Source organism: Nocardioides jensenii JCM 1364 = NBRC 14755, from assembly GCF_001552535.1.
Taxonomy (GTDB): Bacteria; Actinomycetota; Actinomycetes; order Propionibacteriales; family Nocardioidaceae; genus Nocardioides; species Nocardioides jensenii.
On sequence record NZ_BCRJ01000030.1, the window covers coordinates 1 to 56,606 of the forward strand.

At 68.8% G+C, this 56,606-nt stretch carries 55 protein-coding genes and 1 riboswitch (1 of these 56 running past the window's edge); of the genes, 26 read left to right on the plus strand and 29 right to left on the minus strand.

The window, feature by feature from the left end; translation table 11 throughout:
* Positions 1-86: 86 nt before the first annotated feature.
* A riboswitch (glycine riboswitch) is annotated at positions 87-192 on the plus strand.
* A 94-nt stretch (positions 193-286) separates the two neighbouring features.
* The 4 genes from gcvP to NJ4_RS08430 all read left to right on the plus strand — a co-directional run bounded on the left by gcvP (position 287) and on the right by NJ4_RS08430 (position 6,284).
* Entirely contained in the window at positions 287-3,163 is a 2,877-nt protein-coding gene (gene gcvP / locus NJ4_RS08415) for an aminomethyl-transferring glycine dehydrogenase (protein ID WP_067432996.1), read from the plus strand.
* Entirely contained in the window at positions 3,160-4,512 is a 1,353-nt protein-coding gene (locus tag NJ4_RS08420; RefSeq protein WP_067432997.1) for a serine hydrolase domain-containing protein, read from the plus strand. Before gcvP ends, NJ4_RS08420 begins: the two co-directional genes overlap by 4 nt.
* Positions 4,513-4,636: 124 nt before the next feature.
* On the plus strand, positions 4,637-5,200 hold the full coding sequence (locus NJ4_RS08425; protein WP_067432999.1) for a TOPRIM nucleotidyl transferase/hydrolase domain-containing protein: 564 nt from the start codon (positions 4,637-4,639) through the stop codon (positions 5,198-5,200).
* A 124-nt stretch (positions 5,201-5,324) separates the two neighbouring features.
* On the plus strand, positions 5,325-6,284 hold the full coding sequence (locus NJ4_RS08430; RefSeq protein WP_217996803.1) for a class I SAM-dependent methyltransferase: 960 nt from the start codon (positions 5,325-5,327) through the stop codon (positions 6,282-6,284).
* A gap of 322 nt (positions 6,285-6,606) precedes the next feature.
* Here the strand turns inward: NJ4_RS08430 and NJ4_RS08440 are convergent, their stop codons facing one another.
* The 4 genes from NJ4_RS08440 to kstD form a co-directional block, all read right to left on the minus strand.
* On the minus strand, positions 6,607-7,221 hold the full coding sequence (locus tag NJ4_RS08440; protein ID WP_067433007.1) for a DUF222 domain-containing protein: 615 nt from the start codon (positions 7,219-7,221) through the stop codon (positions 6,607-6,609).
* Positions 7,222-7,253: 32 nt separating this feature from the next.
* The gene (locus NJ4_RS08445) at positions 7,254-7,676 is read right to left on the minus strand and encodes a hypothetical protein (protein WP_067433010.1); all 423 of its coding nucleotides are present in this window, start codon (positions 7,674-7,676) and stop codon (positions 7,254-7,256) included.
* Between the two features lie 168 nt (positions 7,677-7,844).
* Positions 7,845-8,729: a MaoC/PaaZ C-terminal domain-containing protein gene (locus tag NJ4_RS08450; RefSeq protein ID WP_067433012.1), complete on the minus strand. Its 885-nt coding sequence runs from the start codon at positions 8,727-8,729 to the stop codon at positions 7,845-7,847.
* Between the two features lie 47 nt (positions 8,730-8,776).
* Positions 8,777-10,450, minus strand: coding sequence for a 3-oxosteroid 1-dehydrogenase (kstD, locus tag NJ4_RS08455; protein WP_067433014.1), 1,674 nt, complete (start codon positions 10,448-10,450; stop codon positions 8,777-8,779).
* Positions 10,451-10,526: 76 nt separating this feature from the next.
* On the opposite strand from kstD, the gene NJ4_RS08460 reads away from it, so the two are divergent.
* The 9 genes from NJ4_RS08460 (at position 10,527) to NJ4_RS08500 (ending at position 18,416) form a co-directional block, all read left to right on the plus strand.
* Complete coding sequence (locus tag NJ4_RS08460) at positions 10,527-11,315, plus strand: 2-keto-4-pentenoate hydratase (RefSeq protein WP_067433016.1); 789 nt, start codon at positions 10,527-10,529, stop codon at positions 11,313-11,315.
* A 10-nt stretch (positions 11,316-11,325) separates the two neighbouring features.
* Positions 11,326-12,243, plus strand: coding sequence for an acetaldehyde dehydrogenase (acetylating) (locus NJ4_RS08465; RefSeq protein WP_067433017.1), 918 nt, complete (start codon positions 11,326-11,328; stop codon positions 12,241-12,243).
* Position 12,244: 1 nt separating this feature from the next.
* A complete protein-coding gene (dmpG, locus tag NJ4_RS08470; RefSeq protein ID WP_082748303.1) occupies positions 12,245-13,354 on the plus strand; it encodes a 4-hydroxy-2-oxovalerate aldolase in 1,110 nt (369 codons plus the stop codon).
* Positions 13,355-13,443: 89 nt separating this feature from the next.
* Entirely contained in the window at positions 13,444-14,610 is a 1,167-nt protein-coding gene (gene hsaA, locus NJ4_RS08475; RefSeq protein ID WP_067433020.1) for a 3-hydroxy-9,10-secoandrosta-1,3,5(10)-triene-9,17-dione monooxygenase oxygenase subunit, read from the plus strand.
* 1 nt (position 14,611) lies between these two features.
* Complete coding sequence (gene hsaD, locus NJ4_RS08480) at positions 14,612-15,520, plus strand: 4,5:9,10-diseco-3-hydroxy-5,9,17-trioxoandrosta-1(10),2-diene-4-oate hydrolase (RefSeq protein ID WP_067433022.1); 909 nt, start codon at positions 14,612-14,614, stop codon at positions 15,518-15,520.
* Positions 15,517-16,416: an iron-dependent extradiol dioxygenase HsaC gene (gene hsaC / locus NJ4_RS08485; RefSeq protein ID WP_157550953.1), complete on the plus strand. Its 900-nt coding sequence runs from the start codon at positions 15,517-15,519 to the stop codon at positions 16,414-16,416. The genes hsaD and hsaC overlap by 4 nt, the downstream gene beginning before the upstream one ends.
* A 16-nt stretch (positions 16,417-16,432) precedes the next feature.
* Complete coding sequence (locus NJ4_RS08490; protein WP_245644509.1) at positions 16,433-17,065, plus strand: flavin reductase family protein; 633 nt, start codon at positions 16,433-16,435, stop codon at positions 17,063-17,065.
* A gap of 25 nt (positions 17,066-17,090) precedes the next feature.
* The gene (locus NJ4_RS08495; protein ID WP_067433025.1) at positions 17,091-17,594 is read left to right on the plus strand and encodes a TetR/AcrR family transcriptional regulator; all 504 of its coding nucleotides are present in this window, start codon (positions 17,091-17,093) and stop codon (positions 17,592-17,594) included.
* A gap of 60 nt (positions 17,595-17,654) precedes the next feature.
* Positions 17,655-18,416 carry an enoyl-CoA hydratase-related protein gene (locus tag NJ4_RS08500; RefSeq protein WP_067433028.1) on the plus strand — a complete coding sequence of 254 codons (762 nt, stop codon included), beginning with the start codon at positions 17,655-17,657 and terminating at the stop codon, positions 18,414-18,416.
* A gap of 9 nt (positions 18,417-18,425) precedes the next feature.
* Here the strand turns inward: NJ4_RS08500 and NJ4_RS08505 are convergent, their stop codons facing one another.
* Together NJ4_RS08505 and NJ4_RS08510 are read right to left on the minus strand one after the other, a co-directional pair.
* Positions 18,426-19,304, minus strand: a complete 879-nt coding sequence (locus NJ4_RS08505; protein WP_067433033.1) for an HpcH/HpaI aldolase/citrate lyase family protein — start codon at positions 19,302-19,304, stop codon at positions 18,426-18,428.
* Position 19,305: 1 nt separating this feature from the next.
* Positions 19,306-20,400, minus strand: coding sequence for an HpcH/HpaI aldolase/citrate lyase family protein (locus tag NJ4_RS08510; RefSeq protein WP_067433170.1), 1,095 nt, complete (start codon positions 20,398-20,400; stop codon positions 19,306-19,308).
* 186 nt (positions 20,401-20,586) lie between these two features.
* Between NJ4_RS08510 and NJ4_RS26605 the strand changes: the two genes are divergently transcribed.
* Positions 20,587-20,820: a WhiB family transcriptional regulator gene (locus NJ4_RS26605; protein ID WP_067433036.1), complete on the plus strand. Its 234-nt coding sequence runs from the start codon at positions 20,587-20,589 to the stop codon at positions 20,818-20,820.
* 26 nt (positions 20,821-20,846) lie between these two features.
* On the opposite strand, the gene NJ4_RS08520 is transcribed toward NJ4_RS26605, so the two are convergent.
* The 4 genes from NJ4_RS08520 to NJ4_RS08535 are packed head-to-tail and all read right to left on the minus strand — an operon-like array spanning position 20,847 to position 25,549.
* Complete coding sequence (locus tag NJ4_RS08520) at positions 20,847-21,818, minus strand: acyl-CoA dehydrogenase family protein (protein ID WP_067433039.1); 972 nt, start codon at positions 21,816-21,818, stop codon at positions 20,847-20,849.
* Positions 21,818-22,759: an acyl-CoA dehydrogenase gene (locus tag NJ4_RS08525; RefSeq protein WP_067433042.1), complete on the minus strand. Its 942-nt coding sequence runs from the start codon at positions 22,757-22,759 to the stop codon at positions 21,818-21,820. The genes NJ4_RS08520 and NJ4_RS08525 overlap by 1 nt, the downstream gene beginning before the upstream one ends.
* Entirely contained in the window at positions 22,756-23,904 is a 1,149-nt protein-coding gene (locus NJ4_RS08530; protein ID WP_067433045.1) for an acyl-CoA dehydrogenase family protein, read from the minus strand. The genes NJ4_RS08525 and NJ4_RS08530 overlap by 4 nt, the downstream gene beginning before the upstream one ends.
* Before the next feature lies 1 nt (position 23,905).
* A complete protein-coding gene (locus tag NJ4_RS08535; protein WP_067433048.1) occupies positions 23,906-25,549 on the minus strand; it encodes a FadD3 family acyl-CoA ligase in 1,644 nt (547 codons plus the stop codon).
* A gap of 82 nt (positions 25,550-25,631) precedes the next feature.
* Between NJ4_RS08535 and NJ4_RS08540 the strand changes: the two genes are divergently transcribed.
* From NJ4_RS08540 to NJ4_RS08555, 4 genes are read left to right on the plus strand one after another with little or no spacing between them, the layout of a single operon-like run.
* A complete protein-coding gene (locus tag NJ4_RS08540; protein WP_067433051.1) occupies positions 25,632-26,843 on the plus strand; it encodes an acyl-CoA dehydrogenase family protein in 1,212 nt (403 codons plus the stop codon).
* Positions 26,840-27,643 carry an SDR family oxidoreductase gene (locus NJ4_RS08545; RefSeq protein WP_067433055.1) on the plus strand — a complete coding sequence of 268 codons (804 nt, stop codon included), beginning with the start codon at positions 26,840-26,842 and terminating at the stop codon, positions 27,641-27,643. Before NJ4_RS08540 ends, NJ4_RS08545 begins: the two co-directional genes overlap by 4 nt.
* The gene (locus NJ4_RS08550; protein WP_067433058.1) at positions 27,636-28,226 is read left to right on the plus strand and encodes a TetR/AcrR family transcriptional regulator; all 591 of its coding nucleotides are present in this window, start codon (positions 27,636-27,638) and stop codon (positions 28,224-28,226) included. Before NJ4_RS08545 ends, NJ4_RS08550 begins: the two co-directional genes overlap by 8 nt.
* Positions 28,219-29,382 carry an acetyl-CoA C-acetyltransferase gene (locus NJ4_RS08555; RefSeq protein WP_067433061.1) on the plus strand — a complete coding sequence of 388 codons (1,164 nt, stop codon included), beginning with the start codon at positions 28,219-28,221 and terminating at the stop codon, positions 29,380-29,382. The genes NJ4_RS08550 and NJ4_RS08555 overlap by 8 nt, the downstream gene beginning before the upstream one ends.
* Here NJ4_RS08555 and NJ4_RS08560 read toward each other — a convergent pair.
* The gene (locus NJ4_RS08560) at positions 29,366-29,839 is read right to left on the minus strand and encodes a hypothetical protein (protein ID WP_157550955.1); all 474 of its coding nucleotides are present in this window, start codon (positions 29,837-29,839) and stop codon (positions 29,366-29,368) included. The genes NJ4_RS08555 and NJ4_RS08560 overlap by 17 nt on opposite strands.
* Before the next feature lie 102 nt (positions 29,840-29,941).
* On the opposite strand from NJ4_RS08560, the gene NJ4_RS08565 reads away from it, so the two are divergent.
* Positions 29,942-30,934, plus strand: coding sequence for a GNAT family N-acetyltransferase (locus NJ4_RS08565; RefSeq protein WP_067433065.1), 993 nt, complete (start codon positions 29,942-29,944; stop codon positions 30,932-30,934).
* Between the two features lie 65 nt (positions 30,935-30,999).
* Here NJ4_RS08565 and NJ4_RS08570 read toward each other — a convergent pair whose 3' ends face one another.
* The 5 genes from NJ4_RS08570 to NJ4_RS08590 all read right to left on the minus strand — a co-directional run bounded on the left by NJ4_RS08570 (position 31,000) and on the right by NJ4_RS08590 (position 35,812).
* Complete coding sequence (locus tag NJ4_RS08570; protein ID WP_067433067.1) at positions 31,000-32,223, minus strand: lipase family protein; 1,224 nt, start codon at positions 32,221-32,223, stop codon at positions 31,000-31,002.
* A gap of 64 nt (positions 32,224-32,287) precedes the next feature.
* A complete protein-coding gene (locus NJ4_RS08575; RefSeq protein WP_067433070.1) occupies positions 32,288-33,370 on the minus strand; it encodes an NAD(P)H-dependent flavin oxidoreductase in 1,083 nt (360 codons plus the stop codon).
* Positions 33,367-34,140 carry a CoA-transferase subunit beta gene (locus NJ4_RS08580; protein ID WP_067433073.1) on the minus strand — a complete coding sequence of 258 codons (774 nt, stop codon included), beginning with the start codon at positions 34,138-34,140 and terminating at the stop codon, positions 33,367-33,369. The genes NJ4_RS08575 and NJ4_RS08580 overlap by 4 nt, the downstream gene beginning before the upstream one ends.
* Positions 34,137-35,033 (minus strand): CoA transferase subunit A, encoded by an 897-nt coding sequence (locus NJ4_RS08585; protein WP_217996804.1) that lies wholly within the window; start codon positions 35,031-35,033, stop codon positions 34,137-34,139. Before NJ4_RS08585 ends, NJ4_RS08580 begins: the two co-directional genes overlap by 4 nt.
* Entirely contained in the window at positions 35,030-35,812 is a 783-nt protein-coding gene (locus NJ4_RS08590) for an enoyl-CoA hydratase family protein (RefSeq protein WP_067433076.1), read from the minus strand. The genes NJ4_RS08585 and NJ4_RS08590 overlap by 4 nt, the downstream gene beginning before the upstream one ends.
* 110 nt (positions 35,813-35,922) lie before the next feature.
* On the opposite strand from NJ4_RS08590, the gene NJ4_RS08595 reads away from it, so the two are divergent.
* Together NJ4_RS08595 and NJ4_RS08600 are read left to right on the plus strand one after the other, a co-directional pair.
* Entirely contained in the window at positions 35,923-36,693 is a 771-nt protein-coding gene (locus NJ4_RS08595; protein WP_067433079.1) for an SDR family oxidoreductase, read from the plus strand.
* Positions 36,694-36,730: 37 nt separating this feature from the next.
* The gene (locus NJ4_RS08600; RefSeq protein WP_067433081.1) at positions 36,731-37,609 is read left to right on the plus strand and encodes an SDR family oxidoreductase; all 879 of its coding nucleotides are present in this window, start codon (positions 36,731-36,733) and stop codon (positions 37,607-37,609) included.
* A 40-nt stretch (positions 37,610-37,649) separates the two neighbouring features.
* On the opposite strand, the gene NJ4_RS25105 is transcribed toward NJ4_RS08600, so the two are convergent.
* The 3 genes from NJ4_RS25105 to NJ4_RS08615 all read right to left on the minus strand — a co-directional run bounded on the left by NJ4_RS25105 (position 37,650) and on the right by NJ4_RS08615 (position 40,521).
* A complete protein-coding gene (locus NJ4_RS25105; RefSeq protein ID WP_082748305.1) occupies positions 37,650-38,072 on the minus strand; it encodes a TM2 domain-containing protein in 423 nt (140 codons plus the stop codon).
* Between the two features lie 65 nt (positions 38,073-38,137).
* Positions 38,138-39,358: an acyl-CoA dehydrogenase family protein gene (locus NJ4_RS08610; protein ID WP_067433084.1), complete on the minus strand. Its 1,221-nt coding sequence runs from the start codon at positions 39,356-39,358 to the stop codon at positions 38,138-38,140.
* A complete protein-coding gene (locus NJ4_RS08615) occupies positions 39,358-40,521 on the minus strand; it encodes a steroid 3-ketoacyl-CoA thiolase (protein WP_067433177.1) in 1,164 nt (387 codons plus the stop codon). The genes NJ4_RS08610 and NJ4_RS08615 overlap by 1 nt, the downstream gene beginning before the upstream one ends.
* A 200-nt stretch (positions 40,522-40,721) precedes the next feature.
* On the opposite strand from NJ4_RS08615, the gene NJ4_RS08620 reads away from it, so the two are divergent.
* Both NJ4_RS08620 and NJ4_RS08625 read left to right on the plus strand, forming a co-directional pair.
* On the plus strand, positions 40,722-41,954 hold the full coding sequence (locus tag NJ4_RS08620; protein WP_245644510.1) for a cytochrome P450: 1,233 nt from the start codon (positions 40,722-40,724) through the stop codon (positions 41,952-41,954).
* A gap of 174 nt (positions 41,955-42,128) precedes the next feature.
* Positions 42,129-43,058, plus strand: a complete 930-nt coding sequence (locus NJ4_RS08625; protein ID WP_157550958.1) for a PDDEXK family nuclease — start codon at positions 42,129-42,131, stop codon at positions 43,056-43,058.
* A 68-nt stretch (positions 43,059-43,126) separates the two neighbouring features.
* Here NJ4_RS08625 and map read toward each other — a convergent pair whose 3' ends face one another.
* Genes map through NJ4_RS08645 form a run of 4 tightly spaced genes read right to left on the minus strand, consistent with a single transcriptional unit; the run spans position 43,127 to position 47,117 of the window.
* Positions 43,127-43,891, minus strand: coding sequence for a type I methionyl aminopeptidase (gene map, locus NJ4_RS08630; protein ID WP_067433093.1), 765 nt, complete (start codon positions 43,889-43,891; stop codon positions 43,127-43,129).
* Positions 43,892-43,900: 9 nt separating this feature from the next.
* On the minus strand, positions 43,901-45,064 hold the full coding sequence (locus NJ4_RS08635) for a thiolase domain-containing protein (RefSeq protein WP_067433096.1): 1,164 nt from the start codon (positions 45,062-45,064) through the stop codon (positions 43,901-43,903).
* Entirely contained in the window at positions 45,061-46,116 is a 1,056-nt protein-coding gene (locus NJ4_RS08640; protein WP_067433099.1) for a thiolase domain-containing protein, read from the minus strand. Before NJ4_RS08640 ends, NJ4_RS08635 begins: the two co-directional genes overlap by 4 nt.
* Positions 46,113-47,117: a Zn-ribbon domain-containing OB-fold protein gene (locus NJ4_RS08645; RefSeq protein WP_067433102.1), complete on the minus strand. Its 1,005-nt coding sequence runs from the start codon at positions 47,115-47,117 to the stop codon at positions 46,113-46,115. Before NJ4_RS08645 ends, NJ4_RS08640 begins: the two co-directional genes overlap by 4 nt.
* A gap of 60 nt (positions 47,118-47,177) precedes the next feature.
* Here NJ4_RS08645 and NJ4_RS08650 point away from each other — a divergent pair, with 60 nt between their 5' ends.
* On the plus strand, positions 47,178-48,221 hold the full coding sequence (locus tag NJ4_RS08650) for an LLM class F420-dependent oxidoreductase (RefSeq protein ID WP_067433105.1): 1,044 nt from the start codon (positions 47,178-47,180) through the stop codon (positions 48,219-48,221).
* Positions 48,218-49,792, plus strand: coding sequence for a fatty-acid--CoA ligase FadD8 (gene fadD8 / locus NJ4_RS08655; protein WP_067433107.1), 1,575 nt, complete (start codon positions 48,218-48,220; stop codon positions 49,790-49,792). Before NJ4_RS08650 ends, fadD8 begins: the two co-directional genes overlap by 4 nt.
* Before the next feature lie 29 nt (positions 49,793-49,821).
* On the opposite strand, the gene NJ4_RS08660 is transcribed toward fadD8, so the two are convergent.
* The 6 genes from NJ4_RS08660 to NJ4_RS08685 form a co-directional block, all read right to left on the minus strand.
* Positions 49,822-50,625, minus strand: a complete 804-nt coding sequence (locus tag NJ4_RS08660) for a class I SAM-dependent methyltransferase (protein WP_067433109.1) — start codon at positions 50,623-50,625, stop codon at positions 49,822-49,824.
* Between the two features lie 76 nt (positions 50,626-50,701).
* Entirely contained in the window at positions 50,702-51,196 is a 495-nt protein-coding gene (locus NJ4_RS08665) for a hypothetical protein (RefSeq protein ID WP_067433112.1), read from the minus strand.
* 1 nt (position 51,197) lies between these two features.
* Positions 51,198-51,449 (minus strand): DUF4242 domain-containing protein, encoded by a 252-nt coding sequence (locus tag NJ4_RS08670; RefSeq protein WP_067433115.1) that lies wholly within the window; start codon positions 51,447-51,449, stop codon positions 51,198-51,200.
* 98 nt (positions 51,450-51,547) lie between these two features.
* Positions 51,548-54,091 (minus strand): ATP-binding protein, encoded by a 2,544-nt coding sequence (locus tag NJ4_RS08675; RefSeq protein ID WP_067433116.1) that lies wholly within the window; start codon positions 54,089-54,091, stop codon positions 51,548-51,550.
* Between the two features lie 50 nt (positions 54,092-54,141).
* Positions 54,142-54,393 carry a DUF4242 domain-containing protein gene (locus tag NJ4_RS08680; RefSeq protein WP_067433120.1) on the minus strand — a complete coding sequence of 84 codons (252 nt, stop codon included), beginning with the start codon at positions 54,391-54,393 and terminating at the stop codon, positions 54,142-54,144.
* Positions 54,394-54,501: 108 nt separating this feature from the next.
* The gene (locus NJ4_RS08685; RefSeq protein ID WP_067433123.1) at positions 54,502-55,299 is read right to left on the minus strand and encodes a crotonase/enoyl-CoA hydratase family protein; all 798 of its coding nucleotides are present in this window, start codon (positions 55,297-55,299) and stop codon (positions 54,502-54,504) included.
* Between the two features lie 47 nt (positions 55,300-55,346).
* Between NJ4_RS08685 and NJ4_RS08690 the strand changes: the two genes are divergently transcribed.
* A protein-coding gene (locus NJ4_RS08690; protein WP_067433127.1) for an acyl-CoA synthetase crosses the window boundary here: on the plus strand, positions 55,347-56,606 show its 5' portion. 363 nt of this gene lie beyond the right edge of the window; 1,260 of the gene's 1,623 nt are visible here — the first part of the coding sequence; the start codon lies at positions 55,347-55,349; its stop codon lies beyond the right edge, outside the window.

Sequence of the window (56,606 nt, forward strand, 5' to 3'; positions counted from 1 at the left end):
CACTCGATGTGGCGGGCCGGACTGCGTCCGGAGGGTGACTGCCAAGGCCGGGATCCGTCGCGCCGGTGATAGGTTTGCCGCGCTGACAATCCCGCACGGGAGAGTCTTCTCGGTCGCTGCTCGCGATCGTGGAGCGCCGAAGGGGCAACCCCTCCCCGGAACCTCTCAGGCGCCAAGGACCGTGCGGGCTGGCAACTCTGGAGTGGCGCGTGCAGCCTGCGCGCGATGACAGAGGGGGAGGTGGGGTGTGCGACCGCATTCCCCCTGCCAGCCACTTGGAGTCCACGTGTCAGACCGCCAGACGCTCGCCGATCTCGACAACGCGCTGCCGTTCACCGAGCGCCACATCGGCCCGCAGGCCGACGAGATCGAGACGATGCTCGCCCGCCTCGGCTACGCCGGCCTCGACGAGCTGATGAGTGCTGCGGTCCCCGGCGGGATCCGCAGCGCCGCGGAGCTCGAGCTCCCGACCGCCGCGACCGAGTCGGCCGTCGCCAAGGAGCTGCGTGAACTGGCGGCCAGCAACCGGCCGGCGGAGTCGTTGATCGGGCTGGGCTACCACGGCACCCTGACCCCGGCGGTCGTTCGCCGCAACGTGCTCGAGGACCCTAGCTGGTACACCGCCTACACGCCCTACCAGCCGGAGATCTCCCAAGGTCGTCTCGAGGCGCTGATCAACTTCCAGACCATGGTGGGCGATCTGACCGGCCTGCCCACCGCCAATTCCTCCCTCCTCGACGAGGGCACCGCGGCGGCCGAGGCGATGACTCTGGTCCGCCGTGCCGACAAGAGGGCGAGCGGCCCCTTCGTCATTGACGCCGACGCCCTGCCGCAGACCATCGAGGTGGTCAGGACCCGTGCTGAGGCGATGGCCATCGAGGTCGTCGTGGCCGACCTCTCTGACGGCCTGCCCGATGGTGACCTGTGCGGCGTGCTCGTGCAGTATCCCGGTGCGTCCGGACGCATCCTCGACCCGCGCGCGGTCATCGAGGAGACCCACGCCCGCAACGGCCTCGCTGTCGTGGCCGCCGACCTGCTCGCCCTCACCCTCCTGGAGGCACCGGGAGAGCTGGGCGCCGACGTCGTCGTCGGATCCTCCCAGCGCTTCGGGGTGCCGTTGTTCTACGGCGGTCCGCATGCCGGCTTCATGGCGGTCAAGGCCGGGCTGGAGCGCCACCTGCCCGGGCGTCTGGTGGGCGTCTCGGTCGACGCCGAGGGGCGTCCGGCGTACCGCCTGGCCCTGCAGACCCGCGAGCAGCACATCCGCCGTGACAAGGCGACCTCGAACATCTGCACCGCCCAGGTCCTGTTGGCCGTCACCGCTGCGATGTACGCCGTCTACCACGGCCCGGCCGGCCTGAAGGCGATCGCTACCCGCACCCACCGCTACGCCGCTGTGCTGGCCGAGGTGCTCGTCGCCGGCGGCCTCGACGTGGTGCACCGCGAGTTCTTCGACACCCTCACGGTGCGGGTCCCCGGCCGCGCGGCCGAGGTGGTCGCCGCCGGCCGCTCCCTGGGCCTGCACCTGCGTCACATCGATGACGACCTGGTCGGTCTGTCCACGTCCGAGACCACCACGCGGTCCACGATCACCAGTCTGCTCAAGGCATTCGGCGTCACCGCCGACATCCACTCGGTCGACGGGACGACCGACGATGCCCTCCCCACGGCCCTGGTCCGGGAGACGACCTACCTCGAGCACGTGGTGTTCAACAGCCATCACAGCGAGACCGCGATGCTGCGCTACCTGCGCCGGCTCTCCGCGCGTGACTACGCCCTCGACCGCGGCATGATCCCTCTGGGCTCTTGCACGATGAAGCTCAACGCGACCACCGAGATGGAGCCGATCAGCCTCCCCGGCTTCGCCGACCTGCACCCGTTCGCGCCCGCGGCCGACGCGTCGGGCTACCAGCGGCTGATCACCGACCTCGAGGGCTGGCTGGCCGAGGTCACTGGCTACGACCGGGTCTCCATCCAGCCGAACGCCGGCTCCCAGGGCGAGCTGGCCGGGCTGCTCGCGATCCGCGGCTACCACCGGAGCAACGGTCAGGGCCAGCGCGAGATCTGCCTGATCCCGTCGTCGGCTCACGGCACCAACGCTGCGTCCGCGGTGATGGCCGGCATGCGGGTCGTCGTGGTGAAGGCGGCCGACGACGGCTCAATCGATCTCGACGACCTGCGGGCCAAGTGCGAGCAGCACGCCGACGACCTGGCCGCGATCATGGTCACCTACCCGTCCACGCACGGCGCCTACGAGGACTCGATCACCGACCTGACCAAGATCGTGCACGACCACGGGGGTCAGGTCTACGTCGACGGCGCCAACCTCAACGCGCTCCTCGGCTACGCCAAGCCGGGCGAGTTCGGCGGCGACGTGTCGCACCTCAATCTGCACAAGACGTTCTGCATCCCTCACGGGGGCGGCGGCCCCGGCGTCGGGCCGGTCGCCGTACGCGCGCACCTGGCCCCTTATCTGCCCTCGCACGGACAGCACCCCGTCGAGTCGATGCGATCGGGCATCGGCCCGATCAGCGCGGCGCCGTACGGTTCGGCGGGCATCCTGCCGATCTCGTGGGCCTACATCCGCCTGATGGGTGGCGCGGGGCTGACCCGCGCGACCGCGGTCGCGGTCCTGTCCGCCAACTACATCGCCGCCCGTCTCGGTGCGCACTACCCGGTGCTCTACAAGGGCCACGGCGGGCTGGTGGCCCACGAGTGCATCCTCGACCTGCGCGGCCTCACCAAGGAGAGCGGCGTGACCGTTGATGATGTCGCCAAGCGGCTGGTCGACTACGGGTTCCACGCCCCGACGATGTCGTTCCCCGTGGCCGGCACGCTGATGGTCGAGCCCACCGAGTCAGAGGACCTGGCCGAGATCGACCGGTTCTGCGACGCGATGATCGCCATCCGCGAAGAGATCGCCACGGTGCAGGCAGGGGAGTGGACCCCCGAGTCCTCGCCGCTGCGCGGTGCTCCGCACACCTCACGGGCCCTGGTCGGCGACTGGGACCGGGCCTACACCCGTGAGCAGGCGGTCTTCCCGGCCGGGCCCGACCCGGACAAGTACTGGCCGCCGGTGGCCCGCATCGACCAGGCGTACGGCGACCGCAACCTCGTCTGCGCCTGCCCGCCGCCCGAGGCATTCGCCGAGGACGACGCGTGACTCTGCCCGTGGGCCCAGCGAGCCCGGTCGAGCCGCTCACCGCCCGACGGCTGCTCGCCACCATCGCGCGCACCCAGGTCAGCGGCAGGGTGCCCTCGATCGTGGCCGGCCTGGTCCGTGACGGCGATCTGGTCTGGTGCGACGGCTTCGGTGAGGTGCCCGGTGACCCGGCCGACACGCAGTACAAGATCGGCTCGATCACCAAGACGCTGACGGCTGTGCTGATTCTGCAGCTCGTCGATGAGGGCGCCCTCGCACTCGAGGACACCGTCGGCTCCGTCCTCGGCGACATCGGGTATGCCGACCGCACGATCCGCAGCCTGCTCGCACACAATTCGGGGATGCAGGCCGAGCCGAACGGCTCCTGGTGGGAGCGCTCGCCCGGCCTCACCTTCGACGACCTGGCGGCCGCCAACGACGGCAGCGACGCGGTGCTCCCGGCCGGGGAGCAGTTCCACTACACCAATCTGGCCTACGGGCTGCTCGGAGAGATCGTGGCTCGCCTGCGTGGCGACACGTGGTGGGCCAACGTCCAGACGCGCATCCTCACACCCCTGGGCATGCCGCGGACGTCGTACCAGGCCGAGGGTGTGCACGCCCAGGGCACCAGCATCAATTCGTTCTCCGGCGAGGCGACTGACGAGCCACACCCCGACACCGGCGCGATGGCACCGGCCGGCCAGCTGTGGAGCACGGTCACCGACCTGGCGACGTACTGCACGTTCCTGCTGAACGGCCACCCCGAGGTCCTCTCGAGGGAGTGGCTCGAGACGGCGTACATCCCGCAGTCGGGGGCACTGTCCTCCGGGCTCGCCTCTGGGCATGGCCTCGGGTTCCAGATGCATCGGGGCGGCTCCGGAACGCTGGTCGGTCACACCGGATCGATGCCGGGCTTCGTGGCCACGTGCTTCGTCGACCGGCTCCGTCGCACCGGGGTGGTGGCATTCGCGAACGCCATGACCGGGCTGCCGGCGACCGGCCTCGCCACGGCCCTGTTGGAGGAGCTCGAGGCGAGCGAGCCGACGCTGCCGACGCCGTGGCGCCCGTCGACCGGCGTGCCCGACTCCGTCCGGGACGTGCTGGGCGTCTGGCACTGGGGCCCGACCATGTTCGTGTTCTCGTGGGAGGGCGACGAACTCGTGGTGCGCAAGGACGGCGTCGTCGGCTACCGCTATCGCCTGCGCGACGGCGAGCTGGTTGGAACTGCCGGCTACCAGCTGGGGGAGACGCTGCGGGTGGTGCGCAACGACGACGGGTCCGTCAACCACCTGAACCTGGCCACCTTCATCTTCACGCGGGCGCCGTACGACCCGCAGGCCCCGATCCCCGGCGGACTCCCGCAGGGATAGGCGTTTCACGTCGACACGCAGGACCCGGACGAGGAAGAGGCGCTCCACGCCTGATTCCGCCGAGTGCCTGCCGGCGACCGATTCGTGCGCGAGCTCTGATGGTCGGTCGTGACAGGCTGGCTCCATGAGCCGCGCGGTGGTCCTGGTCGAGGGCGAGAGCGACCGCAACGCCGTACTCGCCCTGGCGGCTCGGCTCGGCCGCGAGCTCAACGGCGTCGAGGTGGTGGCGATGGGCGGGGCGACCAACATCGGGCACGCCCTCGTCCGGTACGGCCCGGACGGGCTCGATCTCGAGCTGCACGGCCTCTACGACGAGGCCGAGGAGGGATACTTCCGTCGCGGGCTCGAGCGTGTCGGGCTGGGCAACGCATCAGGCCGTGGACTGGGTCGACAGGAGATCGCCGCCCTCGGCTTCCACTGCTGTGTGGTCGACCTCGAGGACGAGCTCGTGCGTGCCCTCGGTGTGCCGGCGGTCGAGGCGATCATCGAGGCTGAGGCCGAGACCCGCTCATGGCAACGATTCCTGGCACAACCGGACAGGCTCGGCCACCCCATGACCCAGCAACTGCGACGGTTCATGGGCACGAAGTCCGGCCGTAAGATCCGGTACGGCGGCCTGCTGGTGGGCGCGCTCGACCTCGATCGGGTGCCGCCGCCACTCGCTGCTCTGTTCTCAGGCCTGTGCTGAGTGGTGTGAAAGATTGGGTATAGTGGCTGTTCTTGCATGCCGATGAACCCGTCACACGGCACAGTGGTGCGACCGGGACGCCCACGTCCGAGGACGTCTCACACCCACTGATTGGGTGATCGTGGTGTCGTTGCTCCTGCGGCTGCTCCGAGTGGCCGACTGGCTTCTGGTCATTCCACTCGTCCCCGCGGCGGCATTGCTGAAGCTGGTCCGGCGCGCTGGCCTCCACCGACTCCCGATGGCCCACGCCACCTTGCGGCGAGTCGGTGTGCTGCCAGTCCGCAACCACTACTACGAACCGTGGGTGGAACGCGCGATGCTGGAGCGGCCGTTGGACGAGGAGCGTCCCCTGCCTGGCATCAATCTCAACGAGTCGGGTCAAGTCGACTTCATCCGGTCGTTGAAGTACGCCGACGAGCTCCTCGACCTCGAAGATCCACCTGGAACCCCGCTCGGTTATCAGTTCGGGAACCGGATGTTCGAACAGGGTGACGCCGAGCTTCTCTACAGCGTGATCCGCGCAGGGCGACCCGCCCGGATCTATGAGATAGGCAGCGGACACTCCACGCTGGTGGCCCGCAAGGCCATCGTCGCCAACCAACGTGAAGATGACGGCTACAGCTGCGAGCATCTGTGCGTCGAGCCCTATGAGGCCGATTGGTTGGAGCGCACCGGCATCCGCATCGTGCGGGAGCGGGCGGAGAAGCTCGGCGCCGAGTTCTTCGCAGCACTCGATGAAGGCGACCTGCTCTTCATCGACTCGTCGCACATCATCCGGCCACAAGGTGACGTGCTGTTCGAGTTCCTCGAACTGCTGCCGTCGTTGCGCCAGGGCGTCACGGTGCACGTGCACGACATCTTCACACCGCGCGACTACCCGGAGGAGTGGGTGATCGACGTGCAGCGGCTGTGGAACGAGCAGTACCTGCTCGAGGCGTTCCTCTCGCACAATCACGATTGGTCGATCGTGGCGGCAGCGAACCACCTCAGGCATCACCACTTCGGTGACTTCCAGGCAGCGTGTCCGAATCTGCGGGAGGAGCACGAGCCAGGGTCGATCTACCTCCGACGGGTCTCTGCCTGATTCTGTGGATCAGGCGGGTTCAGGCCGGCGGAGGCAGCGCGGGTGGGGCCTGGGACCGATGGACGTCGCCGGTGGGGGTGACCGTCTCCACCTCGTGTCGGCCCGGTCGGGGATCGCTCACGCGGGTGCGCCATCCGGGCGCCTCCTTGGTCAGGTTGTGGCCTTCACAGACCCCCTGCCCGTTGGCGCGGGTGCTTTCGCCGCCGTTGGCGTGACGCTCGGGATGGTCGATGTCGTCAATGGGCCGTTCACACCCTTGCATGCGACAGGTCTGGTCACGGCCGCGGATGAACGCCTTGTCGGTCTCTGAGTGCCACCGTCGCTACGGATCCCGGTCGGTGGCGACGCCCGTGACCGGATCGGTGAAGATGCGCCGCAGCCACACCGGTGCGTCGGGCTGGTTGGCCAGGTCGCGTGCGCTCTGTGCGGGCACCGGCGTGCCGTCGCCCATGCGTGCCGAGCGGTCCGAGAAGCCGAGCAGCGTGTCGGGTGTCATCACGAGGCCGACCTCCACCGGGACGAGCTCGGCCTTGGTCTGACCGGTCAGCCGCTCGACGAACAGATCCGCCATCAGCTGGCTCACGGAGCGCAGGTCGCCCTTGGCCTTGATCGCCTCCGCCGAGGCCTTCAGATTGGCGAAGACGGACACTCCCTGGGCCACCGGCAGCAGGCCGGTCACACAGGTCATGGTGTTGGGCGTCGGCCGGATCGTCACGCGTCGCTGGGCGGCAGCTTTGGCGACTCGGCGTACGGCGGCCTCTGCGTCGAGTTCATTCGCGATGGCGCGTGCCCGGTTGCCCACCTGGCGTGGCGTGAGGCCGAGCGCCTTGGGCTCCTGGATCTCTCCTGTCCTGGTGTCGACGGCCGTGGCGCAGAGCCGGGCATCGACGGTCTTGCGGTCCTCGACAGTGAGGATCGCGGTCTCGTTGGTGAGCACGCTCGCGGTCCACTCACTGATCTGCCCGCGCGTCAGCAGGCCATGGCGCGGGCGAACGAGAGGTGACGGGCACCCAGTGACGTGGAGGTGCCGCGGGCCAGAGCGACCTGGTCGCCGATGCCGCGACCCAGGTCGCGCTCGAGCCGGTCGGCCTTCGCCTCCAGACCGGCGTCTCTGGCTTCGTGGGCTGCATCTTGCTGGCGCTGGAGCTGCGACTGCTCGAACACACTGGTGATGCGGGCCTGAGCCGCGGCGGTGGCCGCCTTCAACCTCTCGAGCGCACGGAGCTGCTCGACGCGCGCGACGTCGTTGCCCGGGGCAGTCAACTGCGGGGCGCCGTCGAGCTCGGCGAGGTCGTGAACCATGCGCTCGAGCTTCGGAGGCGCGGCATGCTCACTCACCCGCAGGACGCCCGGGGCGACCTGTTCGACGAGAGGAGCAGCCGTTGTGGTCATGTGCTCAAGTCAAGCCGTGGCCACCGACAGTGAGGCCGCCAGAACGCCCTCGAATCTCAACTTGTGAGACAGCAGCGAAAGAACTCCTGTGGCAGCGCCATCTGGTCGACCGCCTCAGGTTTGTGCACCAGCTCGTCCAGCCGAACGATTCTCGACGCAGCGCCCAAGTCAGGCTTTGGTGAGCACGCAGTCGGCCAGCACGGGGGACCCGTCGCGCTGCTCGTGCTCGCTGGCGATCGTCGCACTGATGACCACCCGGTCACCCTCGTCCCAGGCCTGCACGCGGACCGTCTCGCCCGGGAAGACGACACCGGCGAAGCGCGCCGAGAAGCCGCCGACACGAGCGGCGTCGCCGTCCAACAGCAGGTCGGTGACCTCGCGCAGCACGATGCCGTAGGAGCACAGCCCGTGCAGGATCGGCGCGGGGAACCCTGCGCCCTTGGCGAACGCCGGGTCAGCATGCAAGGGGTTGCGGTCGCCACAGAGGCGGTAGAGCAGTGCCTGGTGGGGAGTGACGGCGTACGACGCCTCGGCGTCGGCCTCGCGCTCGGGGAGCTCGACCTTGGTTGAGGGGCCACGGTCACCGCCCCAACCTCCTTCGTTGCGCACGAAGATGGAGGAGCGGACGGTCCAGAGATGCTCGCCGTCCACGCCGAAGGCCTCGCCCAACTGCACGATGACGGCGGCCTTGCCCTTGTCCCAGACGTCGGAGATCGTCGTCTTCAGCGTGGCCGTGCCAGAGGCCGGGATGGGCGCATGTACGACGACCTCCTGCGAACCGTGCAGCACCATCTGCAGGTCGATGTCGCACCCGGGCAGATCGAGCGAGGGCTGCGTGGTCTCGTGGAACGTGGGCGCCACGACACCGAACGACGGCAGCACCTGCAGCTGGTCGTCGTCGAGCGTGTAGCGCAGGGCGCCGGCGTCGACGTTGTCACCCGTGCGGGAGCCGGCACCGATGCCGAGGTGATAGAGCAGCACGTCGGACTCGGTCCACGAGAACGTGCGGTCGGGGAGTGCGGCGCCGACGGCGACCGTGGTGTCGATGGGCATGTGCCTACCTTCTCAGTGCAGGGGTGGAGTGCGGGGTGATCTCTCGCTCAACGGGAGTCAGCGCCGGTGGAGTCGGCAATGTCGTTGGCGGCGATCCACCCGAAGGTGATCGCCGGCCCGATGGTCGCGCCGGCCCCGGCGTAGGTGTGACCCATCACGGCCGACGAGACGTTGCCGGTGGCGTAGAGGCCGTCGATGACGGAGCCGTCGGGACGCAGGGCGCGCGCTTTCGCGTCGGTGACGATGCCGCCCTTGGTGCCGAGGTCGCCGGGGACCACCTTCACGGCGTAGAAGGGCCCCTCGCCGATCACGCCCAGCGACGGGTTGGGAGTGACTCGTGGGTCGCCGTAGTAGCGGTCGTAGGCCGAGTCGCCGCGGCCGAAGTCGAGGTCCTTCCCGGTTCGGGCGTAGCCGTTGAAGGTCGAGACCGTGTCGGTGAGCGCATCGGCGGGAACCCCGATCTTCTCGGCCAGGCCGGCCAACGAACCGGCCTTCACGATCACCCCGGACTTGAGCCAACGGCCGGGGAAGGGCTGGCGCGGGCCGAGCCCGGCGAACAGGTAGCGGTTGCGGTAGCGCTGGTCGATGATCATCCAGCTCGGGACGTGCTCGACTCCGGTCGCCTCGGCGGAGTCATACATCGCGTGCACCGCGTCGACGTAGGGCGCGGCCTCGTTGGCGTAGCGGTTGCCGGCCTGGTTCACGATGATCGAGCCGGGCAGGTTGCGCTCGGCCAGGCAGAACCACGGTCCGCTGGGCAGCGGGATCGACGGGCCCCACCAGGCGTCGTCCATGAGCGCCAGCTCGGCGCCGATCTTCTCGCCGGCCAGGATGCCGGCGCCGGTGTTGCCGGCCGCGCCGGTGGTCCAGTCAGAGCCGATGGGGGAGCGCTGGTGCTTCTGGCGCATCTCGGCGTTGTGCTCGAACCCGCCGCAGGCCAGGATCACCCCGCGGCGCGCGGTGAGCACCTGCTCGGTCCCGTTGCGGGTCACCACGACCCCGGTGACCCGGCCGTCCTCGACCTCGAGGTCGGTCAGCGGCGTCTCGTACCAGACCGGGATGTCACGGTCGATCAGGCCCTTGCGCATCCCGATCATCATCGCCATGCCCATGCCGTACATCCGCTTGCCGAGTGCCATGGTCAGCATGCGGGTCAGGAAGACCTTGATCATCGTGAGCGGGCCGCCGATCGTGCGCAGACCCAACGAGATCTTGCGGAAGTCGGCCTGCGTGACGACCATGCCGGCGGGCGCCTTGGTGTAGGACTTCGTCAGCCGGTCCAGCTCGGCGCCGATGACATGACCGTTGATCGGCTTGGGCTCGACGCTGCGACCGTTGGCCTGGCCGCCGGGGGCCTCGGGGTAGTAGTCGCTGTACTGGGGCACCCAGGTGAAGTCCGCGGCCGAGTGGTCGCGCACGAACTGCAGCGCGGCCGGGCCGTTCTCGACGAACGCATCGATGCGATCGCGTGGGACGTCGTCACCGATGATCGAGTAGAGGTAGCGCTTGACCTCGGTGTCGGGCTGGACCTGCCCGGCCTTCTGGAGCGCATAGTTGTTGGGGATCCACACGCCGCCGCCGGAGCGGGCCGTGGACCCTCCGAAGCCGTCGGTGCTCTCGATCACGAGAGTGTCCAGGCCGCGTTCATGTGCTGCCAGCGCTGCGGTGAACCCGCCTCCGCCGGTGCCGACGACGATGACGTCGTACTCGGTCTTCGACAACGTTCCTCCGCTGCTAAGTCCCGCTGAACGGGCACCCACTTCCGCAAAAACTGTAACAGGTTCTACCATGGGGGTCATGTTCTCCGACACCCTGAGGGCCGAAGTCGCCGCGGCGCTGGCCGACGCCGAACGGAGCCGCGTCGCTATCGCGCCGCTGCGTCAGACCTGGCCCGAGATCGACGTGGTCGACGCCTATGAGATCCAGTTGATCAACATCCGCCGGCGCTTGGCGCGCGGCGTCTCGGTCAACGGCCACAAGGTCGGACTCTCGTCGAAGGCGATGCAGGAGATGATGGGTGTCGACGAGCCCGACTACGGCCACCTGCTCTCGGACATGCAGGTCCGTTCGGGGGTCCCGGTGCGAGTCAGTGACTACTGCACTCCACGGGTGGAGGTCGAGGTCGGCTTCATCCTCGGCGCCGCCCTGCCCACCGAAGGCTGCACCGAGGACGACGTCATCGACGCCACGGAGCACGTCGCCCCGGCGATCGAGCTGATCGACTCGCGCATCGTCGACTGGGACATCACGATCGCCGACACGATCGCCGACAACGCCTCGAGTGCCGGCTACGTCCTGGGCGACGAACGGGTTCGTCCCACTGACCTGGACCTGCGCGCCATCGAGGCGCGCCTGCTGTGCAACGGTGACCAGGTGGCAGAAGGGCGATCCGACGCAGTGCTGGGCAACCCCGTCACCGCGGTCGCCTGGCTGGCCAACAAGGTCGGCTCGTTCGGGGTCACGCTCGAGGCGGGTCACGTCATTCTGCCGGGAAGCGTGCACCGCGCGATCGACGTCCACCCCGGAGACGACTTCGAGGCGGTCTTCGACGGCCTCGGCAGCGTTCGACTGACCTTCACCGACTGAGGAGAGACCCATGACCAGGCTGACCGCCGCGATCGTCGGACCGGGCAACATCGGCACCGACCTGCTCTACAAGCTGCTGCGCAGTGCCGAGAACGGCGGAAGCATCGAGCCACGGTGGATGATCGGCGTCGACCCGACCTCGGAGGGCCTCAAGCTGGCCGCCGGCAAGGGTCTCGAGGCCTCCCACGAGGGCGTCGACTGGCTGCTCAAGCAGGACGAGCTGCCCGACCTGATCTTCGAGGCCACCAGCGCCTATGTGCACCGGGAGTACGCGCCGCGCTACCGGGAGGCGGGCATCCGGGCCATCGACCTGACCCCGGCCGCGGTCGGGCCCGCGGTGATCCCGCCGGTCAACGGCGAGGAGCACGTCGACGCCTGGAACGTCAACATGATCACCTGCGGGGGACAGGCCACCATTCCGATGGTGGCCGCCGTCTCCCGCGCCAGTGCGGTGTCGTACGCCGAGATCGTGGCGTCGGTCTCCAGCGCCTCGGCCGGCCCGGGCACCCGCGCCAACATCGACGAGTTCACCCGTACGACGAGCGCGGGCGTGGAGTCGATCGGTGGGGCCGCACGAGGCAAGGCGATCATCATCCTGAACCCGGCCGAGCCGCCGATGATCATGCGCGACACCATCTTCTGCGCCGTCGCCCCCGACGCCGACCGCGACGCGATCGCCGCCTCCGTGCACGAGATGGAGCGTGCCGTGCAGGAATACGTCCCGGGCTACCGGCTGCTCCAGGAGCCGCAGTTCGACGACGCGTCGGAGGCGACCCAGGGCCAGACCAAGGTCAGCATCTTCGTCGAGGTCGAGGGGGCCGGCGACTTCCTGCCGCCCTACGCCGGCAACCTCGACATCATGACCGCAGCCGCCGCCCGCGTCGGTGAGAACATCGCGCGTTCGATCATCGCGCAGAGGGGTGCCTGACATGGCCTTCCTGACCACCCCCGAGACCAACCAGCTGGCCCGTCGCTGGGCGGACCTGGCCACGGCCGAGCAGGTCACCGAGCAGACCGTGGGCCTCGACCTGCGGCTGACCGACACCTGCCTGCGTGACGGATCCCATCACAAGCGCCACCAGTTCGTGCCGCAGGAGGTGCGCGACATCGTGGCCGCACTCGACGGCGCCGGGATCCCGGTCATCGAGGTCACCCACGGCGACGGGCTCGGCGGCTCCTCGTTCAACTACGGGTTCTCCAGGACTCCCGAGCAGGAGCTGATCAAGCTCGCCTCGGAGACCGCCCGACGGGCCAAGATCGCCTTCCTGATGCTTCCCGGGGTCGGCACCAAGGACGACATCCGGGCGGCTCAGGACAACGGTGGCCAGATCTGCCGCATCGCCACCCACTGCACCGAGGCCGACACGTCCGGGCAGCACTTCGCGTTGGCGCGTGAGCGCGGCCTGGAGACCGTCGGATTCCTGATGATGAGCCACACCCAACCGCCCGAGGTCTTGGCCAGGCAGGCCCGGATCATGGTCGACGCGGGTTGTCAGTGCGTCTATGTCGTCGACTCCGCGGGGGCGTTGATCATGGAGGGCGTCGGTGACCGGGTCGCCGCCGTGGTCGCCGAGATCGGCGGCGAGGCGACGGTGGGCTTCCACGGCCACGAGAACCTCGGCCTCGGCGTCGCGAACACGGTGATCGCGGCCAGGGCCGGGGCCACCCAGATCGACGGCTCCGTGCGGCGGTTCGGCGCGGGTGCGGGCAACACGCCGTTGGAGGCGTTCATCGGCGTCGCCGACAAGCTCGGCTGGAAGACCGGTGTCGACTTCCTGCAGGTCGTCGATGCCGCCGAGGACGTCGTACGCCCCGCCATGCCGGAGGAGTGCACGCTGAACCGGATGACGCTGATGATGGGCTATGCCGGCGTCTACTCCAGTTTCCTCAAGCACGCCGGCAATGCGGCCGAGCGGTACGGCGTCTCCGGCGCCCAGATCCTGCTCGAGGCCGGGCAGCGCAAGCTGATCGGCGGCCAGGAGGACCAGCTCATCGACATCGCCCTGCAGCTGAAGGCGAAGCAGGACGCCAACCGCTGAGGAGCGTGGTGGCGCGTCGGGTCCTCGCAGAAAACAAGAACGTGTTCTAGTATTGGTCGGGAGATCCCACCAAGCCAGGAGAACACGACATGTCGAAGCACGTCCTCGAGGCGGTTCGCGACCTGCTCCCCACCTTCCGGGAGCGCGCCGACGAGGCCGAGAAGCTGCGCCAGGTCCCTGACGCGTCGGTCAAGGCCCTGGAGGAGACCGGGTTCTTCCGGATGCTCCAGCCGCAGCGCTTCGACGGTCTCGAGAGCGATCCGGTCGACTTCTTCACCGCGGTCAAGGAGATCGCCTCCGCCGACGGGTCGACGGGCTGGATCTCCTCGGTGCTGGGCGTCCACCCCTGGCAGGTTGCGTTGTTCCCCGACGAGGCACAACAGGCCGTGTGGGGCTCCGACACCGCAACGCGCCTGTCATCCTCCTACGCTCCGACCGGAAAGGCGACGCTGAGCGACGGCGGCTACACCCTGTCCGGCAAGTGGTCGTTCTCCAGTGGTTCGGGGCACGCCAGCTGGGTGCTGCTGGGTGGACTCGTGTTCAACGAGGACGGGAACGTGGTCGACTTCAAGACCTTCCTGGTGCCACGCGACGACTACGAGATCCTCGACGTCTGGAACGTGGTCGGCCTGCGTGGCACCGGATCGAACGACATCGTGGTCGACGACGTCTTCGTCCCGGCCGCGTTCACGCTCTCGATGAGCGACACCGGCCGTTGCTTCGGGCCCGGTCAGGAGCAGAACATCGCCGACCTCTACAAACTGCCGTTCCACTCTCTGTTCACCACCACCATCAGCAGCCCGATCGTCGGCATCGCCACCGGTGCCTACGCCGAGCACGTGGACATGCAACAGAAGCGGGTACGCGCGGCGTACCTCGGTGAGAAGGCGTCCTCGGACCCGTTCGCCGCGGTGCGTATCGCGAAGGCGGGCTCCGAGATCGACGCGGCCTGGGCGCTGCTGATGAACAACATCCGTGAGGAGCAGGCCCACGTCGCGAAGGCCGAGAAGATCCCGCTCCAGCTGCGGCTGAAGGTACGCCGCGACCAGGTGCTCGGCACCCAGCGCGCGATCGACGCGATCGACGCGCTGTTCGAGGCCTCGGGTGGTCGTGCGCTGGCCGAGGGAACGTACCTGCAACGGGCCTGGCGTGACGCGCACGCCGGCCGGGTGCACGCGGCCAACGACCCCGAGCGCGCCCTGAAGATGTTCGGCGACCTCGAGTTCGGCCACAAGATCGACCCGGGGATGTACTGACGTGACGCTGGCACAGGACGACGTGCGCCGCACCGCCACGGTCGACGGGATCACGATCAGCTACTACGACAGCTCCCCGTCGGACGAGGAGGTTGCGCAGCAACCGTCGCGAGACCGGGGGAGCAGGCTGCCGTTGGTGATGCTCCATGGTGGCGGCCCCGGCGCATCCGCATGGTCGAACTTCGGCGCGGCCCTTCCTGGCTTCGCCCAGGACTTCCGCACGATCCTCATCGACCAGCCGGGGTTCGGTGGCTCTGACAAACCGCCGGTGGAGGGCAACTACTACCGTTTCGCGGCGAAGTACGTCATCGGCCTGCTCGACCAGCTGGGCCTCGACCGCGTGCACCTGCTTGGCAACAGCCTCGGCGGCGGTACCGCCATGCGCCTTGCCCTCGAGCACCCCAGGCGCGTGGCGCGCCTGGTGCTGATGGGCCCGGGCGGCCTGTCCTTGAATCTCTTCCACGCCGACCCGACCGAGGGGGTCAGGCGGCTCATGGAGTTCGGTGCCAATCCGAGTCGTGAGGCGCTGAGGGCCTTCATCTCGACCATGGTGGTCAACCAGTCACTGGTCACCGACGAACTGGTCGAGGAGCGCTTCGCCGACGCGACCGCTCCCGGTTCCCGCGAGGCGATGGCCTCGATGGGCGCCTCGTTCTGGAACCCCGACACCTTCGAGGACGGCATGCTCTGGCGCGAGGCCCACAGGCTGCGCCAGCACACGCTGCTCACGTGGGGTCGCGAGGACAGGGTGAATCCGCTCGACGGTGCACTGGTTGCCCTGAAGCTGATCCCGAAGGCACAGCTGCACGTGTTCCCGAACTGCGGCCACTGGGCCCAGATCGAGGCTGCCGAGGAGTTCCGCCAGGTGACCACCCAGTTCCTGGACAACCATGTGGAGAGGGCCAAATGACGATCGACATCAGGTCCATGGGCTACGTGCGCGTGGCCTCCACCCACCTCGACCAGTGGCGGCACTTCGGGTCGAAGGTCCTCGGCCTGGCCGAGGGGCGCGGCCCCGCCCCGGACAACCTCTACTTCCGCATCGACGAGGTCTCCGCCCGCCTGGTCGTGTTTCCCTCCGACGTCGACCGGCTCGAGGCCACTGGCTGGGAGGTGGCCGACCACCGGGCCCTGCAGGCCGCCCGTGACCACCTGCGCGAAGCCGGCGTCGCGTTCGAGGAAGGCACCCCGGAGGAGCTGGCCGAGCGACGCGTCCAGGAGCTGGTGCGCTTCCAGGACCCCTGGGACAACGTCTTCGAGCTCTTCCACGGCATCACCTACGAGGCGCGCCCCGTCGTGACGCCGTACGCCGCCAGCTTCGTCACCGGTGACCAGGGGATGGGCCACATTGTCGTCCCGGTCACCGACGACGTGGAAGCGCTGCGCTTCTACACGGAGGTTCTGGGCTTCCGGCTCCGTGACTCGATGAGCATGCCCGGCGAGTTCGTCGGCAAGGAGCCGGGCTCCAAGGTCTGGCTGCGGTTCCTCGGCGTCAACCCGCGTCACCACTCGCTGGCCTTCCTGCCCATGCCGAATCCGGCCAGGTGCGTGCACATCATGCTCGAGGTGGAGAAGCTCGACGATGTCGGCCGCGCCCTCGAGCGGGTGCGCAAGAACAAGGCTCCGTTGTCGGCCACGCTCGGGCGCCACATGAACGACGAGATGGTGTCCTTCTACGTGAGGTCGCCCGGCGGGTTCGATGTCGAGTTCGGCACCGAGGGGCTGCAGGTCGATGATGCGCGCTGGGTCGCGCGGGAGTCGACGGCCGTGTCCTACTGGGGTCACGACTTCGGTGGCGGAGCCTGACGGGACAATGGGTGTCATGACCGATCGAGAGATCCCCTCGGGGATGCGTGATGACGCGCGCGAGTCCTGGCCGCCCCAGACCCTGATCGAGTCCTTCCTCGGCAACTTCAACTTCGAGTTCCGTCCGGGCGAGGACACCGACATCGCCGACACGGCGGCTGCCCAGGCGGCGGCGCGCCGCTTCCGCGACGTCCTCGGTCGCTATGCCAGTGGCGTCACCGTGGTCACCTCGATGTCCGGTGACGAGCCGGTCGGGATGACCTGCCAGTCGTTCTCGTCGGTGTCCCTCGACCCGCCCCTGGTCACGTTCATCCCGGCGAAGACCTCCCGCGCCTGGCCGATGATCCAGCGCTCCGGGCACTTCTGCGTGAACTTCCTCGCCGACGGCCAGGCCGACCTCTCCAACACCATGGCCAGCCGCGGTGTCGACAAGTTCGCCGGTCTCGCCTGGTCTCCCTCGAAGACCGGCGCACCACTGTTCGACGGCATCGTGGGCTACGTCGACTGCACCATCCACGCCGTGCACGAGGCGGGTGACCACTACATCGTGGTCGGGCGGGTCCAGGACATGGACTTCACGGTTGATCCGACCGGGGACTCGCCGGATCCACTGCTCTACTTCCAGGGCGCCTACCGCACCGTCACGTGAACCGGGTGGATGGAAGGATGCCCGTGTGAGCGACCCGGAGGCCGACCTCGACGAGCTGGGCGACGCGCTCGACCACGGAGTCGGCCGGGAGCGCGCGGATCCCGGTGCGGACTTCTCCGACCGCCTGGCGCGTCGATTCCTCCGCCTGTGCGAGAACTCCGTCACCCGCGACCGGATGCTGCGCATGGTGCAGGCGAGTGTGTCCGACGCCGGGTCCGCGCAACGGTTCTACAGCTTCCTGAACAACCGGATGTCCGGCCTGGTCGGCCGCCGACGACGGGTGCAGATCTCCACCTCGCGCATGGAGCTGATCGGCTCCCAGCTGATGGGGATGGCCATGTTGCGCTACGTGCTGGAGGTGGAGCCGATCGCGTCGATGTCGATCGACGAGCTGGCGCCGATGGTGGCCGCCGGCGTACGCGGCGTGCTCCGCAGTGAGCCGGGCAGGGCCGCGGAGCCAGGAGCAGGCCCCGATCCGTTCGACAGCACCGCGTTGCTGCCCTACAAGGCGACCGGTCGGCCGCTCTGACTGTCTCGCCGTCCTGACCCACGACGTACGACGCCCGCGCAGCGCCGTACTCTGCACTGCGTGCGTGAAGACCTCCTGATCAGCCGTGGTGACGACATCGTCACCGTCACCTTCAACCGGCCCGAGCGCCACAACGCCTTCACCCAGGCCATGTACGCCGGCCTGCGCGACCTCTGCGCGGAGCTGCGCGAGGACGCCTCGGTGAAGGTGCTCGTGCTCCGCGGTGCCGGTGGCCGTGCGTTCGCGGCCGGGAACGAGATCTCAGACTTCGTCAACGCCGACGCAGTGGCCTACGAGACGTGGATCCGTGAGCTGCTGCAGTCGCTCTTCGAGCTACCGCAGGTCACCGTGGCTGCGGTCGAGGGCGTGTGCGTCGGCGGCGGTCTCGCCGTGGCCACACACTGCGACCTGCGCATCGCGACGCCGGGCTCACGCTTCGGCTACCCGATCGCACGCACGCTCGGCAACGCACTGTCGGCGCCGATCGTCTACCGGTGCTCGTCGGTCTTCGGGGAGTCGCTGACCCGCGAGATGCTGCTGGCCTCGCGCCTCGTCGACGCCGAGCGGGCCTACGCCGTTGGTGCACTGATGGCAGTCACCGAGGACCTCGACACCGAGCTGGCCAGCCTGGTCGACGGTATCCGCAAGGCGTCGGGGGTCACCCTGCGCACCACGAAGGCCCAGCTGACCGCACGCGCCGAGACCCTCGAAGCAGCGCCGTCGGATGACGACGACGTGCTCCGAGAGGTCTACACCGGCAGTGACTTCGCCGAGGGCGTGCGCGCGTTCCTGGCCAAGGAGAAGCCGGCCTTCAAGGCCTGAGCGACGTGCTCAGGCGTCGAGCGCGGTGATCGCCTCGGCGATCGAGAGGGTGCGCTGCGCGGACTCGACGTGCAGGTTCTCGACCATCTTGCCGTTGTAGGTCACCACGCCCGAGCCCTTGCCGTCCTCGAAGGCCTGGATCAGGCCCCGTGCGTCCTCGACCGCGGCCTCGCTGGGCGCGAAGGCTGTGTTGGCGCCCTCGACCTGGCCGGGGTGGATCAGCGTCTTCCCGTCGAAGCCCATCTGGCGACCCTGGTCGCACTCGGCGAGGAAGCCGTCGATGTTCTTGACGTCGTTGTAGACGCCGTCGATGACCGCGATGCCGGCGGCGCGGCCGGCGAGCAGAGCGGTGTGCAGGCTGGGCAGGATCGGTGCGCGGCCGGGGACGTGCTCGGCGTACAGCTCCTTGACCAGGTCGTTGGTGCCGAGCACGAACGCGCCGAGTCGCTCGGAGGCACGCGCGATCGAGAGCGCGTCGAGGATCGCGATGGGTGTCTCGACCATCGCCCACAGCTTCGTGTGCTCGGGTGCGCCCGCCTTCTCCATCGCGGCGACCAGTTGCTTCACCTCGTCGGCCGAGTTGACCTTGGGCACGACGATCGCGGCCGGGCCGGCCTGCGAGGCGGCGACGATGTCGGCGTCGTGCCACTCGGTGCCGATGCCGTTGACCCGGATGGTGACCGTACGACGACCGTAGTCACCGCTCGAGGCGGCGGCTGCGGCCGTCTCGCGGGCGGTCGGCTTGGCGTCGGGGGCCACCGCGTCCTCGAGGTCGAGGATCAGGCCGTCGCAGGCGATCGACTTGGCCTTCTCGAGAGCCCGCTCGTTGGAGCTGGGCATGTAGAGGACGGAACGGAGCGGAGTGAACGCGGAGCTGGTCTCGGGCATCTCAGGCCTCCACGGAGATCGCGTCGTACTGCTTCTTCAGCTCGGGGTCGATGGCGGCCAGCTCCTCGGCCAGGGCGACCATCACCTTGCACTGCTTCACGGAGGCGTCGTCCTCCATCTTGCCGTCGAGCATCACCGCACCGGTGCCGTCGCCCATGGCCGCGATGACGCGACGTGCGTGGGTGACGTCTTCGACGCTGGGGGAGAAGACCTTGTTGGCGATCGCGATCTGCTTGGGGTGCAGCGACCAGGCGCCGACGCAGCCGAGCAGGAAGGCGTTGCGGAACTGGTCCTCGCAGCCGACGACGTCGGCGATGTCCCCGAAAGGTCCGTAGTACGGGAAGATTCCGTGCATCGCGCAGGCGTCGACCATGCGCGAGATCGTGTAGTGCCAGAGGTCCTGCTGGAAGATCGCACGCGGGGCGTCGATCTGGCTGTTGCCCTCGGCGTCACGGGGTGCGTCCTCGCGGACGAGGTAGCCGGGGTGGCCGCCGCCGACGCGGGTGGTCTTCATGCGCCGGTCCGCGGCGAGGTCGGCCGGGCCGAGCGAGAGGCCCTGCATGCGCGGCGAGGCGGCGCAGATCTCCTCGATGTTGGCGACCCCGCGTGCCGTCTCGAGGATCGCGTGCACCTGGAGTGGCTTGGTGATGCCGGCCTTGGCCTCGAGCTGGGCCAGGATCCGGTCGATGTAGTGGATGTCCTCGGCGCCCTGCACCTTCGGGACCATGATCACGTCGAGCTTGTCGCCGATCGCCGGGACCAGGGTGGTCAGGTCGTCGAGCACCCAGGGGGAGTCGAGGGAGTTGATCCGGGTCCAGAACTGGGTCGGCCCACTGGCTGAACCAAGATTGGCAACCTCCTGGCCGATCTTCACGAGGCCGTTGCGGGCCTTCTCCTTGTTCTCGGCCTTGACCGCGTCCTCGAGGTTCCCGAGGAGGACGTCGGTGGTGCCGACCATGGCGGGCACCTTCGCCGCCATCTTCTCGTTGCCGGGGTCGAAGAAGTGGATCGCCCTCGACGGGCGGGCCGGCATCTCACGCAACGGCGCGGGCGCACCGACGGCGAGTGGGGCGAAGAAGTCCTTGGCGGTACGCAACGATCTGCTCCTCAGGTCTGCCGGCACGCCCACAGGGACGGCATGCCGGGATTCACCGGCGAACCTAGCAGGGCTGCCGACCCGGTCGGTATGACCAATCCCACGCGAGACAGTCGCTCATCTCAGGGTTCGACTAAGGCATCTTCCCGATGCGGTGCCCTACCTCAGGAGGCCACGCTCGAGAGCGTGACGTCGCCACCCTGCACCCAGTCGCCGGAACTGTTCTTCGCCGAGCACCCTGCCGCCCTCGCCAAGGCGCGTGAGCTCTGCGCCGCGTGCCCCCTGGCCGCGGACTGTCTGGCCGGAGCGCTCGAGCGCTCCGAGCCGTACGGGGTGTGGGGTGGGCAGATCGTCGTCGACGGAGTGATCGTGGCCAGCAAGCGTGGGCGGGGACGCCCCCGCAAGAGTGAGGCCGCCTAGCGGACTGCTGAGCCGGTGGCACCGACTCAGAGAGCCAGCGCCGCCCGGTGCTCGTGAGCGCGGCCGAAGAGCTGACTCAGCGCGTGCGCGCGCTTGAAGACCAGGTGCGCGTCGTGCTCCCAGGTGATGGCCACGCCCCCGTGCAGCTGGACCGTCTCGCCGGCGACCTTGTCGAGCGCATCCGAGCACCATGACTGGGCCACGGCCGCGCGCTCGGCGAGCGTCGCGGCAGCCTCGTCACCGGGTGTCTCGAGGTAGGCCGCAGCCGCTGCCGTCGCCGCCCACGAGGCCGAACGCGAGGTCTCCACGAGCACCAGCATGTCGGCCATCCGGTGCTTGAGCGCCTGGAACGACCCGATCGGGCGCCCGAACTGCTCCCGTTCCTTCGTGTAGGCCATGGTCATGTCGAGTCCGCGTTGCATCGCCCCCACGGCCAGTGCGGTCGCCAGTGCCGCGGCCACGTCGCGGATCGGACCCGCCGGAGCGGCCGGCGCGCGGACAGCGGCGAGTCGCAGTGTCTGGTCGACCGTGACCGCCGACGTCGCCGGCGCCGGCACCTCCACCAGGCCGTCATCGACGGCGAGCACCAGATCGGCACCGGCCGCATCGAGCACCAACGTCGGGTCGAGCACCACGGTGGCGATCTCACCGGCCGCGACCCGCGGTAGCCAGGCGCTCTTCTGCTCCTCGGTGCCGAGCAGCCGGATGGCCGCACACGCGATCGTGGTCGCCAGCAGCGGAGAAGGGGCCAGCGAGCGACCGAGCTCCTCGAGCACCACCGCCGACTCGAACAACGTGGCACCGACGCCGTCGTACTCCTCGGGAACGGGAAGTGCGGCGGCTCCGACCTGCTCGCACAGGAGCGACCAGAGGCGTACGTCGTACCCGGGCTCGGAGTCGATCGCGGCGCGCACCGCCTGGCTGTCGGCGTGCCGGGTCAGCAGTCCGCGGATCAGCTCGTGGAGGTCCTGTTGGTCCTCGGAGAGGCCGAAGTGCATCAGCTCACCAACTCGCGCAGGAGTCGCGCCCGGTGGTCGGCAGGGGTTCCCCAGGCCGCGACCAGCGCCCGCACCTTCGTGATCCAGATGCTGAGGTCGAACTCCTGGGTGTAGCCGATCGCGCCATGGACCTGCAGGCCCACCCGCGAGGCGAGGTGGGCCGCCTCCGCCGCGCTCACCTTGGCCGCTGACACCGCGCGGGACGTCGGGTCGAGGCCGGCGCCCTGGACCAGTGGACGGGCGAAGTCGAGTGCGATGCGTACGTCGGCCAGCTGGTGCTTGATCGCCTGGTAGGAGCCGATCTCGCGGCCGAACTGTCGGCGCTGCTTCACGTAGGTGACCGAGTCGGCCAGCAGCCGCTCACCGGCTCCGAGCAGCTGCGCGGCAGTGGCCAGGGCGGCCAGGTCGTGGGCCCGGATCGGCGTGGTCGTGGTCGTGAGAGTGGCACCCGGCGCGACTGTCGCCAAGCGGCGAGTGGCGTCGACCGAGGTGAGGCCGCCCTGCACGACGGCTTCGCTCAACGTGTCGCCGTCGAGGAACAGCACGATCTCCGCGACCTCGCCGTCCAGTGCGTAGGGCGTGCGTGGCGGAGCGGCAACCGTGGCCACCGCCCCCTCGGCCAGGCGCTCCAGCAGGGCCGGGTCCTCGACCAGGCCGGGGAGGAACGCGGCCGACTCCACCCACGGGCCGGGCACACCGTGGCGGCCCAGTGCCTCGAAGGCGATCGTCAGCTCGACCGGCGACGCGCCCATGCCGCCCGCGGACTCGGGGATCACGAGCGCGTTGACGCCCTGCTCGGCGAGCCTGGCCCACAGGGCCAGACCCGGTCCGGTGTCGCCCGCGGCCCACGACCGCGCCACGGCCACCGGGTCGGAGGCCCCGAGCAGCTTGTCGAGGGACTCGGCGAAGGACGCCTGCTCTGCTGTCGCGGTGAACCTCATGACCGTGCTCCCTTCGGTTCCCTGGGCAGACCGAGGATGCGCTCGGCCACGATGTTGCGCTGGATCTCGTTGGTGCCGGCGTAGATCGGACCCGAGAGCGAGAAGAGGTAGCCGTCCGTCCAGGTCGAGGTGACCTCTGACTCCGGGCCGAGCAGGTCGAGAGCGGTCTCGTGCAGGGCGACGTCGAGCTCGCTCCACCACACCTTGTTCACCGAGCCGGCCGCACCCATGTCGCCGCCGTCGGCCAGGCGAGTGACCGTGCCCCACGTGTAGAGCCGGTAGGCCTCCGCCTTGGTCCAGGCATCCACCACCCGGTCCGCGAGACGCGGGTCGGGGCGTTCGGCGTACAACGCCAGCAGGCGGTCGGCGGCCGCGGTGAAGCGGCCGGGGGACCGCAGGGACAGGCCACGCTCGTTGCCGGCGGTGCTCATCGCCACCCGCCAGCCGTCGCCGGGGGCGCCGAGCACGTCGGCGTCGGGCACGAAGACGTCCTCGAAGAAGATCTCCGCGAAGCCGGGCTCACCGTCGAGCTGGGCGATCGGGCGCACCGTGATGCCCGCGGTGTCGAGGGGGAACAGGAAGTAGGTCAGCCCGCGGTGTCGCTCGGCGGTGGGATCGGAGCGGAACAGCCCGAAGCCCCAGTGCGCGTACGACGCCCGCGAGGACCACGTCTTCTGCCCGTTCAAGAGCCACCCGCCACGGGCGTCGTCCCGGGTGGCGGTGGAGCGCAGCGAGGCGAGGTCGGAGCCGGCCTCGGGCTCGGACCAGGCCTGGGCCCAGACCTTCTCGCCGGTCGCCATCGTGGGCAGGAACCGGTCCTGCTGCTCGGCGGTGCCGTGGTCGAAGATGATCGGGGCGAGCAGGAAGATGCCGTTCTGGGAGACCCGTCCGGGGGCGCCGGCGCGGTAGTACTCCTCCTCGAAGATCACCCACTCGACCAGGGACGCCTCGCGTCCGTGGTAGGCCTTGGGCCACGACACGACCGACCATCGACTCTCGGCCAGCCTCGCCTCCCATGCCTGGTGCGCGGTCCAGCCCTCGGCGGTGTCCATCGACGGGAGCGGCTCGGTCGGCACGTTCGCGGCCAGCCAGGCTCGGGCCTCGTCGCGGAACGCGATCTGGTCGGGGGTGAGATCCAGGTCCATGTCAGTTCTCCTTCGATTCCCGAGGAAGCACGCCGGCGCCGTCTCGCAGTTCGTTCTTGAGCACCTTGCCGCCCAGGTTGCGGGGGAGTGCGTCGATGAACTCCACCTGCCGCGGCACCTTGAAGTTGGCGATCCGCTCCCTGGCGAACGCGATCACGTCGTCCTCACCGAGGTCCGCGCCCTCGCGGCGTACGACGAACGCCTTGCCGACCTCACCCATGCGGGCGTCGGGAACGCCCACCACGGCTGACTCGACGACGCCCTCGAGACGGGCCAGGGCCTGTTCGACCTCGGCGGGGTAGACGTTGAAGCCGCCCGAGATGTACATGTCCTTGAGGCGGTCGGTGATGCGCAGGTAGCCGGCCTCGTCCACGACGCCGACGTCGCCGGTGTGCAACCAGCCGTCGGCGTCGATCGCCTCCGCAGTGGCTTCGGGGTCGTCCAGGTAGCCGAGCATCACCATCGGCCCGCGCAGGTGCAGCTCGCCCTCCTCGCCAGGGCCTCGCACCTCCCCGGTGGCGGGGTCGACGATGCGGACCTCGTGCCCCTCGACGGCCCGGCCGCAGGTGTTTGCCACCACATCGTCCGGGTCACCGGGCCGGCACATCGTGCCCATCACGCACTCGGTCATCCCGAAGGCGGTGAGCACCAGGTCGAAGCCGAGCTCGTTCTGCATCCGCTCGACGAGTGCAACCGGCACCACCGAGGCCCCCGTGTTGGCCAGGCGCAGTGACGAGGTGTCGGTCTCGTGGAATGCGGGGGACTCGAGCAGCGAGTGGAAGATCGCGGTCGCGCCGGGCACGACCGAGATGCGCTCCTCCGCGATCAGCGACAGCACGGCGTCGGTGTCGAAGGTGGCCATCGGATAGAGGGTGGCTCCGGTCAGCACGCACGCGACGATGCCCACCTTGTAGCCGTAGGTGTGGAAGAACGGGCTGATCACCAGGTAGCGGTCGTCGGCGCTGAGCTCGCCGGTGGATCCCCAGACCTGCGCCGCCGAGATGGTCTGGCGATGCGCGGTCACCACGCCCTTCGAGCGCCCGGTGGTGCCGGAGGTGAAGAGGATGTCAGCAACGTCGTCCGGTGAGACCGCGTCGGCGACGGCCTCGATGGCGGCCGGATCGACCGAGGCGCCGACGGAGGCGAGGTCGGCGAAGGGCGTGGTACCGGGCGAGCTGCCCTCGCCGATGCGAACGACGGCGCGGACCGACGGGAGGCCCTCGATGACGTCGCTCTCGGCTCCGAGCTCGGACGCGCGGGCGAGCTCGCCGGCCGCCTCGCTGAGCTCGTCGAGCTGGCGCCGACCGAGGAAACCGTCGGCGACCACGAGAAGCACGGCGCCGGTGCGCTCCACCACGTCGGCCACCTCGGCCCCCTTGTAGCGCGTGTTCAGGGGCACCAGGGTGGCGCCGGCGTACGACACGGCCAGTCCGGCGACGACCCACTCCCAGCCGTTGGGGGCCCAGATCGCCACCCGGTCGCCCGGACGCAGACCGAGCGCGGCGTAGCCCCGGGCAGTGGCCCGCACCTCCTCGAGCAGCTCACCCCAGGTCAGCCTGGTCCCTCCGTCGACGACGGCCGGGTGACCGGCGTACGTCGTGGCAGCGCGACGGAGCGCTCGGGGCAGCGTGTGCGGGCCGGTCATGGTGGTGTCCTCCTGGTAACCAAACAAGTGCTTGGTAGGCTACCTTAGTCGGGAACACCCTCCACGCGAAAGGACTGTCCCAGTGGATCTGACCCACTCCTCCGAGGACGAGGCGTTCCGGTCCGAGGTGCGCCAATGGCTCGGCGACCACCTGGTCGGCGACTTCGCCGACCTCAAGGGACGGGGCGGCCCGGGCAACGACCTCGAGGCGCACGACGAGCGACTCGAGTGGGACCGGCACCTGGCTCGCCACGGCTGGACCTGCATCGGCTGGCCCGAGGAGCACGGTGGACGCGGACTCTCGTTGATGCAGCAGGTCATCTTCCACGAGGAGTACGCCCGGGCGAACGCTCCGGTCCGCGTCAACCACCTGGGCGAGGAACTGCTCGGCCCGACCCTGATCGCGTTCGGCACCCCCGAGCAGCAACGGCGATTCCTGCCGAAGATCCGGGCCGTCGAGGAGCTGTGGTGCCAGGGCTACTCCGAGCCCGGCGCGGGCTCCGACCTGGCCAACGTCTCCACCCGGGCCCGCCTCGTCGAGGCCGGCTCGGCCACCGGCCGCGAGTGGGCGATCGACGGCCAGAAGGTCTGGACCTCCCTGGCCCAGTTCGCCGACTGGATCTTCGTCATCGCCCGCACCGAACCCGGCTCGACGCGGCACCACGGGCTCAGCTTCCTGCTCGTGCCCACCAAGCAGGACGGTGTCGAGATCCGCGGCATCGAGCAGCTGACCACCGGTGCGGAGTTCAACGAGGTCTTCTTCACCGACGCCCGCACGGACGCTGACCTGATCGTCGGCGAGCCCGGCGCCGGGTGGGGCGTTGCCATGGGCCTTCTCGGGTTCGAGCGCGGCGTCTCCACGCTCGGCCAGCAGGTCGGGTTCGCCCGGGAGTTCGGCGCCGTCGTCGACCTCGCCAGGGCCAACGGGGCCATCGACGACCCGGTGATCCGCGACCGACTGGCCGACGCCAAGGTCGGCCTCGAGGTCATGCGCCTCAACGCGTTGCGCAGCCTGTCGCAGGTCACCGCCGGTTCGGACTCGTCCGCGGCCGGGGGAGCGGGCTCGATCGCCAAGCTGGTCTGGGGAAACTGGCACCGGCGTCTCGGCGAGTTGGCGATGCAGGTGGCCGGCGCCGACGGTCTGACCGCCCGCGGAGCGCCCTACGACCTCGACAGGTTCCAACGACTCTTCCTCTTCAGCCGGGCCGACACGATCTACGGCGGCTCCGACGAGATCCAGCGCAACATCCTCTCCGAGCGTGTGCTCGGACTACCCAGGGAGGCACGTCCATGAGCATCCATCGTCCCGAGCAACCAGCACCCGCCTACGTCTCCGGACACGGGCTCCTCACCGACAAGGTCGTGGTGGTCACCGCCGCAGCCGGTGCCGGCATCGGCGCGGCCGTCGTACGCCGGGTGCTCGAGGAGGGCGCCCGAGCGGTCGTGCTCAGCGACACCCACGCACGACGCCTCGCGGAGGCCGAGGCCGAGCTGGCCGGCGAGTTCGGCGCCGACCGAGTCCGTTCGCTGACCTGCGACGTCACCGACGAGGCGCAGGTCGCCGCCCTGCTCGACGCCGCCGACGAGTTCGGTGGGGTCGACGTGATGATCAACAACGCCGGCCTGGGCGGCGAGGTGAGCGTGCTGGAGATGACCGACGACCAGTGGGGCATGGTCCTCGACATCACCCTCAACGGCACCTTCCGCTGCGTCCGCGCTGCCGGCCGGCGGATGGTGGCGGCCGGCAAGAAGGGCGTCATCATCAACAATGCCTCCGTGGTCGGGTGGCGGGCCCAGGAGGGGCAGGCGCACTACGCGGCGGCCAAGGCCGGAGTGATGGCGCTGACCAGGTGCGCCGCCCTCGACATGGCGCCGCACGGCATCCGCGTCAACGCCGTCTCCCCGAGCCTGGCCATGCACCCGTTCCTCGAGAAGGTGACCACGCCCGAGTTGCTCACCGAGCTCAAGCAGCGCGAGGCCTTCGGCCGTGCCGCCGAGCCCTGGGAGGTGGCCAACGTGATGGTCTTCCTGGCCAGTGACTACTCCTCCTACCTCACCGGCGAGGTCATCTCAGCGAGCAGCCAGCATGCCTGAGACCGCAGCGGAGAGCCGCCGCGAGGAGCTGCTGCGCATCGCCGCGGGACTCTTCGCCGAGAAGGGCTTCAAGAACACCACCGTTCGTGACATCGCCGACGCCGCCGGCATCCTCTCCGGCAGCCTCTACCACCACTTCGACTCCAAGGAGTCGATGGTGGACGAGATCCTCGTGCGTTTCCAGACCGAGCTGTTCGGCAGGTACGACGAGATCCTGGCCAGCGACCTCGATGCGCGCACCAAGATCGAGCAGGCGGTGCGGCTCTCGTTCGAGACGATCGACCGACGCGGACCCGAGGTCGCGATCTTCCAGAACGATGCCGGCTACCTCGGCAACTTCGACCGCTTCGCCTACCTCGCGGATCGCAACGCACAGTCCCGTCAGGTCTGGATGACCCTGCTCACCGAGGGCATCGAGGCCGGCGTGGTCCGCAAGGACCTGGACATCCAGCTGGTCTACCGCTTCATCCGCGACACCGTCTGGGTGGCCGTGCGCTGGTACCGCCCCGGCGGCGACCTCACCCCCGACCACGTGGCCGACCAATATCTTGCCATTCTTCTCGAAGGGATCACCCATGGCTGAGGCCTACATCATCGACGCCGTCCGCACCCCGGTCGGCAAGCGCGGTGGCGCGCTCGCCGGCATGCACTCGGCCGACCTCGGTGCCCACTCCCTGTCCGCCCTGATCCGCCGCACCGGCGTCGACCCGGGGGCGGTCGACGACGTGATCATGGGCTGTTGCGACACCATCGGGTCCCAGGCCGGCGACGTGGCCCGCACTGCCTGGCTCGTGGCCGGGCTTCCCGACCATGTCCCCGGCGTGACGATCGACCGCCAGTGCGGCTCCTCCCAGCAGGCGGTGCACTTCGCGGCCCAGGGCGTCATGTCCGGCACCCAGGACCTCGTCGTGGCCGGCGGCTTGCAGAACATGAGTGCCATCCCGATCTCGGCAGCCATGATCGTGGCCGACCAGTACGGCTTCACCACGCCGTTCGCGCAGTCACCCGGCTGGGCGAAGCGGTACGGCGACGTCGAGGTCTCGCAGTTCAACTCCGCCCAGATGATCGCCGAGAAGTGGGACATCTCTCGTGAGGAGATGGAGCAGTTCGCCCTCACCTCCCACGAACGCGCCAGGGCAGCCATCGCCGAGGGTCGGTTCGCTCACGAGATCGAGCCCGTCACGCTGACCGACGGTTCGGTCTTCGACACCGACCAGTGCCCGAGGGACACGTCGTTGGAGAAGATGGCCGGTCTGCAGCCGCTGCAGCCCGGAGGTCGGATCACCGCCGGTGTGGCCTCCCAGATCTGTGACGCCTCCTCGGCCCTGCTGATCGCCTCGGAGCAGGCCGTCAAGGATCACGGGCTGACCCCACGGGCGCGCATCCACCACCTCTCGGTGCGGGGCGACGACCCCATCTGGATGCTCACCGGCCCGATCACCGCGACGAAGCACGCCCTGGCCAAGGCGGGCATGTCCATCGACGACATCGACCTCTTCGAGTGCAACGAGGCGTTCGCGTCCGTCGTACTCGCGTGGTCGAAGGAGACCGGCGCCCCGTTGGACAAGGTCAACGTCAACGGCGGAGGCATCGCCCTGGGCCACCCGATCGGAGCCACCGGGGCCAGACTGATGACGACCCTGCTCAACGAGCTCGAACGCACCGGTGGCCGCTTCGGTCTGCAAACCATGTGCGAGGGCGGCGGTCAGGCGAACGTCACGATCATCGAGCGTATGTGAACTGAGGAGGAACAGCCCTCGCCCTGGCCACGATGACGGTGACCAGGGTCGCCACCCAACCGGCGAGGGTCAGCAGGGCGAAGCCGAGGGCCAGCTGTCCGCTCAGCTCGATCAGCCGGTCGGAGTGGCCGAAGACCTGGGTGAGGAACGACAGCTCGCTGTCCTCGGAGTCGCCGAAGTCGGGCAGGAAGAGCCCGAACCCGAGCATGCCGAACCACATGACCAGGTGCGCGATCGACTGCGCCGTGGTGAAGCGACGAGGCCGGGTCGCCACCGTGTAGGCGAGCACGTTCGAGATCACCAGCGCCACGACGACGAACGGACCGGCCATCAGCGGCAGGATCAGCAGGAACCAGCCGCCCACGCCGAAGAGCACGCGCCCGGCCCACGCCCAGAACAGCAAGGTGACCGTCAGGGGGAGGTTGGCGATGAACAGGAACCGTCCGAAACTCTGCATGCCTCGATCCTTTCCGATGGAGTGGCCGTTGAACCGGGCACGCATACTCAGCTTCGCGAAAACCCGTGGCGCCGTTCGGCCCGGTGGTGGATCGTGCCAGACATGGAGATCACGCAGTTCGGCCCCGACGACCAGGTTCCGCTCCGGGCCACGGTCGACGTCGCCAACGCAGCGATCGGGGCCGATGCGCCCTGGTCGCACCCCGCCACGCTGACGTCGTACGCCGGCATGCTGCGGCACGGCTGGGACGGCGAGCCGTCCGTGCCGTTCCTGGCCACGGTCGACGGCACACCCGTGGCCTGGGCCACCTACAACACCAGCGAGTGGGACAACACGCACCTGGCCTGGCTCGGAATCGAGGTGCATCCGGCTCACCGGCTCCGCGGCCACGGCTCGGTGCTGATGGACTTCCTGGTCGACCGGGCCAGGTCCGAGGGCCGCACCAGTGTGGGAATCGACGGCTGGGACTCCGACGCGGCACGTGCCTTCGCTGCCCGCCACGGCCTCGAGAAGAAGTCACAGTCGCTCAACCGCCGCCAGCTGCTCGCCGACGTCGACCCCGACCTCGTCAAGACGCTCTGGCACGGCGCCGCCGAGCTCGGGTCGGCGTACGAGCTGATCCGTCGCAGTGGACTGACCCTCGAGCGTGACCTGCCCGCCCTGACCCGGATGGCCTCAGCCATCAACGACGCACCGACCGACGACCTCGACATCGAGGACGAGGTGTTCACGACCGAGCGGACGCGCAACTTCGAGACCTGTCAGCTGGCCCGCGGCTTCCGCCTGCACCGGGTGGTGGCCCGGCACCGGGAGAGCGGCGAGCTGGCCGGCCACACCGTGGTGCTGGTCGAGGCGGAGCGACCGGCGATCGGGCACCAGGAGGACACCAGCGTCGTCCGCAGTCACCGCGGGCACCGGCTCGGGCAGTGGCTGAAGGCCGACATGCTGCGCTGGCTCGGCCGGATCGAGCCACAGCTCGAGACGATCGACACCTGGAACGCGGAGTCGAACGACCACATGATCGAGGTCAACGACCGTCTCGGCTATCGCGTGCTCGGGCGGTCCCTGCAGTTCCAACGCTCCCTGCAGGGCTGAAGCACCTCGAATGCCGACGCCCGCCCACCACGCGGTGGACGGGCGTCAGCGCGGTCGCGTCGAGGTCAGAGACGCCAGCAGCTGTTCAGAGCCGGCAGACCCGCGAAACGAGCCTCGAGGAACAGGAAGATGCTCGGCATCGACGCGACGTAGTCACCCACGTGAGTGGGCGCGTAGTTGGTGTCGAACTGCACCTTCGCGCCTTGCCTGCACCAGCGCTGACCCAGCTGCTTGCCGGTCGTGTAGGGGATCACGTCGTCCAGCACGGAGTGAGTGATCAGCACCGGCACGGTGGGCCTGCGCCCGTTGCCGATCAGCTGGTCGGCGACCATCTGGTCGAACGGGGCCTTGGTCAACAGGTCGGTGACCGGCAGTCCGTTCGTGGTCAGCTCCTTCGACCTCACGAACGGGAAGGTGGCCAACGAGTCCAGGGTGCACTGGCCCGCAAGGCGGGTCATCATGTCCTGTCCCTCGGCGTTGAGCATCGGGGTCATGTCGATGCCGTAGCTGGTGCTCAGGGCCGAGACGGCGTACCCCATGAACGAGACGTACAGCGACCCGTCGAGGTTGGTGGCCACCTGGCCGAGGTCGGCCGGGACGGCGCCGGCGGCGACGGCCTTCAGGTTGATCTCCGGGGCGTACGTCGGCGCGAGCTCTCCGGCCGACGCGGCGGCGCCGCCACCTTGCGAGAAGCCGCTGATCGCCACCGGATTCTCGCTCGTGACGCCTGAGCCCGGGAGCCGCTGGGCGGCGCGAACCGCATCGAGCACGGCATGGCCCTGGGTCTCCCGCATCATGTAGGTGTGCTCGCCCTCGGTGCCGAGGCCCTCGTAGTCGGTGACGACGATGGCGTAGCCACGCGCCAGCAGCCCGGCGATGAAGGGGCCTTCGTACTCCAGGCCCTTGCCCAGCGTGCGCGACGGTGCGCACTGGTCGCCCAGTCCCTGGGTGCCGACGGCGTAGCCGATCAAGGGCCGCTTGCCGCGGCCGACCCACGCCTGCTTCGGTGTGAGCATCGTACCGGTGACCGCGATCGGGGTGCCGGTGCGGTCGGTCGAGCGGTACATGATGCGCTGCACGTCGGCGTCGGCCTTGATCAGCTTGACCGGATCGACGTAGAACTCGGATGGCTCCGAGCGCACGATGTCGCCGTTGTCGGCCGGCAGCGTCGCCGGTGTCTCATAGAACGACGTGTCGTCGGCCTGCGCCGGCGACGTCATCGCGAGCGGGCTCAGCGACAGCGCCATCATGGCGCCCGCGGCGACCCGCGCCAGAGTGTGCTTCTTCATTCAGTTGACTCCCTCTTCGTGCCCCACATGGGCCTCCCAGGGAGTTACTTTCGAGTAACCGGGGTCACACGTCAATGCCCAGGAGCAGATTGTGGGCACCTGCGAGTCGTCGCACGGCCTCGGTGACGACTCGGTCGATCAGCTCCTCGCAGGTCGGCAGGTCGTCGAGGACGCCGACCACCTGGCCGGACGCGAGCACTCCGGCGGAGGTGTCGCCGTCGACGAGTCCGGCCTTGAGCATCATGGGCGTGTTGGCGGCCAGCGACATCTGCGCGAGAGTGCGTCCCTGGGTCTTCTTCATGGTCCGGCCGTCGCGGGCGAGGTCGAGCCAGCTCATGCCGGACATCTTCTTGAACTCGAGCGTGCGCTTGAGGGTGGGCGTCAGCCGCTTGAGGCGACTCGACTCCTCGATCTCGGCCACGAGCTCGGTGCGCAGCATCCGGTGCGGCATGCCGTCGACCTTGTCGGTGACCACGGTGCCGTTGACGTCGTGAGACAGGTAGAGCTGCTTGACCGCGTCAGGCACCGCACTGTCGCGGGTCAGCAGGAAGCGGGTGCCCATGCCGATACCGGCGGCACCGTAGGAGAGGGCGGCCGCGAGGCCCCGGCCGTCGAAGAACCCACCGGCCGCCACCACCGGGATGTCGACGGCGTCGAGGACGCTCGGCAGCAGCAGGGTGGTCGGGACGGAGCCGGTGTGGCCGCCGCCCTCGCCGCCCTGGATCATCACCGCGTCGGCGCCCCACGAAGCGACCTTCTCCGCGTGGCGGGGGAGTCCGACCGAGGGCATCACCATGATGCCGTGGTCCTTGAGCTTGGCGATCAGGTCCTTCTTCGGTGCCAGCGCGAACGATGCGACCTTGACGCCGTGCTTGATCAGCAGGTCGCAGCGATCACCTGCGTCGGCAGCGTCGGCGCGCAGGTTCACACCGAACGGCTGGTCGGTGCGCGACTTCACCTCGGTGATCGCCTTCTGAAGCTCCTCGAAGGTCATCGTCGCGCTGGCCAGGATGCCGAGTCCGCCGGCGTTCGCCGTACCGACCACCAGGCGCGGGCCGGCGACCCAGCCCATGCCGGTCTGCACGACCGGGTGTCGCACCCCGGCGAGCTCGGTCAGGGGAGTGCGCAGCACCTGTGCCGTGGTCACGACGCCACCGCCTCGACCGGCGGGACCTCTCGGTCGCGAAGGTTCTTCGGGTCCAGCACCTCGCGGATGATGAGGAGCTCCTCCGCGGTCGGCGTACGCGTCTCGGGGACGTCGCCCTCGATTTGCAGCTCGAAGCCGGTTGCCGCGACCACGTCGTCGACCGTGACGCCCGGGTGCACCGAGAGGAGGCGCACGGTGTCGTCGGCGCCCAAGACGTCGAAGACCGCCAGGTTCGTCACGATGCGGTGGATGTCGTTGAACTTCGCGGCGCCCACGCCGGCCTCGCGGGCCCGCTTGGGGCCCACTCCGGAGACGATGTCGACCTCCTCGACGAAGACCCGGTCGGAGTGCTTCGGCACCCAGTACGACGTCCGGTTGTTCACCGTGTTGCCCGGGGCGCCGCGCGAGCCGAGCAGCTGCCGCTTGGGCTGGGCGAAGTCGCCGATCGCCGAGATGTTCTGGTTGCCGTGCCGGTCGACCTGGGTGGCGCCCATCATCACGTGCCGCTTGCCGTAGGCGACCACCTCGAAGACCCGGCGGAACGGGATCCAGCCCTCGACCACGTCAGCCTTGGCGAACAGCGGCGGGACGCCGCCCAGGAACAGGGACTCGCCGTCGGAGAGCACCAGATCGGGATTGCTGGTCAGCTTGGCCAGGCGGACGCCGAGCATCGGCAACATGCCCATCGGGGAGCCGAAGATCTCGCCGTCGTCCTTGAACGCGTCGGCGATGGCTGCGGCGCAGACCTCTGCGCGGGTTGCGTCACTCACTTGGTCTCCTCCTGTGCGTGGAAGTCCGCGACCGCGGACTGGTAGGCCGCTTCGTCGCCGCTGAGGAAGCGCTCCTCGAACGCGGCCCACGCGGTGTCGTCCTTCGCTGCCGCGGCGTACGCCTTCTGGAACTTCTCGTCGCGTTCGTAGTCGGGGGTGCACGTGGTGAAGTGCGCGCCGTTCGGTGTCTCGACGACGCCGGTGACCATCATGCGATTGAGCAGCAGGCGCTGCACCGGTGTGTCCACGGTGAGGCCCGCGGTGTCGACCACCTGCTCACAGCTCACATAGGTGCGGTCTGCGGCCATCGCGAACAGGTCGTCGAAGTAGGGGTCCGGCCCGAGGTAGGTGGCGTTGCCGTGTCGGTCGGCCCGATTCAGGTGCACCAGGGCCACGTCCAGGTTGAGGGCCGGCATGGCGACAAGGTCCTCGAACGCCCCGTCGCTGTCGGCGTACGGACTGGTGATCGTGACGATCTGCGGGTTGTGGACGAGCACGTCGGAGCCAAGGCCCGCGCGCAGAGGAAGGAAGGGCAGTCGCTGCGACGCGGCCAGGAGGCCGGTCTGGAACATGCCCTCGTCGAGCTCGACGATCTCGGGGATCGACTTCTCCTGCCTGGCCTTGCCGAAGTTGGGCTCCAGCGGCACCGAGTCGAGCGAGACGAACGCGTAGATGAGCTTGCGGATCTTGCCCGCGCGGGCGAGCAGACCGACGTCCGCGCCGCCCCACGACACGATGGTGAGGTCCTTCAGGTCGCTGCGCAGGATCGCGCGCACCAGGGCCATCGGCTTGCGCCGCGGTCCCCAGCCGCCGATGCCGATCGTCATGCCGTCCTCGAGGGTGGCGACGACCTCGTCGATGCTCATGCGCTTGTCGCGCGGCTTGTTGCTCACTTGTTCCCCTTCTCAGTTCCGGCACTCTGCTGACTCTTCGCGGTTCCCGCGAAGGTGTCCCGAAGCTCGTCGGAGACGCCCATCAGGTTGAGCTCCATGGTGAAGCCCTGCTCGAACCGGTAGCTCTTGTTCACGTCGGTCGGGTCGATCCCGTTGAGGGCCTCCTTGGCCGCCCTGATCACCCGGGTGTCCTTGGCCGCGATCTCGGCGGCAAGCGCGAGTGCGGTGTCGTCGAGCTGGTCGCGGGGGACCACCTCGAGCACGGATCCGTGCTGCACCAGGTCGGCGGCCTTGATCGTGCGGGCGGTGAAGTAGAGGGTGCGCATCAGGTGCTGGGGGACCAGTCGCGCCATGTGGGTGGCCGCACCGAGGGCGCCCTGGTTGACCTCCGGCACGCCGAAGAAGGCGTCGTCGCTGGCGACCACGCAGTCGGCGTTGCCGACCAGGCCGACGCCTCCGCCGACGCAGAAGCCGTTCACGGCCGCGATCACGGGTACGGCGCACTCGTAGACCGCCTTGAACGCGGCATGGCAGCCCTTGTTCGCGCCGATCAGTGCGTCGAAGCCCTCGGTGTTCTGCATCTCCTTGATGTCGACGCCGGCGTTGAAGCCCTTGCCCTCGGCGCGCAGCACGACAACGTGGGTCTCGGGGTCCCGGCCGGCCTCGTCGAGGGCCGCCGCGACGTCGTACCAGCCCTGGACCGGGAGTGCATTGACCGGCGGGTGGTCCATGGTGATGACGCGTACGTGATCGTCACGCAGCGTGGAGGTGATCGGCATTTCTCTCCTACAGGAAGCGTCCCGGGCTAACAAACCTAGCATTTGCTTGGTAGCCTAGCAGTTGCTTGGTCCGGTGTCCCGGACCGATGACATTCGATGGAGGAACGGACATGACAATCGGCATCGACCTCACCGGCCGCGTGGTCCTGGTGACCGGCGGCTCCCAGGGGATCGGTCGTGGCATCGCCGAAGCCTTCGTCGAAGCCGGCGCCACCGTGGTGACCTGCGCCCGTTCGGCCGTCGAGGACCCACCGCCCGGCACCACGCACCGCCAGTGCGACGTGCGCGATCCGGAGTCGGTGCAGGCCCTGGTCGACGGCATCGTGACCGAGCACGGGCGACTCGACGTGGCGGTCAACAATGCCGGCGGAGCGCCGTATGCCCTGGCCGCGGACGCCTCGCCCCGCTTCCACGACAAGATCTTCGGGCTGAACCTGACCGCACCACTGCTGGTCGCCCAGGCCGCCAATGCGGTCATGCAGCAACAGTCCGACGGCGGCTCGATCGTGAACATCTCCTCCATCAGCGCCCAGCGACCCTCACCCGGCACGGCGGCGTACGGCGCGGCCAAGGCTGGCGTCGACTCGCTGACCAAGTCGCTCGGCATGGAGTGGGGGCCCAAGGTGCGGGTCAACGCGATCAACGTCGGCCTGTGCCGCACGCCCCAGACCGGGGACCACTACGGCGGTGACGAGGTGGTGGCCGCGATCGAGGGGACCATCCCCCTGGGCCGGATGGCTCGTCCCCGCGAAATCGGCAACGTCGCCGTGTTCCTGGCCTCCGACCTGGCCTCCTACGTCTCTGGAGCCGCGATCGAGTGTCACGGAGGCGGCGAGCCTCCGGTCTTCCTCTCCGTGCTCGAACGCGCCACCCAGTCCTGAAGCACCGTCCCGACCCATCCATGCAAGGAGCAACACAGTGACCAGACTTCTCGAAGACCGGGTGGCGATCGTCACCGGCGCCGGACGCGGCATCGGCCGGGCGCACGCCCTCGAGCTCGCCCGCCATGGCGCCGCGGTCGTGGTCAACGACTTCGGGGTCTCCAACAACGGTGAGAAGGAGGAGTCGCCGGCACACCAGGTCGTCGCCGAGATCGAGGCCCTGGGCGGCCGGGCAGTCGTCAACGGCGCCGACGTCGCCGACTTCGAGCAGGCCCATGAGCTGGTGCAGCAGGCGATCGAAACGTTCGGTGGGTTGGACATTCTGGTCAACAACGCCGGCTTCGTCCGCGATCGCATGCTGGTCAACGCCACCGAGGACGAGTGGGACGCGGTGATCCGGGTGCACCTCAAGGGGCACTTCGCCACCCTGCGGCATGCGGCGGCGTACTGGCGCGCGGAGTCGAAGGCCGATCGTCGACGCGCCGGGCGGGTCATCAACACCACCTCCGGTGCCGGCCTCCAGGGCTCGATCGGCCAGGTCGCCTATTCGGCGGCCAAGGCCGGGATCGCCACGATGACCCTGGTCGCCGCGGCCGAGCTGGGTCGCGTCGGGGTCACCGTGAATGCGATCGCCCCCGTGGCCAGGACCCGGATGACCGAGGGCGCCTTCGACACCTCGGCGATGGCCGTGCCGGAGGACAACTCCCCGATCGTGGCGTGGCTCGCCACCGAGAGCGCCGGTCATGTGACCGGCCGGGTGTTCGAGAGCGACGGCTCGCTGCTGACTCTCGAGGAGGGTTGGCGACATGGCGCCGCCCGCGACGCCGGACGTCGCTGGGCGGCCTCGGAGCTCGGTGACGTGGTGGACGCCTTGATCGCAGAGGGTGCGGCGCCCGAGCCGGTGTACGGCGTCTGACCCCGGATCCGGGGCGACCTCGTCCCGCTGACGCGGCCGGTCAGGACCTGAGCAGGCGGCCGTCCGCGTCGCGGGAGTCCTGGACCAGGATCAGGATGCCGTCGATCATCGACCAGATCCCGCAACCGCCCAGCGTGACCAGCTGGGCGATGGCGATGCCGGTGTGCCCGGTGTAGAAGCGCCCCACTCCGAACGGGATCACCAGCTGGAGCACGCCGGCGATGATCTTGCTCTTCTCGCCGTACGGCTCGCCGGTGCGCGGCTCGCGGCCCCAGGGAGCCCCGGGGTCTGGTCCGAAGCCGCCGTAACCGGGAGGGCCGCCATGGCCGGGAGGGCCGCCCGCTGGGTTGAAGTTGGCGGGACCAGGAGGCTGGCCCCATCCGGGCTGTTGCGGCTGCTGGCCCTGCGCCGCCTGGTAGGGCTGCTCAGGCCCCGGCTGGGGTTGTTCGGGTGTCTCGCTCACGTGCCGATCCTGCCACGCACACGAAGTCCCAAACCCGGGGGAGTCGGACGCGAGGAGTCAGCACGTCAGCGACGCAGGAGCGCCTTCGCCACGTGGGTGACCTGCACCTCGTTGCTGCCCGCGTAGATCATCAGCGACTTCGCATCGCGCGCCAGCTGCTCGACACGGTATTCGGCCATGTAGCCGTTGCCACCGAAGAGCTGCACGGCCTCCATCGCCACGTCGCAGGCCGCCCGAGAGGAGTAGAGCTTGATTGCCGACGCCTCGCCCAGGTCCATGGTGATGCCGGCGCGACGCGCGGCGATGCCCTGGAAGACCATGTTGGCCACGTTCACCCGGGCGATCTCCATCTCGGCCAGCTTCAGCTGGATCAGCTGGAAGTCGCTGATCGGTCGTCCCCAGAGCTCGCGTTGCCTGGCGTAGTCGATCGAGAGACGTTGGCACTCCTCGATGATGCCGAGTGCGAAGGTGGCGATCCCGACGCGTTCGGCCACGAAGTTCGCGCGCGCCGAAGCTCGGCCGTCCGAGCCCGGCTGACCGGCAAGGAGCCGGTCACGCCCCAGCCGAACGTTGTCGAAGAACAGCTCACCGGTGGGGGAGGAGGCCATCCCCATCTTCTTGAACGGCTGGGACCGGGTCAGCCCTTCCAGGTCGGCGTCCAGCACGAACGTGAGAACCGGCTGCTCACGGGTGTCCAGACCATCGCCGGTGTCCAGCTTGGCGTAGACAACGATCGTGTCGGCGTACGGTCCGTTGGTGATGAACGTCTTGTGGCCGGTGAGCAGGAAGTCGTCACCGTCGGGACGCACGGTCGATCGCATGCCGCCGAAGGCGTCGGAGCCTGACTCGGGCTCGGTGATCGCCCAGGCGCCGACCTTGTCGAAGGTGACCAGGTCGCGGGCCCAGCGCTCTCGCTGCTCGATGGAGCCGAGTGCGTTGATCGTGCCCGCAGCCAGCCCGGCGGAGACGCCGATCGCGGTGGGGATGCCCATACCGACCTTGACCAGCTCGATGTTGGCGACACCGGTCAGGGCCGGGTCGACGCCGTCGGGCTCGGCCTCGTCGAAGGGCGTGCCCGCATCCTGGGCGCGAGCCTTGCGGATCGCGAAGTCGAACGCTTCGGCCGCGGCGTCACGGAGACCGAAGGCGGCGTAGTAGCTGCGCACGAGGTCGTACGGCGGCAGCCCGCCGAACTCGAGGTCGTCCTGATGTGGCCGGAGCTCCTTGTCCACGAACTGGCGCACCGCGTCACGAACGGCGAGCTCGTCCGCACTCCACGCGAACATCAGATCCGCTCGATGATCGTCGCCGATGCCTGGGCGCCGCCGGCACACATGGAGATCAGCGCGGTCGAGGCGTCCCGGCGCTCGAGCTCGTGCAGTGCCGTGGTCAGGAGTCGGGTGCCCGTCGAGCCGACCGGGTGTCCGATCGCGATGGCGCCACCGTTGACGTTCACCTTGTCCTCGGGCACGTGGTGCACGGAAGCCCACGACATCACCACGGCCGCAAAGGCCTCGTTCACCTCACACAGGTCGATGTCGTCGATGCCCATGCCGGCGTCCTTGAACGCCTTCTCGGTGGCCTGCACGGGACCGTCCAGGTGGTAGTAGGGGTCGGCGCCGACCAGGCAGGAGGTGACGATCCGGGCGCGGGCCCGCAGCCCCAGCGACCCGGCCAGGTCCGAGTCCATCAGCAGCAGCGCCGAGGCGCCGTCGGAGATCTGGGACGACGTACCGGCCGTGTGGATGCCATCGTCGAGAACAGGCTTGAGCTGGGCCAGCCCCTCGAGCGTGGTCTCGCGCAGGCCCTGGTCCTCCGTGACGGTGCGAGTCTCACCGGTCGGCTTGCCGTCCGCGTCGAGCACCGGCGCCTCGACGCCGAAGATCTCGTCGGCGAAGCGACCTTCGTCGACGGCACGACGTGCCTTCTCCTGTGACCACAGGCCGAAGGCGTCGACGTCACCGCGCGAGAACCCGCGATCGCGGGCGATCCGGTCGGCGCCGAGAAACTGGTCGGGAAGGTCGATGCTCCAGTCGGCAGGGCGTGGGCTGCCCGTGCCCTTCGGGACGTTGGCGCCCAGCGGGACCCGCGACATGGACTCGACACCGCACGCGACACCGGCTCGGATCGCGCCGGCGGTGATCAGCGCGTTGATCAGGTGAGCCGACTGCTGCGCCGAGGAGCACTGGGCGTCGATCACCGTGGAGGCGGTGTGGTTGGGGAGCCCGGCATGCATCCAGGCGCGGCGCACCATGTTGTTCGACTGCTCGCCTGCCTGCGAGACGCAGCCGCCGATGACCTGGTCGATCAGCTCGGGATCGATGCCGGAGCGCTTCAGGACCTCGGTCTGGGCCGCCCCCAGAAGGACGGCAGGATGGACTCCGGCCAACCAGCCCCGGCGCTTGCCCTGCGGCGTACGCACTGCTTCGACGATGACCGGGTTGCCCATGATGCCTCGCTGTTCGGGACGGGTTGGTGACGACGGTGCCGAGTCGGCACCCAGTCGAAAGTAGAACACGTTCCTTGAGGCCCGCACGTCAACTCCCGCTGGCCGAAACCTGGCGAGGAAAGTGCGCGTTGCCCTTCCGAACATTCCGAGAGTATGTAACCATCATCACTAGAACGTGTTCTAGCCGCATGGAGGAAGCCGTGACCGTAACCACCCCGCTGCCCGTCGGATTCGACCCGACAGATCCCGGGCTGATCGAGGAGCGCATCCCGCACGAGGAGTTCGCCGCACTGCGGCAGAGCTCGCCGGTGCACTGGGTCGAGCAGCCCCAGGAGGCGCGGGCCGGGTTCGTCGGCGCCTCGGGCTACTGGGCGCTGACCAAGCACGAGGACATCGCCGCAGTGTCGAAGAACAGCAAGTCGTTCTCCACGGCCAAACAGGGCGCCATCATCCGCTTCGCGCCGGACATGACGCCCGAGCAGATCGAGCTGCAGGGGGTCATGCTGATCAACCAGGACCCGCCGGACCACACCAAGCTGCGCCAGGTCATCTCACGCGGATTCACCCCGCGCGCCATCGCCGCCCTCCACGACGCGCTGGAGGAACGGGCCCGTCGGATCGTGTCGGACGCCGCCGCCAAGGGTTCGGGCAACTTCGTCGAGGACATCGCCGCCGAGCTGCCGCTGCAGGCCATCGCCGAGCTGATGGGTGTGCCGCAGGAGGATCGCAGCAAGCTGTTCCACTGGTCCAACCAGATGCTCTCCTACGACGACCCTGAGATCGAGGGAGATGCCGAGTCAGCCTCGATCGAGATCCTGACCTACGCTGCCGGCCTTGCCGACGACCGGCGCAAGAACCCGCAGGACGACATCGTCACCAAGCTGATCACGGCCGACGTCAACGGAGAGGCGCTGACCGACGACGAGTTCGGGTTCTTCGTGATCCTCCTGGCGGTGGCGGGCAACGAGACCACGCGCAACGCGATCACGCACGGCATGGGCGCCTTCTTCGACAACCCCGGCCAGTGGGAGCTCTACAAGGAACAGCGGCCCCAGTCGGCGGTCGACGAGATCGTCCGCTGGGCGACTCCGGTGACGGTGTTCCAGCGGGTGGCCCTCGAGGACGTGACGATCAACGGTGTCGAGGTCAAGGAGGGCGACCGGGTCGGTCTGTTCTATGCGAGCGGCAACTTCGACGAGGACGTCTTCGAGGACCCCACGTCCTTCGATGTCCTGCGTGAGCACAACCCGCACCTCGGCTTCGGCGGCCACGGGGCGCACTACTGCATCGGCGCCAACCTGGCCCGTCTCGAGATCGAGTTGATCTTCAACGAGATCGCCAACCAGGTCCCCGACATCGCCCGCGCCGGTGCGCCGCGTCGGCTCCGCAGCGCCTGGATCAACGGCATCAAGGAGCTCCAAGTCACCTACTGACACGACTTGTTGATTCCGGACCCGCGAGTTGTTGATTCTCGCGCGTTGACTCGTTGACTTTCGTCGTTCGCGTCGGTCCACCTGCCCGTCGTACGCCGTCCTGATGCGTGGAGTTTTCCACAGGGCGCCGTATGGGTCGTTTTGCCTCTGGGTCCGGCGGCAAGCCTTCTCTGCATGGAAGAACCACCTGCCGCACCATTCCTGGGCCGCGATGTCCCCGCTGGGCGGCTGCGCCGCTGGATCCACGACGGCCTCGTCCGCCGGGTGCTGAGGGGCGTCTACTGCACGAGCGCCGTCGCCGACTCGCTCGAGCTTCGCGTCGCCTGTGCGGCGCTCGTGCTCCCGGCCGATGCAGTTGTCTGCGATCGCTCTGCGGCATGGTTGTGGGGCATCGAGGTCCAGGACCCCGACGAGCGTCACGAGGTGCCTGATCTTGAGGTGGCGGTCCCGCCCGGTCACGAAGCGCCCCGCCGGGCCGGACTCCTCGGTTGCGTTCGTGACCTCGCGACGACCGACATCACCTTGATTGCGGGCACCCCCGTCACGACGTCACGGCGTACGGCACTCGACCTCGCCTGCCGTCGCGGGAGACGGCAGGCGCTGGCGGTTCTGGATGCGTTCATGCGCACGTGCGGACTGACACACTCCGACCTGACTGTCGGACTGACTCGCTTCGGTCGCCGACGGGGCGTGGCACAGGTCCGAGAGCTGGTCCCGCTCGCCTCGCCGCTGGCTGAGTCCCAGGGCGAGTCGTGGACACGCATCGTGATCCTGGACGCCGGCCTGCCCGCGCCTCGACCGCAGTTCGAGATCATCGAGTCCGGCAAGGTCCTGTTCCGACAGGACCTCTCCTACCCCCAGTGGCGAGTCGCGGTCGAGTACTTCGGCGAGGAGTGGCACGGGCCGGATCAGGAGGAGCACGACCGCGCGAGATTGGAGTGGCTCGAAGCGCACGGGTGGCATGTCATCGTCGTACGCAAGCACCAGTTCAAGGGCGCCGCGCTCGAGGAATGGCTGGCAGAGCTGGCCGAGGTCATCGCGGAGCGGAGAGCAAGGCCGAAGAGGCGATACGCCCGTCGTCGGGAGCCTTGGATCAAGCGGTGAGCCCGAGAGTCAACAACTCGACGCACGAGAACCAACAACTCGCGACACGAAGACCCACAACTCGTGGGTCAGCGGGCGGTGAGGATGATCGGGTCGCCGTCGGTGATCGCGATGGTGTGCTCGGAGTGCGCTCCGCGTGATCCGTCGGCGCTGCGCAGGGTCCAGCCGTCGGCGTCGGTGTAGATCTCGTCGGTGGTGTGCAGGAACCACGGCTCGATCGCGATGACCAGGCCGGGCTTGAGCGGGTAGCCGCGGCCGGGGCGTCCGTCATTGGGCACGTGCGGGTCACCGTGCATGGTGCGCCCGACCCCGTGCCCACCGAACTGCAGGTTGACCTTCAGGTTCGCTTCGCGCGCCACACCGCCGATCGCCGCTGCGATGTCGCCGATCTTGTTGCCCGCGCGGGCCGCGTCGATGCCGGCCGCCAGGGCCACCTGGGTGGTCTCGATCAGGGCCAGGTCCTCTGGTCGGGGCGTGCCCACGACCAGGCTCAGCGCCGAGTCGGCCACCCAGCCGTCGACCGCGCAGGCGAAGTCGACGCTGAGCAGATCGCCGTCGGCCAGCTTGTAGTCGTGGGGGAGCCCGTGCAGCACGGCGTCGTTGACCGACGTGCACAACACCTTGCCGAACGGGGACGCCCCGAAGGACGGGTGGTAGTCGATGTAGCAGGATTCTGCGCCGCGATCCTTGATCATGCGGTGGGCCAGCGCATCGAGCTCGAGCAGGTTCACCCCGACATCGGCAGCCTCGGCCAGCGCGGTCAGCACTTCACCGACGAACACGCCCGCGGGTCGCATCTCGTCGATCTGGGCAGGGGTGCGGAGCTCGATCATGCGACAACTCTAGAGGGCTGGTGGTTCGGCCCCGACCACCCACATCGCGAAGAACTGCGACCCTCCGCCGTAGGCATGGCCCAGCGCGCGTCGTACGCCGTCGACCTGGTGCGCGCCTGCCTGTCCGCGCACCTGGAGGGCAGCCTCGGCGAACCTCAACATCCCCGAGGCGCCGATCGGGTTCGACGAGAGCACCCCGCCCGAGCAGTTGACCGGCAGGTCGCCGTCCATGGCGGTGACACCCGACTCGGTGAGCCGCCATCCCTCACCCTCTCCGGCGAAGCCGAGGTTCTCCAGCCACATCGGCTCGAACCACGAGAAGGGGACGTACATCTCGACGGCATCGATCTCGGCACGTGGGTCGGTGATTCCGGCCTGCTTCCACAGGTACGCCGCCGCGTCTCGTCCCGCCTGCGGGTTCACCTGGTCTCGTTCGGCCGCGGTCGTTGGCTCGGACCGCATCGCGGTGGCGTGGATCCAGGCCGGGTTGTCGATCGACGCAGCGGTGTCGGCGTCGGCGATCACCAGCGCGCAGGCCCCGTCCGAGGACGGGCACGTCTCGTCGTAGCGGATCGGGTCCCACAGCATCTGCGAGGCCAGCACGGTCTCGACGGTGGTGTCCTTGTTGTGCAGGTGCGCGTAGGGGTTCTTGAGCGCATTCTGACGGTCCTTGGCCGCGACCATGGCACCGATGTGAGTCGGTGCGCCCGACCTCCGGATGTAGGAGCGCACGTGAGGCGCGAAGTAGCCACCGGCACCGGCATGCACGGGCATGATGAACGGCACGGGCACCGACAGCGCCCACATCGCGTTGGACTCCGACTGCTTCTCGAAGGCCACGGTCAACACCCGCTTGTGAACGCCGGACTGCACGAGCGAGGCCGCGACGATCGCGGTCGAGCCACCCACGGACCCGGCGGTGTGGACCCTGAGCAACGGCTTTCCCGCGGCGCCCAGTGCCTCGGCCAGATAGAGCTCGGGCATCATCACGCCCTCGAAGAGGTCGGGCGCCTTGCCGACCACGATGGCGTCGATGTCGTCGAAGGTCATGGAGGCGTCGGCCAGGGCACGGTCGATGGCCTCGCGACACAGCCCCGCCATCGAGACGTCCACTCTCTTGGCGCGGTGATGGGTCTGACCGATGCCGACCACGGCGGCAGGTTGCTTGCTCACTTCGTCGCTCCGTCCATCACGCAGACCAGGTTCTGTTGCAGCAGCGGACCCGAGGTGGCGTGGCCCATCACCCGCGTGGCCTCGCCCGAGTGGATCCGGCTGGCGGCCTCGCCGATGCGGTTGAGGCCGGCGGTGAACATCGGGTTGCCGGCCAGCGCGCCACCCGACGGACTGATGCGTACGTCGGCACGCAGCCCGAACGACTCACGCAGGACCAGTTCCTGGTGGGTGAACGGTGCATGCAGCTCAGCAATCTCGATGCCGTCGAGCCCCGCGGCGTCCCCTGCTCTCCGCGACGACGGCGAGGAGGTGAGCTCTCGGGCGCCCAGGTGCAGGGGGTCCACGTTGTGCGCGATGCCACCGATCCACGCCGGCCGCTCACACGACTCCCGGGCGCGGTCGTCGGCCGCCAGCACGAGCGCGGAGGCCCCGTCGGTCACCGGTGCGCAGTCGTGCTTGCGCAACGGGTCGGCGTACATCGGACGGGCGAGCAGCTCCTCGACAGACGAGCCACCACGGCGTACGGCGTGTGGGTTGTCCTGGGCGTCGGTCAGGGATCGCTGCGCCACGGCGGCCATCGTCGCCTCGTCCCACAGCCCGGCCTCGATCCCCAGCCTGGCTTGGAGTCCGGCGAGCGACACGGTGTCGGGCCACAACGGCGTCATCGTGTAGGGGTCGAGCTGCAGGGCGAGCGTGCGGCGCAGGACACCGGCCGACGACTTGCCGAAGCCGTAGACGAGGGCGGTGTCGATCTCGCCGGTCTGGATCTTGACCCACGCCTCGTAGAGCGCCCAGGCGGCGTCCATCTCGACGTGCGACTCGGCGACCGGCGGCAGCGCCCCGATCGCGTCGACCGCGGAGACGAAGGAGAACGACCGGCCGGCCAGGTAGTCCGAGGAGCCCGAGCACCAGAACCCAATGTCCTTGCGGGTGAAGCCGGTCTGCTCGTAGAGCTCGGCGAAGAGCGGCACCAGCAGCTCGACCATCGTGGGGGAGCCGTCGAACTCGGCCATCTGACGCTGGGCGAAGCCCACCACCGCAACGTTTCTCACAGGTGCACCTTGTAGCTCTCATAGTCTGCGTCCGGCTCACCGGTCGGCGCGAAGTGGCTGATGTTCTCGACGGTCGTTCCCCACTCGTCGCGCGGTCTCCAGACCGCCTCGACCCGCATGCCCATCCGCACCTCGCTGGCCTCGACGCCGAGGATCAGGTGCAGGAAGGCGATGTCGGCACCGTCGAGCAAGACGTACGCCGAGACGTAGGGCGGCGTGATCTTCTGCCCCAGGAAGGGCACGTTGACGATGCAGAACGTGGTGACGGTTCCGGTGCCGGCGAGCTCGACCTCGTCGGTCGTGGGCACGCCGTCGACCGGGCAGGCTCCGCGTGGTGGCACGTACACCTTGCCGCACGTCGGACAGCGCTGACCGAGGATCCGGCCCTCCTGGAGACCGCGGAAGAACGCACTCTCCTCGGGACTGGCCGCGTAGGTGTAGTCGAGGTTGACCGGCGTGATGAGCGGGCCGTCGAGCTGTGCGGCGTGTGCGGCAACGACCTCGGGGACCGCGGCGGCTGGCTGGGCGGGGCTGCCGCCTCCGGCATCGCTCGGGACCGTGGCCGGCTCGAAACACGTGATGTCCGTGATCGCTCCGACGCGTTCCTCGGCCCAGCGGACCTGGACCCGCATGCCGACCGAGAGTTCGTCGTACGGGACGTCCACGGCGTGAAGGAAGGGCGCGGTGGTTCCGTCGACGAGGACCAGGGCGAACGCGAAGGGTCGGTCGAAGGGCTGGCCGGCGACAGGCTCGGGGACCCAGGTCCACGACTGCACGGTGCCGGTGGGCCCGACCTCGACGAACTCGGTGACCGGATCGTGCGTGGTGGGATCGAATTCCGGGGGCGGCAGGACGACACCTCCGTCGGAGAGCCGACCGGCGACCAGCCGCCCCTGGCGGAGGCCCGTGAAGAAGGCTGCGAGGGTGGGGCCGACGGATCTGGTGTAGTCGAAGTTGACGCTCACGGGCGCACTGAGAGTCCTGGCCTGCGAAGTGCTCATGGCTCAAAAGTGAAACATGTTCTAGTGTGGGGCACAAGCAAATCGGCTGAGGAGATGCACATGAAGCTGGGCCTGCAACTCGGATACTGGAGCGCGCAGCCGCCGTCGGGGGTGGGTGAGCTGGTGGCGGCAGCCGAGGAGTCGGGCTTCGACGCGGTGTTCACCGCCGAGGCCTGGGGGTCCGACGCCTTCACACCTCTGGCCTGGTGGGGTCGGGAGACCAGCCGGCTGCGTCTGGGCACCTCGATCGTGCAGATGTCCGGCCGCTCACCGGCGTCGATCGCCATGCACGCGCTGACCCTCGACCACCTCTGCGGAGGTCGGGTGGTGCTGGGCATGGGCGTGAGCGGCCCGCAGGTCGTGGAGGGCTGGTACGGCCAGCCGTTCGCCAAGCCCCTGGCCCGCACCCGCGAGGTGGTCGACATCATCCGCCGAGTGTTGGCCCGCGAGGAGCCGGTGAGCAACGCCGGCCCGCACCACCCCTTGCCGTACGACGGTCCCGGCGCGACCGGTCTCGGCAAGCCCTTGAAGTCGATCGTGCATCCGCTGCGGGCCGACATCCCGATCTGGCTGGGAGCCGAGGGTCCGAAGAACGTGGCTCAGACCGCCGAGATCGCCGACGGCTGGATCCCGCTGTTCTACACCCCGAAGTCGGCCGAGATGTACCAGCCGTGGCTCGACGAGGGGTTCGCCCGCGAGGGAGCCCGTCGTACGCGTGCCGACTTCGAGATCGCGGCGAGCTGCCATCTGCGGGTCACGTCGTCCGAGGACGAGCGAAGGGCCGTCATCGACGCGATCAAACCCACGATCGCCTTGTACATGGGCGGCATGGGCGCAAAGGAGCAGAACTTCCACAAGGCCGTGTTCGACCGGATGGGCTACGAGACCGTCTCGGAGAAGGTGCAGGAGCTCTTCCTGGCCGGGAAGCGGGACGAGGCGACGGCGCTGGTCCCCGACGAGCTGGTCGACGACATGCACATCGTGGGGGACTCCGGCTACGTGAGAGAGCGGGTCGCGGAGTGGGAGTCGACGGGTGTCACCGAGCTGCTGCTCAGCTGCCGGACCACCGACGAGGTGCGCAGCGTCGCGGAGGTGATCGCATGACGACAGTCGCCCCGACCGGCGATCTCCACACGGGCACCCACAACGGGCACCTCATGGTGGCCGCGCTCAAGGCTCACCGCCACGACCCCGTGATGCACCTGGGCGAGGTCACTCTCACCGGAGGCGAGGTGGCGGCCCGCATCAGCCAGTACGTCCAGGCCTTCGAGGCCCTCGGTGCGGGCACCGGCACGTCGTCCGCCCTGCTGGCCCTGAACCGGCCAGAGGTGCTGTTCATCCTGGGGGCCGGGCAGACCCAGGGCTTTCGGCGTACCGCCCTGCACCCCCTCGGTTCGCTCGACGACCACGCCTACGTCATCAACGACGCCGGCATCACCACACTGATCATCGATCCGGCCTTCAAGGAGAGGGCTCTGGGGCTGCTCGACAGGTGTCCCGGCCTGGAGCGCGTGCTCACCATCGGGCCGGTGCCCGACGAGCTGGCCGACGTGGGAGAGGACCTCATCGACTCCGCCGCGGCGTACGACGCCATGCCTCTCACGGCGCGGCTTCTTCCCCCGGACCACATCGTCTCGATCACCTACACCGGTGGAACCACCGGCAAGCCAAAAGGCGTGATCGGCACCACCGGTGCCATGAACGCGATGGCGCAGATCCAGCTCGCCGAGTGGGAGTGGCCGGCCAACCCGCGCTTCCTGATGTGTACTCCGCTCTCGCACGCCGGGGCCGCGTTCTTCGTGCCCACCGTGATGAAGGGCGGCTGCCTGGTGGTGCTGCCGAAGTTCGATCCGGGCGAGGTGCTGCGCACGATCGAGGAGCAGCGGATCACCGCGACGATGCTGGTGCCGTCGATGCTCTACGCCCTGCTCGACCACCCGGACTCCCACACCCGGGACCTGTCGTCGCTCGAGACGGTCTATTACGGCGCCTCATCGATCAATCCGGTCCGGCTGCAGGAGGCGATCGACCGCTTCGGACCGATCTTCGCGCAGTACTACGGACAGTCCGAGGCGCCGATGGCGATCACCTACCTGGGCAAGGCCGACCACGACACACCCCGGCTGAGCTCGTGCGGTCGTCCGTCCGCGTTCATCCGGACCGCCCTGCTCGCGGAGGACGGAAACCCTGTGCCACCAGGCGATCCGGGCGAGATCTGCGTCGCCGGACCTCTGGTCTCCGGCGGCTACTGGAAGCTGCCCGAGGAGACCGCGGCCACCTTCCGCGACGGGTGGATGCACACCGGTGACGTCGCCCGAGAGGACGAGGACGGATTCTGGTTCATCGTCGACCGCACCAAGGACATGATCGTCACCGGGGGCTTCAACGTCTTCCCCCGCGAGATCGAGGACGTGGTCGCCGAACACCCAGCGGTCGCCCAGGTGGCCGTGATCGGCACCCCCCACGAGAAGTTCGGTGAGGCGGTGACGGCGCTCGTCGTCCCCAGGGACGCCGCCACCCTGGACGACACGGTCATCGGTGAGATCCAGGCACTCGTCAAGGAGCGCAAGGGATCGGTGCACGTCCCCAAGCAGGTGCTCGCCGTCGACTCCATTCCGTTGACCGGTCTCGGCAAGCCGGACAAGAAGGCCTTGCGGACGACGTACGGCGGGTGATCCTCAGCGGCCGACGCCTGGCCCATGGCTCAACAACGCGCCACGATCAGGAACGCGCCGAGGATGCCGTCGTCGGAGGCCGCCACGTTGTTGCCGATGCGGGTCATGAACTCGGGCCCGAAGATCACGGCGGGGGAGAGGCCGGGGCTGGACGACCCACGTGGTGGGCTGCCGGCCACGAAGGAGGTGCGGTCCTCGGTCGAGTCGATGGTGAACCCGGCCGCCTCGAGATCCGCGACGTACTCCTCGGGGGTTGCCACGAACGACGAGGACTCATCGAGCGCCCAAGGGAGCGGGTACGTGAGGTCCCCAGCGCCGGCGCGCATCTGCTCGAACACGGCGAACCTGCCGCCCGGCGCGAGCAGTCGGCGTACTTCGGTGAAGACGGCGCGCTTGTCGGAAATGTTCATCCCCACGTGGATCATCATCGCGGCGTCGAACGACGCATCCGGAAGGTCGAGGGCATCGGCGGAGCTGTTCACGAAGGTGATCCGGTCGGAGAGGCCGGTGAGGTCGGTCAGGGACTGCGCCGACACGATGAACTCGGGAGTCAGATCGATGCCCACCACGCGGGCGCCCCGGGCAGCGGCCATGCGAGACCCGCCACCGATTCCACAGCCGACATCGAACAGTCGTGTCTCGGGGCCGACCGCCAGCGCGTCCAGCACGTACTCCGTGGCCGGAGCGAACCCGGCGTGCAGCTGGTCGACGGGCGCCAGGTCGGTCGGTTTCAGCGCGGCGGTGTCGACCCCGTTCGCGGACAACGCCCGCACGATGACGTCCGCGAGGTCGGCGTGACCGTAGTGGTCCTTGACGGTGTCGTGAAGACTCATCGGCTTCCTCCGGAGGATTCCCCCTGTCACGCTAGGCCTCCGGAGGTCCCCGGGTCACCGCCCGTATGGGTGATTCTCACCCGCAGGTCTCCAGGCTGGGGTTCCAGGTGGCCAGGACTCCGGCGGGATTGCCCCTCCACAGCCATGCGTGGAGGGTCCAGAGGTCGGTGCCGCCCACCGTGGTCTCGTTGAAGTCGACGCCCCACAGGCTCGGTCGCGCGTGTCCGGGTCCGCGAGGTGCGATGTACTCCACCGCCACCAGCTTCAGGTCACCGTTGCCGAGCCGGTCGTAGACCATCGCCTCCGGGCGCAGGGCCTCGATCGTGTCGTCGACCCGCGGGAAGTCGACGCGGTGGTCACCCATGCCGCCGTCGTCGCTGCTGAAGCACGGCAGCCCGACGTCCAGGTAGCCGTCGGCCTCCGCGACCCCCGGGTCGTGGTACTTCTGCGTGGCTTGGCGTACGTCGGCCAGGCCGACGCCCGAGTCCGCGTCGGCGGGCAGGTTGAGCGCGATGACGCCGCCGACCAGGGCCGGAGCGACCAGCAGGCGCGCTGCCATGGCGGCACGCATGTCAGACACCTTCCCTGACCGCGTAGATCTCGTCGGCGACCAGGCCGTGCGCCTCGCGGTGCACCGTGTTCGCCGCGTTCGCATCCGGCGCGTCGACGAGGCAGAAGATCTTGCCGTGGGTCTCGTCCACCCAGTAGCGCAGATAGTGGACGTCATAGGCGTCCTGGGTGTCCAGGTCGGCCACGTGTGCCTTGGCGACGTCGTCGAGCGGGACCCCGCCCTCGAGCGTGTGTACATCCATGTAGAGGGGCATTGCCGTCTCCTTCGGTCGAATGATCTGGTCTTCGACGCTAGTGAGACGAAGCGTCCAGGGGATCGGTGATGACCGCCCAGATTGGGGCAGGGGGACACCTAGGTTGCGAGGGCCGCAGCCGCACCGCGACTGTCCACGCCGAGCTTGGCGAGCACGGACGAGACGTGGTGCTCGATCGTTCTCGGTGACAGGAAGAGTCGTTCGGCGATCTCGCTGTTCGTGAGGCCCTCCGCCACGAGGGCGAGCACCTCGGCCTCCCGGGTGGTCAGTCCGGCCGGATGGGTCCGGGTGCTGGAACGAGGACCCCGCGGAACGGGTACGGCGGTCCCGGTTCGGCGAAGCCTGGTGCGCACGATCGCCGCCGCCGGCTCTGCGCCCACGGAGGTGAACAGGTCGAGCGCGGGTCGGAGTTCGTCGGCCAGGGTCAGGGCCACCCCTTCCTCGAAGGGGCAACCCAGTGCGCGCCAGACTGCCGCGGCGCCATGATGGTCGCCGGCCACCTCCAGGGCGTACGGCGCGGGCAGCTGGCGCTCCTGCTCGATCCGGACGCCGAGCCTGACCAGCCATGCGGTGAGCTCACCGTAGGGCCACGGATCGTCGGTGAATCCTCGTCGGTGGGCCTCGCGGACCCTCTCGTCGAGCAGGCTCATGTCGCCGGTGAGCCACGCTCCCTGTGCAGCAGCGGTCGCAACCTGTGTCAACCAGAACGGCTCGTCGTTCTGCGTGCCCAGGTCCCAGGCGAGAGCGAGCCAGTCACCGGTTTCGGCGCGACCGATCCGAAACCCGGCGGTGGCGAGCCCGATCGCCAGGTGCATGCGGTTGACCGGCGAAATCGTCTCCCGCATGGTCTCCAGCGAGAGGTCGATCGCCTCGTTCAGTCGGCCGCGCCGGACCAGCTCGGTGACCTTCGCCCCTCGCAGGCACACGCTGTAGGTGTGCTGCTCGTGCTCGAGGCAGTAGGGCACGCCCAACTCATAGGCCCAGGCGTACTCGTCGAGTCGGAGTCGGTCGATCGACGTCTCGTAGAGGTTCGTGTAGACGCAACCGGCGAGCGCCGCGTCGTCGGCGCGCAGGGCGTGGTCGAGGGCCCGCTCGAGCATCGGGAAGTCGACCGGGCCCTCATCACTCTCGGCGAACGCGCGTGTCAGCAGCGACCGCCCGATCAGGGCGTCGTCCTCGAGTGCCAGCCCGATGCGCAGGCACTCGTCGAGCGCGGTCAACCGCTCAGGGACCGGTATCTCCACCCTGTTCGCGTGGGCGCTGAGTGCGAGGGCCTTCTCGACGCTGTCCGGCGCACCCACCATCAACCCGTAGGACTCAGACCGGGCTGCGTCGGCCGCCTCCTTGCGGCACAGCCGCCACAGGCACGTCGAGTAACGACGCAGGCAGCGCGCCAGGTGCTCCGGGTCGGCGAGGCCTCGGCGCAGCTCGACGGCCTGTGCCCAGTGCTGTTGCGCCTCGGTCCACAGGTCCCGGGTCGAGAGCGACTCGGCGAGCGCCTCCGCCAGTTCCGCGCTGGTCTCGACCTGATCGGGCTCGACGTTGGCCAGTGCCCTGCGGAACTGGATGATCGCCTCACGGTGCGCCGAGGCTGCTGCGGCGGCTCGTCCTGCTGCGTGCGCGTGCCGGACCGTGGCCGGTCCGTCACTGGCAGCCTCGGCGTGGTGAGCGAGCTCGGCCACGTCCGCGCCCTGGCGGGACAGGGCGATCAGCGCAATCCTGTGCAGTTCGGCCGCCTGCCATGCGGGAGTGGCTCGCTCGACCGCCAGGCGCGTCAGCTCGTGACGGAACCTGTACGTCGGCCCGTCGGTCACCAGGGTGCCCGACGCGGTGCACTCGTCGAGGGCGGCGGCAGGCACGCCGCTCAGCGCGGAGAGCAAGGTGGCGTCTGCGCCGCGACCGATCACCGCTGCGGCGGCCAGCAGCCGCCGGGCGTCGGGGGTGAGCTTCGAGATCCGGGCGTTGACCACGTCCCCCACCGACTGGGGCACCTCGGTGTCGGGATCAGCGAGAACTTCGGTGACGTAGAAGGGGTTCCCCGCGGTGAGGCGGATCAGTCGGTCGGCGTCGGCGACGCCGGCGGAGAGTCGTCGTACCGCCGCCGGAGTGAGGCACGGCAGGGTCATACGTCGGCTGGAGCGGTGTCGGATGACCTGGGCGAGCGCGATCCGGTGCGGACTGTCGGGGGCACTCTCGTCATCCCGGCACGTGACGACCACGAGAGCCCGGGTGTGCTCGATCCGGCGGGCGAGGTGGCCAAGCCAGTCGAGGGTGGCCTCATCGGCCCAGTGGAGGTCCTCCACCACGACGCCGGTGGTTCCGGGGGACTGGTCGAGATGGGCGAGGAACCCGGCGAAGAGGTCGTTGCGGTCGCCCTCGTCACGGCAGAGGTCCTGCAGTCGGCCACCCACGGACCCGGCGATCTCGTGCAGCGGGCCCAAGGGGCGCGGCGTGAAGCTCCCGTCACAGGCGCCCCACAACCACCGCAGGTCGGCGCGCGAGGAACGGAAGACGTCGACCAGGGACGTCTTCCCGACACCCACCTCGCCCGCGACCACGACAAATCGTCCGTGGCCCGAGGCGGCGTCTCCAGCGTAGTCGTCGAGCGAGGCGATGAATGCCTCACGCTCGAGGAGTTCCACGTTGCCGAGTGTAGGCCCGCAAGGGCGTCAATGACTTCCGCTCGACCTGATCAGACGCCTTCCCGGACCGGATAGATCTCGTCGGCCACCAGCCCGTGGGCTTCCCGGTGGACGGTGTTGGCGGCCTCGGGATCCGGCGCGTCGACGAGGCAGAAGATCTTGCCGTTGGCCTCGTCGACCCAGTACTTCAGGTAGTTCACGTCGTGCTGGGCCTGGATCGCGAGGTCCGCGGCGTGTGCCTTGGCAACGTCGTCGGCGGTCACGCCGGCGCCGACGTTGTGGACATCCATGTAGAGGGCCATCTCCCTCCTCCTTCGTCTGGGGAACATCTCAGCCTAGGAGCGGGTCACGGTCTCGGGCATCCCCTGAACTGGGGCATTCCTGGAGCGGCATCGAACGCGTGCCGGCGGTCAGTGGCCGGTGAACTCCGGCGTGCGTTTCTCGGCAAAGGCCCGCGGACCTTCCTTCGCGTCGTCCGAGGCGAAGACGGCTGCCCCGACGCGGGCGTCCTCGGCCCAGCACTCGTTCTCATGCTTTCCCTCGGAGTCGCGGATCGTCTTGAGCACCGCCTGGACCGCGAGCGGGCCGTTGGCGCAGATCAGGTCCGCGATCTCGTGCGCCTTCGCCAGGGCTGCACCGTCGGGCACCACGTGTCCGATCAGTCCGATCTCCTTCGCCTCCCGGGCCTTCACGTGTCGACCGGTCAGCAGCAGGTCGGCGGCCACCGTGTAGGGGAGCTGGCGGGGGAGACGCACCGCCGAACCACCCAGCGGATAGAGGCCCCACTTGGGCTCCGAGACACCGAATCGCGCGGACTCACCGGCGATGCGGATGTCGGTGGCCTGAAGGATCTCGGTGCCGCCGGCGATCGCCGGCCCCTCGACGGCGGCGATCAGCGGCTTGGTGAGTCGGAAGCCCTTGAGCAGCGACTTGATCACGGACGGATCGAACTCACCCGACTCGAACTTGTCCGAGGGCGAGCTCTGCGACATGGCGGTCAGGTCGGCGCCGGCACAGAACGCGCCGCCCGCACCGGTGAGGATGGCGACTCGGACCGAGTCATCGGCGTTCACCCGGTCCCAGGTCTCTTCCATGATCGCGAGCATCTCGCCGGAGAGCGCGTTGCGCTTCTTGGGGCGATTCATGGTGACGACCAGGGTGTGTCCGACCTGTTCGACGAGGCAGTGCGGCTGGGTTTCTGGACTCATGCCGGAAACTCTAGTCAGAAACAAGAACGTGTTCTAGTCTTTGGCGCATGGCCTTGAACATCGCTGATCTCTTCGAACACGCCGTCGACGCTGTGCCCGATCGTCACGCCATCCAGGTCGGCGACCGACTGGTTGACTACAACGAGCTGGAGTCCTCGGCCAACCAGCTGGCGCACTTCCTGCAGGGCCGTGGTGTCGGCAAGGGTGATCATGTCGGGGTCTATGCCAAGAACAGTGCCGAGCACGTCATCGCACTACTGGCCATCTTCAAGATCCGAGCCGTCGCCATCAATGTGAACTACCGCTACGTCGAGGCCGAGCTCGACTATCTCTTCGACAACGCCGATCTCGTCGCACTGATCCACGAGCGCACCTACGCTCCCTTGGTCGCCCAGGTCGGCCCCAAGCATGCCCAGCTCCACACTCTCGTGGCGGCGACCGACCCGACCGATCCCGAGAACGACAGTGACCTCTCGTCGTACGGCGGGATCACGTGGGCCGACGCCCTCGCGGGCCAGAGTGCGGACCGAGACTTCGAGCCTCGCTCCAACGACGACCTCTACATCGTCTACACCGGTGGAACGACGGGCTATCCCAAGGGTGTGATGTGGCGTCACGAGGACTTCTGGCGGGTCCTCGGTGGCGGCATCGATTTCATGGCCGGCACCCGGCTCGAGGAGTTCGACCAGTCGAAGTCGGCAGCCACCAATGACCCGATGGTCACGTTCCCGCTGTCTCCGTTGATGCACGGCGGCGCCCAGGCGGCGATGCTGATGCACCTCTTCGCCGGCCACCTCACCATCCTTGCGCCCAAGTTCGACCCGCGCGAGGTGTGGGAGATCGTCGACCGCGAGAAGGTGCAGCTGATCTTCATGACCGGTGACGCGATGGCCCGACCGCTGATCGAGGAGTTCGAGCGTTCGTCGTACGACGGCAGCTCGCTGGTCGCAGTCGCCAGCAGTGCGGCAATCTTCAGTCGCCCGGTCAAGGAACGCTGGATGGCCGCCTTCCCGAACACCTTCTTCACGGACTCGGTGGGTGCGTCCGAGACCGGATTCCAGGGGACCGGCCTGCAGGACAAGGACAACATCAAGGGCGAGGGGGCGATCATCAGCCTGGGTCTCGAGTCCGTGGTCCTCGACGAGAGGAACCAGGTGCTCGATGCGGGCACCGCGGTCGGCGAGATCGGCCGGCTGGCCCGTTCGGGCAGCGTCCCGGTCGGCTACTACAAGGACGAGGTGAAGTCGGCGCAGACGTTCATCGAGGTCGACGGAACCCGCTACTCCGTGCCCGGCGACTTCGTGCGG

Coding starts and splice junctions, on each gene's coding strand:
- NJ4_RS08425 (WP_067432999.1), top strand. CDS start 4,637: ATGAGCCGCGCGGTGGTCCTGGTCGAGGGCGAGAGCGACCGCAACGCC.
- NJ4_RS08445 (WP_067433010.1), bottom strand. CDS start 7,676: ATGACCACAACGGCTGCTCCTCTCGTCGAACAGGTCGCCCCGGGCGTC.
- NJ4_RS08450 (WP_067433012.1), bottom strand. CDS start 8,729: ATGCCCATCGACACCACGGTCGCCGTCGGCGCCGCACTCCCCGACCGC.
- NJ4_RS08460 (WP_067433016.1), top strand. CDS start 10,527: ATGTTCTCCGACACCCTGAGGGCCGAAGTCGCCGCGGCGCTGGCCGAC.
- NJ4_RS08465 (WP_067433017.1), top strand. CDS start 11,326: ATGACCAGGCTGACCGCCGCGATCGTCGGACCGGGCAACATCGGCACC.
- dmpG (WP_082748303.1), top strand. CDS start 12,245: ATGGCCTTCCTGACCACCCCCGAGACCAACCAGCTGGCCCGTCGCTGG.
- hsaA (WP_067433020.1), top strand. CDS start 13,444: ATGTCGAAGCACGTCCTCGAGGCGGTTCGCGACCTGCTCCCCACCTTC.
- hsaC (WP_157550953.1), top strand. CDS start 15,517: ATGACGATCGACATCAGGTCCATGGGCTACGTGCGCGTGGCCTCCACC.
- NJ4_RS08490 (WP_245644509.1), top strand. CDS start 16,433: ATGACCGATCGAGAGATCCCCTCGGGGATGCGTGATGACGCGCGCGAG.
- NJ4_RS08505 (WP_067433033.1), bottom strand. CDS start 19,304: ATGCCCGAGACCAGCTCCGCGTTCACTCCGCTCCGTTCCGTCCTCTAC.
- NJ4_RS08520 (WP_067433039.1), bottom strand. CDS start 21,818: ATGCACTTCGGCCTCTCCGAGGACCAACAGGACCTCCACGAGCTGATC.
- NJ4_RS08525 (WP_067433042.1), bottom strand. CDS start 22,759: ATGAGGTTCACCGCGACAGCAGAGCAGGCGTCCTTCGCCGAGTCCCTC.
- NJ4_RS08530 (WP_067433045.1), bottom strand. CDS start 23,904: ATGGACCTGGATCTCACCCCCGACCAGATCGCGTTCCGCGACGAGGCC.
- NJ4_RS08535 (WP_067433048.1), bottom strand. CDS start 25,549: ATGACCGGCCCGCACACGCTGCCCCGAGCGCTCCGTCGCGCTGCCACG.
- NJ4_RS08545 (WP_067433055.1), top strand. CDS start 26,840: ATGAGCATCCATCGTCCCGAGCAACCAGCACCCGCCTACGTCTCCGGA.
- NJ4_RS08550 (WP_067433058.1), top strand. CDS start 27,636: ATGCCTGAGACCGCAGCGGAGAGCCGCCGCGAGGAGCTGCTGCGCATC.
- NJ4_RS08555 (WP_067433061.1), top strand. CDS start 28,219: ATGGCTGAGGCCTACATCATCGACGCCGTCCGCACCCCGGTCGGCAAG.
- NJ4_RS08560 (WP_157550955.1), bottom strand. CDS start 29,839: ATGCAGAGTTTCGGACGGTTCCTGTTCATCGCCAACCTCCCCCTGACG.
- NJ4_RS08565 (WP_067433065.1), top strand. CDS start 29,942: ATGGAGATCACGCAGTTCGGCCCCGACGACCAGGTTCCGCTCCGGGCC.
- NJ4_RS08570 (WP_067433067.1), bottom strand. CDS start 32,223: ATGAAGAAGCACACTCTGGCGCGGGTCGCCGCGGGCGCCATGATGGCG.
- NJ4_RS08590 (WP_067433076.1), bottom strand. CDS start 35,812: ATGCCGATCACCTCCACGCTGCGTGACGATCACGTACGCGTCATCACC.
- NJ4_RS08595 (WP_067433079.1), top strand. CDS start 35,923: ATGACAATCGGCATCGACCTCACCGGCCGCGTGGTCCTGGTGACCGGC.
- NJ4_RS08610 (WP_067433084.1), bottom strand. CDS start 39,358: ATGTTCGCGTGGAGTGCGGACGAGCTCGCCGTTCGTGACGCGGTGCGC.
- NJ4_RS08615 (WP_067433177.1), bottom strand. CDS start 40,521: ATGGGCAACCCGGTCATCGTCGAAGCAGTGCGTACGCCGCAGGGCAAG.
- NJ4_RS08625 (WP_157550958.1), top strand. CDS start 42,129: ATGGAAGAACCACCTGCCGCACCATTCCTGGGCCGCGATGTCCCCGCT.
- map (WP_067433093.1), bottom strand. CDS start 43,891: ATGATCGAGCTCCGCACCCCTGCCCAGATCGACGAGATGCGACCCGCG.
- NJ4_RS08645 (WP_067433102.1), bottom strand. CDS start 47,117: ATGAGCACTTCGCAGGCCAGGACTCTCAGTGCGCCCGTGAGCGTCAAC.
- NJ4_RS08650 (WP_067433105.1), top strand. CDS start 47,178: ATGAAGCTGGGCCTGCAACTCGGATACTGGAGCGCGCAGCCGCCGTCG.
- fadD8 (WP_067433107.1), top strand. CDS start 48,218: ATGACGACAGTCGCCCCGACCGGCGATCTCCACACGGGCACCCACAAC.
- NJ4_RS08660 (WP_067433109.1), bottom strand. CDS start 50,625: ATGAGTCTTCACGACACCGTCAAGGACCACTACGGTCACGCCGACCTC.
- NJ4_RS08665 (WP_067433112.1), bottom strand. CDS start 51,196: ATGCGTGCCGCCATGGCAGCGCGCCTGCTGGTCGCTCCGGCCCTGGTC.
- NJ4_RS08670 (WP_067433115.1), bottom strand. CDS start 51,449: ATGCCCCTCTACATGGATGTACACACGCTCGAGGGCGGGGTCCCGCTC.
- NJ4_RS08680 (WP_067433120.1), bottom strand. CDS start 54,393: ATGGCCCTCTACATGGATGTCCACAACGTCGGCGCCGGCGTGACCGCC.
- NJ4_RS08685 (WP_067433123.1), bottom strand. CDS start 55,299: ATGAGTCCAGAAACCCAGCCGCACTGCCTCGTCGAACAGGTCGGACAC.